At 62.4% G+C, this 41,017-nt stretch carries 10 protein-coding genes (1 of these 10 cut by a window edge); 9 read left to right on the forward strand and 1 reads right to left on the reverse strand.

The genetic code is table 11. The annotated features are described in order from the left end of the window. From GCN74_RS05255 to GCN74_RS05285, 7 genes are all read left to right on the forward strand, one after another. On the forward strand, nt 1-1,863 hold the end of the coding sequence (locus GCN74_RS05255; RefSeq protein WP_152255661.1) for an SDR family NAD(P)-dependent oxidoreductase. Its footprint begins 11,769 nt before the window's first position; 1,863 of the gene's 13,632 nt are visible here — the last part of the coding sequence; its start codon lies beyond the left edge, outside the window; its stop codon occupies nt 1,861-1,863. 51 nt (nt 1,864-1,914) lie between these two features. Beyond that, nucleotides 1,915-15,153: an SDR family NAD(P)-dependent oxidoreductase gene (locus GCN74_RS05260; RefSeq protein ID WP_193316976.1), complete on the forward strand. Its 13,239-nt coding sequence runs from the start codon at nt 1,915-1,917 to the stop codon at nt 15,151-15,153. Nucleotides 15,154-15,332: 179 nt separating this feature from the next. After that, entirely contained in the window at nt 15,333-16,037 is a 705-nt protein-coding gene (locus GCN74_RS05265; RefSeq protein WP_152255663.1) for an MBL fold metallo-hydrolase, read from the forward strand. Nucleotides 16,038-16,147: 110 nt separating this feature from the next. Beyond that, nucleotides 16,148-17,404, forward strand: a complete 1,257-nt coding sequence (locus GCN74_RS05270; RefSeq protein ID WP_152255682.1) for a hydroxymethylglutaryl-CoA synthase family protein — start codon at nt 16,148-16,150, stop codon at nt 17,402-17,404. Then, nucleotides 17,395-18,198, forward strand: a complete 804-nt coding sequence (locus GCN74_RS05275; RefSeq protein WP_152255664.1) for an enoyl-CoA hydratase/isomerase — start codon at nt 17,395-17,397, stop codon at nt 18,196-18,198. Before GCN74_RS05270 ends, GCN74_RS05275 begins: the two co-directional genes overlap by 10 nt. Before the next feature lie 47 nt (nt 18,199-18,245). Beyond that, entirely contained in the window at nt 18,246-18,494 is a 249-nt protein-coding gene (locus GCN74_RS05280; protein ID WP_152255665.1) for an acyl carrier protein, read from the forward strand. Next, nucleotides 18,472-19,737 carry a beta-ketoacyl synthase N-terminal-like domain-containing protein gene (locus tag GCN74_RS05285; protein ID WP_152255666.1) on the forward strand — a complete coding sequence of 422 codons (1,266 nt, stop codon included), beginning with the start codon at nt 18,472-18,474 and terminating at the stop codon, nt 19,735-19,737. Before GCN74_RS05280 ends, GCN74_RS05285 begins: the two co-directional genes overlap by 23 nt. 497 nt (nt 19,738-20,234) lie before the next feature. On the opposite strand, the gene GCN74_RS05290 is transcribed toward GCN74_RS05285, so the two are convergent. Further along, entirely contained in the window at nt 20,235-20,486 is a 252-nt protein-coding gene (locus tag GCN74_RS05290; protein WP_152255667.1) for a hypothetical protein, read from the reverse strand. A 199-nt stretch (nt 20,487-20,685) separates the two neighbouring features. Here GCN74_RS05290 and GCN74_RS05295 point away from each other — a divergent pair, with 199 nt between their 5' ends. Together GCN74_RS05295 and GCN74_RS05300 are read left to right on the forward strand one after the other, a co-directional pair. Next, nucleotides 20,686-37,425, forward strand: a complete 16,740-nt coding sequence (locus GCN74_RS05295; protein WP_152255668.1) for an SDR family NAD(P)-dependent oxidoreductase — start codon at nt 20,686-20,688, stop codon at nt 37,423-37,425. Nucleotides 37,426-37,438: 13 nt separating this feature from the next. Then, the coding region (locus GCN74_RS05300) for a non-ribosomal peptide synthetase (RefSeq protein WP_152255669.1) at nt 37,439-41,017 on the forward strand (3,579 nt) is incomplete at its 3' end.

Below are 41,017 nucleotides of genomic sequence, written 5' to 3' on the forward strand. Positions count from 1 at the left end.
GCCCAGGCGAGCCTGATCGAACACGCGCTGAAGCAGGCAGACATCCATCCCGAGTCGATCAGCTATATTGAAGGCCATGGTACCGGCACGCCACTAGGCGATAGCATCGAGATCGCGGCATTGACCAAGGCGTTTCGCCAGCAGTCGGCTGGCACGCACTTTTGCCCGATAGGATCGGTCAAGGCGAATATCGGCCATGCCGAGTCGGCCGCTGGTATCGCCGGGATCACCAAGGTGCTGCTGCAGATGAAGCACCGCCAGCTGGTGCCCACGATTCATGCAGCACAGGCCAATCCAAATATCGAATTCGAGACAACGCCGTTCTACCTGCAGCGTCACCTGGCGCAGTGGCCGTCGCGCGATGGGCAGCCACGCCGCTCGCTCGTCAATTCCTTTGGCGCCGGAGGCGTCAATGCATGCGTGATACTGGAAGAGCATATTGCACCAGTGGCCGCCGCCCGGCGCGGCGCGCAAGAGGCCGTGCTGGTACTGTCGGCCCGCAGCGAGCAGGCATTGAGCCAATATGCCGAAGTTTTGCTGTCATACCTGCGCCGCCACCCGGCGCTCGATCTGGGAAGCGTTTGCTTTACGCTGCAGCACGGCCGCGAAGCCATGGAGCAGAGGCTGGCCGTAGTTGCCACTGGCCGCGACGAACTGATTGCGCGGCTCGCCGCATGGCGCAGCGAAGGAAGTGCCGGCGTCTACCGCGGGGTGGTGGAGACGCACCAGGCAAAGGCGGACGTCGGCTCGCAGTATCCGTCCGCCCTGGACGCCGCGCATGGCGCGGCGCAGGCATGGGTCGGCGGCGGCGAGGTGGACTGGAGCGCACTATACGGCGCCAGCTTGCCTGCACGAATCAGCCTGCCAGCCTATCCATTCGAAAACCAGCGCTACTGGGTCAGCGACCTGGCGCCAGTGCACACGGCCGCCGCCGCTGCACCAGTGAACAGGGTCGCGGCAACCGGCATGCATCGGCTTCACCCCCTTGTATCGCACAATGCCTCGACCCTGAACCACGTCAGCTTCAGCTCGCACCTGCCCGATACAGCGTTCTATGCCGTCGATCACCAGGTCAACGGCGAGTATATTCTCCCCGGCTCCGCTTGCCTTGAAATTGCGCTTGCCTGTGGCGCACTGGCCGCCGAGCAACACGTGGCGGCCTTGCGCGATATCGTGTGGATTCGGCCGCTGAGTTTCCGTGAGGGGCCGCAGACGCTGCGCACAGTGCTCAAGCGCGTGGACGACAGCGTCGAGTATGCAATCACCTCGCTGGGCGAAGACCATGAGCGTATCGTGCATGCCGAAGGCCAGCTGCTGCTCGCTAGCCGCGCCGCGCATGCTGCAATGCAGGACGAGCCGGTACCACTCCGGGCGCTGTTGGCGCAAAGTGTACAGCGCTACGACGGTGTCCAGTTCTACGAACAGATGCGATGCCATGGCCTCGCGTACGGTCCCGCTTTCCAGCTCATCGAGGAAGTGCACTCCGGACAAGATTTTACTGTGTCGCGGCTAGTATTGCCAGATAGCCTCAAGAGCGAGTTCAGCGAATACACACTGCACCCGGCCCTGATCGATGCCGCATTCCAGAGCGTGGCGACCCTGCTCAACGCCGCTGGCGGACCGTTTCTGCCATTTGCGCTGGGGGAGGTCGACATCGTACGGCCGCTAACGCAGCTCTGCTACGCACTAGCCGAGTTTGCCGAAACTGGGCAGCCAGGCCGGACCGACGCCCGCAAGCTGCACGTTCGCCTACTCAACGAACGCGGCGAGCTCCTGGTCCGGCTTGGCAATCTATACGTAAGACAACTTTCCGACGCACCTTTTACTGCCATCATGAAGAGTCCGGACACGTTGATCGCTTGATCCTGGTCCCAGGCTTGTCTGGTCCACGAAATGCCAAAAGGTATGATTCAAATGCAGAAGCAATTAAAGCAGATTTACGCAGACCTCCTCGCAGAGAAAATCTCGAAGCAACAAGCGCTCGACATGGTGCGCGCGCTGAAAATGCGCGTGCCGGCCGTACAAGGAGGCGCCTCGCTGATCGTCCCGGAATGGCAAAACTGCCCTCCGGCCGGGCGTGACGGGCCGCACTACGCCGAACATACGGTGGTGCTTTGCGGGACCACGCAAGCCAACACCGGGGAGCTGGCGACGCTGATCCCCGCCAGCCATTGCCTGCTGTGGCCGGAACTTCCCGGGCGCGACGTGGCCCAGGCCTACCGTGAGCGGGCCCAGGCTTGCTACTTGCTGGTACAGGACATGCTGCGCAGCAGGCCGCACGGCAGCCTGCTGCTGCAAATCGTGGTGGCAGACGAGGCGGAAGCAGCCTTGCTGGCAGGCCTGTCTGGCCTGTTCAAGACGGCGGCGCAGGAAAATCCGCGGTTTGCCGGGCAACTCATCCTGGTCGAGGGACAGACCGGCACCACCGCGCTGGCCCGGCTGCTGGCAGCCGATGCCACTGAACCGCAAGAAACCTTGATTCGGCACCGGCATGGCATGCGCCAGGCGCAGCGCTGGCAAATGCTGCCGCCAGCGGAGCACGCTCCGAGCGTGGCGTTCAAGGACGGCGGCGTATACCTGATCACGGGCGGCCTGGGCGGCCTGGGCATGCTGTTTGCCGCCGAGATCCTGCAACAGGGGGCGGCAAGCGTGATCCTGACGGGCCGTTTCGTACTGCCGCCAGAAAAGCAGGCAATGCTGCAGCAAATGGGCGGCCCGGCCGGCCGTCTGGTATATCGCCAGGTGGACCTGGAAAATCTGGCGTCTCTGCGCCAGCTGGTGGACGCGGTGCTGGTGGAACACGGCCAGCTCAACGGTATCTTGCACGCGGCGGGTATGATTGCCGACAATTTCATCGTCAAAAAGCCGCTGGCCGAGTTTGATGCCGTGCTGATGCCCAAGGTGACCGGCACACTGAATCTGGCGCTGGCCTGCGAACACCTTGAACTGGATTTCCTGGTGTTGTTCTCATCGATCGCCAGCGCCATGGGCAACCTGAGCCAGGCCGACTATGCCACGGCGAACGGTTTCATGGATCAATTCGCTCTGTACCGGAATGCGCGCATGGCCGCACAGGGCCGGCGCGGCCGCACGCTGTCGATCAACTGGTCGTTGTGGGAGCAGGGCGGAATGACGATCGGTGCCGAGATCCTGGCCGACATCGGTAAGCGCACCGGCATACGGCCACTGAAAACGCCGCTGGCCATGCAGGCCTTTCATCGCAGCCTCGCCTTGCAGGAGGGGCAATGCCTGATTGCCGATGGTGAATCAGCGCGGCTGCAGCAATGGCTGTCCGGGCCTGAGAGGGCCAGGGCCGCCATGCCAGCATCCGCAGGGCCGGCGCCCGCAGCGGCTCACGTGAGGGCCGATACTGCGCTGATGGAGAAGGCCGAGCGCTATCTGCGAAAGTCCCTGTCCACCGTGCTGAAGCTGGCGCCGCACAAGATCGACGTCGGCGCCCAGCTCGATCAGTACGGTATCGACTCGATTCTGGCCATGCGCCTGACCGCGGAACTGGAAAAGACGTTCGGCCCGCTATCCAAGACCCTGTTTTTCGAACACCAGACCATTCGCGCACTGGCCGGCTTCATGGTGCAGGCCCATGGGGAGAAACTGAGCGCGCTGATAGCAGAAGGCGGTCAGGTGCAAGCCGCGTCGCCAGCGGCCGCGCCGCCAGGGCGGCTGCCACTGGGACATCGCATAAGGCCGGCGATAGCACCCGCCCGCAGCGACGAGGCGACGGCTCCCGCCGTCGCCCCCGTGGCAGCGGCGTCTCCCGTGCGCAACCAGGAGGAGCCGATTGCGATCATCGGTTTGAGTGGCCGCTATCCGGAGTCCGTCGATGTCGGTGCGTTCTGGGAGAATTTGCGGGCAGGACACGATTGCGTCACCGAGGTGCCTGCCAGTCGGTGGGATTGGCGCCAATATTACAGCGAAGACCGCAGCGCCGCCGGCCGCCATTACAGCCGCTGGGGAGGATTCATCAGCGGTGTCGACGAGTTCGATGCGTTGTTTTTCAACATTGCGCCACGCGAAGCGAAGTTCATCGATCCGCAGGAGCGCCTTTTCCTGCAGCAGGCCTGGCAGGCACTGGAAGATGCTGGACATACGCGCGCTACGCTGGAAGCAGGCGGGGAGGCCGGCGTTTACGTGGGCGTGATGTACAGCGAATACCAGATGTTCGGGGTCGAGGCGAGCATGCGGGGCAAGCGCATGGCGTTTAATGGCAGCATTGCCTCCATCGCCAACCGGGTGTCCTATTGCCTCAACCTGCATGGTCCAAGCATGACGGTCGACACCATGTGCTCTTCGTCGCTGACGGCCATTCATCTCGCGTGCCAGGACCTCAGGGGCGGGCGTACCAGTGTGGCCATCGCAGGCGGGGTCAATGTCAGCGTGCACGCCAACAAGTATCTGATGCTTAGCGCGGGACAGTTCATTTCCAGCGATGGCCAGTGCCAGAGCTTCGGCGAGGGCGGCAACGGCTATATTCCCGGCGAGGGCGTAGGCGCCGTGGTCTTGCAGCGCCTCTCCGAGGCGATCAAGGATGGTGCGCACATCTATGGTGTGATCCGCGGCAGCGCTCTTAGTCATGGTGGCCGCACCAATGGCTACTCGGTACCTAATCCGCGCGGCCAGGCCAACGCGATACAGCGTGCGCTCGGTGACGCCGGAGTCAGCCCGCGCGAGGTGAGCTACATCGAGGCCCACGGCACTGGGACCAGGCTGGGTGACCCGATCGAAATCGCCGCGCTCAACGCCGTGTTTGCCGTGCAGGACGGCCAGCCCGGGGCAATCGCGATCGGCTCGGTCAAATCAAATGTCGGCCACTGCGAGTCGGCCGCGGGCATCGCGGCCCTGACCAAGGTGCTGCTGCAAATGAAGCATCGGCAGATCGTACCCTCGCTGCATTCGGCGCGCCTGAATCAGAACATCGACTTTGGCAGCAGCGCATTTACCGTCAACCAGTCCCTGAAGCACTGGGAGCGGCCGCTGATAGACGGCAAGGCCATCGCGCGCATCGCCGGCATTTCCTCATTTGGCGCCGGCGGGTCGAACGCCCACCTGATTGTGGAAGAGTATGCCGAAGCCATTCCTGCGCCAGCCCGTGTTTCAGCCCCTGACGCCATCGTGCTCTCCGCGCGCACGGCTGCACAGCTCGAACAAAAAGCACGCGACTTGCTGGCATTTATCAGCCATGCCATGAGCGGCAAAGTCGCGCCTGACCTGGCTAGCCTTGCATACACGCTGCAGGTGGGACGCGAGGCGATGGATGAAAGGCTGGGCCTGATCGTCGGCTCTGCCAGCGAGTTGCTGAGCAAGCTGCAAGCCTGGCTGGAAGGCCAGGAAGATATCGACGGCGTGTATCGTGGCCAACCCAAACGCAGCCGGGAAGCACTGGCGATGTTTGCCTCCGACGGTGACCTGCAGCATCTGTTGCACCAATGGCTATCCGAAAACAAGCTGCCACAGCTCGTGGAGCTGTGGGTCAAGGGCGTGGACCTGGATTGGCCTGCCATGCATGGCGACACAACTCCGCAACGCATGAGCCTGCCGACATACCCCTTCGCCCGGGACCGCCATTGGATCGAGGTGGAGGCCGGTCCGCTCCTCATGGAGACGCCAGCGCGTCAGACGTTCGACCTGCTGTTGCACCGCAATACCTCGACGCTGTCGCAACACAGCTATTGCGCGGAATTCAGCGGCACCGAGTTCTTCTTCTCCGCGCGGGACGCCAACGGAGCGGGCCGGCTATCCGACGCTGCCTGCCTGCAGATGGCGCGCGCCGCCATCTGCCAGGCCAAGCCAGAAATGCAGGGCGACATGATGCTTGAACTGCATGATGTCGCGTGGGCCCCGCAAGCATTTACCGCCGGCTCAGGGCAGATCAATATCGCCCTGAGCCCGGATCAGGAACATGTCGATTTCGAAATTTTCAGTGGCGAAGGCCCGCAGGAAGTAGTACACAGCCAAGGCAAGGCCTTGCTAGTAGCGCACATACCGCCCCAGCGCGTCAGCCTGGGGCCATTACGGGGCGCCTTGGATGGTGCACTGGCCGGCGCAACCGCAAGCAATGCCGACCTTGCCTCAGTTCATGTTGCCGAGAACCAGTTGCTGGCGGAGCTATCGATTGCCATGCCTCCTACGCCAGTGCATGGGGACGCCGCGCTTACCCTCAGGGTGCTGCAAGCGGCGCTCCAGGCTGCTACCAGCCTGAATATGCATGGCAAACCGCATGTCGTCACGGAACTCGCAGGGCTGGACATGGTGCGTTTCGTCAGTGGCTGCAGCGCGCATTCCTTCGCCTGGATCCGGCACGCCGGTACAAGCCCGTCCGACAGCAGCATGGCCGAACTGGACATGGACATCATCGATCTGCAAGGCGAGGTGCAAATTTCCCTGCGCGGGATACGCTATCGCGTCGTGATACGCGATGACGCCAGTGCTGCAGGCCCGCGGCATGCGGCGCACACCGCCATGATACCGGCGCCAGCAGTGCCTGCCCCAGCTTCGGCAATGGCAGGCAAGGCCGCGCCGGCCTTGCCGCTGCCGCGCCAGGTAAGTTTTGCTGTTGCTGGACAGCACTTGCCCCTGGGCGCGACGGCTGCACGCGCCAAGCCGTCGGCAATTGCCCTGGCGGCACCGCAATACGCCCGTTTGCCGCTGTTTGACGCCAAAGACATTGCCTCCGCATCCCCGGGGCAGCGCCCGGCCATTCTTTTGCGCAAGCCAGGCACCGGCAATGCTTCGGGCTTGCCGGAAGTGAACCTGGCCGACATGGGCAACGGCATATTCGCCATCGACAGCGCCGCCGCGCAGCGCAAGGGCATCTCGGCCAACAACCTGGCAATGCAACTGCTCGCTGCGCTGGCCGCCATGCGCAGCGAATCGTCAGCCAAGGCTTTACTGCTTTACGGCAGTGCAAGCTGCTTCTTGTTCCAGGCAGCGAATCCGCCCGATGCCGATCTGTCACACCAGCTTTACGCGGCATTGGCGAATGCCCCTTATCCCGTTGCCGCCGTGATGCAAGGGGAGGCAGTGGCCGCCAGCTTCATTGCCGGCAGCATGTGCGATTTCATGATTCTCAGCGAGGAAAGCAGCTATGGATTCCGGCAAGCGCCGAGCGGCGTCGACGTGGATCCGCGCGAGATCGCGCTGCTCTACGAACGATTCGGCAGCGTAACGGCGGAAGCCTTGATTGTGCAAGGAGTACCGGAGAGCGGTCTCGCACTGCAGGCAAAAGGCTGGACGTGTGCCATCTTGCCGGCGGCGCAGATCGATGCGCATGCCCACAAGCTCGCCACCGTGCTCGCCACGCATTCGCAGGATGCGCTACGCCTTCTCAAGCTGCACCTGGCAAGGCGCGTCGCCCATCTCCTGACGCAATGGACCCCGCCTCCCCCTGCGGCGAGACTCCTGCTTGCGCCGCAAGATGGTACTGGAGAGGCGGCGCTGGCTGTACTGTCGCACGATGATGCGATAACGATCGTCGACCTTGCCGCGTCGCTGGACCGCGGCACGGCCGCCCTTGCATGCCTGTTCGACAGGGTGGGCAGGGAGGCGCGCGCGGCACTCGTGCTGGTATGCGGGCCCCAGGTGTTTGCCGAGATGCATGCCGCGCAGAGCTTGTTATTGCTGACTGCGCTGGAACAACTGGTCGCCGCAGCCGAGTTCCCGGTCATCGTCGCGCTTGAATCTGGCGCGCAGGACCTGGCCTGGCTGGCAGGACTGCTGGGCGACCGCTGCGTGTATGACGAAGACGCCTGCTACAGCGTGTCCATGGATCGGATGAGTCCGGAACTGGCGAGCCGGATGGCGGTACTGCTTGCGCAGCGCTGCGGCGATGCTGTTGGCACGGAAATCATGCTGACTGGCGCAGGCTATTCCGGAGCCGAGCTGTGCCGACGTATCGGCAGCGTGGCAGCTGTCGCCGGCAGCGCCGTGCGGGCCACTGCGCGCACGCTGGCAGCATCCTTGCGTGAACTGGCGCCCGGGGCAATGCCCGCCTGGCGGGCGGTAGCTGCACAGGCACAGCGTATTGCCGTGCGTGCCTTGCCTGCGGCGGATGCAGACCCGGGATTCGCGGCCGCCCACCCCGGCCCGCTGGCGCTCGGGTCCAGCGTGGCGACGGCGACAGTCCATGCGGACGGCATCCTGGTCGTGAAAATGGAGGACCGCAACGCCAGGAACATGTTTTCGGCTCAATTGGTGGATGGCTTGAACCAGATATTCGCGCATATCGACGCGACGCCATCCTATAAGGTCGTGGTGATGACCGGCTTTGACGCCTACTTCGCCAGCGGCGGCACCAAGGAAAACCTGCTGGCAATTCAGGCCGGCTCGGTACGCTTCACTGATTCGCGGATGTTCGAACTGGCCTTGCGCTGCCGCATTCCTGTCATCGCAGCCATGCAGGGCCATGCGATCGGCGCGGGCTGGTCGCTCGGCATGTTCGCCGACGTCACCTTATTTAGCGAACGCAGCGAATACGTCAGCCCTTACATGAATTACGGCTTCACGCCTGGCGCGGGCGCGACCTTGGTATTTCCGACAAGAATCGGCTATGACCTTGGGCGGGAAACGCTGCTGGGCGGTCAAGCGTACACGGGGCGCGAGCTGCGCGATCGCGGACTGAAGCAGGCTGTGCTGAAGCAGGAACAGATCCTGCCTGCCGCACTGGCCCTGGCGCAGAACATGACGCGACTGCCGCGCAAGCTGTTGATCGGTCTGAAGGACCAGCTCGCGGAGCCGTTGCGCATGGCGCTTGATGATGCCTGCCGCCGCGAAGTGGACATGCACGCCCAAACCTTCGTCGGCCGCAGCGATACACGGGCACGCATCGAGCAGCGCTTCGGGAAAACCGCAGGCGCAGGCGCGGCGCAAGCCTTGCCAGCGGCCCCCGCGCGAGCCAACGCTGCCGCGCCGGACCCGGCTCCCGACATGCTGGCCGGTATCAAGGCGCTGCTGGCGGCGGAATTGCAGATGCCGGGTGATGACATCGACGACGGCGTGCAGTTTGTCGACCTGGGCCTCGATTCTGTCAGCGGCGTTACTTGGATACGCAAGATCAACGAGCAATATGGAACCGAAATCGAAGCGACCAAGATCTACAGCCATCCCACCCTGAAGCAGCTTGGCGCATACGTGCACCAGCAGATCCGGGAATGCCGTGCCGTTGGCGGCCCCGACGTTACCGCGCCCCCGGCCGCTGGCGGTCTTGCGCCAGAAGGAAGCGTGGCAGACATGGTGCTGGCAACGGCACGCGCAACAGCAGGTAAGGCTGTGCCGGCAACGGTTCCTGCTGCGGCAGACCACGACACTGCCATGGCCACACTTGCAGACCTGAAGAATTTGCTTGCCCACGAGCTGGAGACGGATGCTGGCGAGATCGATGACAGCGTCCAGTTTGTCGACCTGGGTCTCGATTCGGTCAGCGGGGTGACATGGGTCCGCAAGATCAATGAAAAGTACCGGATTGATATCGATGCAACCAAGATCTACAGCTATCCCACCTTGCAGCAACTGAGCGCCTACGTCAGGCAGCAGATGGGCGCGCATGCGGTCGAGCCGGCAACTGCAGTCAAAGTGGCGGCAAGCACGGTTCCCATGCCTGAATCCACTGCCGCGCAAGGACAGTACCGCACGGCAGCCATACCGGCACTCGCATCGCGCCGCCGCGGCAACGTGCCGCGCGCCACGGCAACGGCGCCCGTCGCACCGCAGTCAGGTCCAATTGCCGTCGTCGGCATGGCCGGGCAATTTCCTCAGGCGCGCGACGTGGACGAATTCTGGCGTAATATCGCCGCCGGCAAGGATTGCATCATCGAAGTGCCCGCGGAGCGCTGGGATAGCGGCCTCTATTATCAGCCAGGCGAAGCAGCCAGTGGTAAAACCAACAGCCGCTGGATGGGCGCACTGGAGGACTACGATTGCTTCGACCCGCTGTTCTTCAATATCTCGCCAAGCGAGGCGGAATGCATGGACCCGCAGCAGCGCCTGTTTCTGCAGACCTGCTGGCAGGCCATCGAGCACGCTGGCTACGATGCGCAGGTGCTGTCCGGTACCAATTGCGGCGTATTCGCCGGGTGCGCGGGAAGCGACTACCATCAGGGCGCGGCGGAACAGAGATTGAGCGCCCAAAGTTTTACCGGCGGCGCCAGCTCGATCCTGTCAGCGCGCATCAGCTATTTCCTCAACCTTCAGGGGCCATGCCTGGCGATCGATACGGCCTGTTCCTCGTCCCTGGTGGCAATCGCCAACGCCTGCGACAGCCTGAACTCGGGCGTGAGCGACATGGCACTCGCCGGCGGCGTATACGTCATGGCCGGCCCGGACATGCACATCAGGACTGCCCAGACGGGCATGCTATCCAGCGAAGGCCGCTGTTTCTCCTTCGATCAGCGGGCCAACGGCTTCGTGCCAGGAGAAGCGGTAGCGACGGTCTTGCTCAAGCGGCTGGCTGACGCGCAGCGCGATGGCGACACGATTTACGGGGTGATCCGCGGCTGGGGTGTAAATCAGGACGGGAGGACCAACGGCATCACGGCGCCGAATCCCGAAGCGCAGGCGCGCCTGCAGCGCGATGTCTACGAACGCTACCAGATTGATCCAGGCGATATCGGACTGATCGAAGCACACGGCACCGGCACCAAACTGGGTGATCCACTTGAAGTGCAGGCGCTCAAGGAGGCATTCAGCCATTACACCCGCAAGGCGGACTACTGCGCGCTCGGTTCAGTCAAGAGCAATATCGGCCATTGCCTGACGGCGGCCGGGGCAACTGGCTTCATCAAACTGCTCCAGGCGCTGCGCCATCGGCAGTTACCGCCGACCATCCAGTTCGAGCAGCTCAACGAGCACATTAAGCTCGATGGCAGTCCGTTCTATGTGAACGACCGTCTGCGTACCTGGGAAACCCCGGAAGGCAAGTCGCGCATGGCTGCGATCAGCTCATTCGGTTTTAGCGGCACCAACGCGCATATCGTGGTGGAGGAATACGCGATACAGGACGAGCCGCCATGCACCTTGCCGCCGCAGCGCAATGGTAGCGACGCGATCGTGCCGCTGTCGGCCAGGACTGCTGGGCAGTTGCGCCAGCGCGCCTCCGACCTGCTTGCCGTGCTTGCAAGCGGTGCACCGAACCTGGCGCAGCTGGCATACACCCTGCAGGCGGGACGCGAAGCCATGGAAGTGCGGCATGCCTTCCTGGTGGATTCTGTTGAAGAACTGCGACGCCAACTGCAGGCCTACCTTGCCGGCCGCAAGCGCGCCGACCCGGGCCTGCCGCATCAGGAGGACTTGGCACGCCGCATGGCGCAGTGGATCGGGGGCGGGCAAGTCGACTGGAACGAGCTTTACCGTGGTGTTCGGCGGCCGCAGCGTATCGGGCTGCCAGCATATCCCTTCGCCAAGGAACGCTACTGGATTGACGCCGCGCCGGTGCAGCACGCGACTCCGCCTGTACCAAAGGCGCAGCCGGCATCAGCAGCGACAGCGGGGGACCGCCATGCGACTCTGCTAGTTCCTGGCTGGAAGACCTGCACGCAGACCAGGCGCGATGGCCAGTTGTACGCAGAGCACGTGGTTATTCTGTGCGGGACGACCGAGGTTAGTACCGGGGAGCTGGCAACCTTGATTCCTGCCAGCCACTGCCTGCTATGGCCCGCGCTGCCGCATCTCGATGCCGCTCAGGCCTACCGTGAACGGGCCCTGGCGTGCTTCCAGGTGGTGCAGGGCATGCTGCGCAGCCGCACGCAGGGCAAGTTGCTGCTGCAAGTCGTTGTGGCCGACGAGCCCGACCTCGCCCTCCTGTCCGGCCTGTCCGGCCTGCTCAAGACTGCGGCGCAGGAAAACCCGCAATTTGCCGGCCAGGTCATCCTGGTCGAAGCGCAGACACGCACCCCGGTGCTGGCCCGCTTGCTGGGGGCCGACGCGGGCACGCCGCAGGAAACGCTGGTCCGCCATCGCCAAGGCGTGCGGCAGGTGCAGCGCTGGGAGGTCGCCTCAGTTGAGCGGCAGCCTGCGCCCATGGCGCTCAAGGATGGGGGCGTGTATCTGATCACGGGGGGGCTGGGCGCCATAGGCATGCTGTTTGCGGCCGACATGTTGCAACAGACCAGCCAGGCAAAAATCATCCTGACGGGCCGTTCGGTACTCACACCGCAAAAGCAGGCGCTGCTGCAGCAATTCAATGGTGCGCATGGCCGGCTGGTGTACCGCCAGGCCGACCTGGAGTGCCTGGCGTCGGTCGAGGCGTTGATGCACGCCGTGATCCAGGAGCATGGCCAACTCAACGGTATTCTGCATTGTGCCGGCATGGTTTGCGATAACTACATCCTGAACAAGCCAATGGCCGAATTCGAAGCCGTGTTGGCGCCCAAAGTCACCGGCACGCTGAACCTGGCGGTGGCCAGCGAACATCTGGAGCTCGATTTCCTGGCCTTGTTCTCGTCGATCGCCAGCGCGCTTGGCAACTCAGGCCAGGCAGACTATGCCGCGGGTAACGGTTTTATGGATCAGTTCGCGGCTTATCGCAACGCTCAGATGGCCGCGCAAGGACGACGCGGACGCACGCTGTCGATCAACTGGTCGCTATGGCAGCATGGCGGCATGCGCATCGGCGCTGATCTCATGGCCAGCATCGCCGAGCTGACCGGCATGCAGCCGTTGCACACGGCGGCTGCCCTGCGGGCCTTCCACGAGGCCATGGCCTTGACCGCTGCGCAATGCCTGGTGGTCGAAGGTGACATGGCGCGCTTGTCGGCCTTCCTGGGACAGGAAGCTGCGGTCACCCCGCAGACGCCAAACGCCGGCCAGGCGGCCGACGTCCGCCTGCTGACCGAGCGCACCTTGCATAATATGAAACAGATATTCGGCGCCGCGATTAAGCTGGCCCCCGGCCGCATCGATGAAAACAGAGAATTCTCCGCCTACGGCGTCGATTCCCTGATGGTCACCAAGCTCAATGCAGAGTTCGGCAAGATATTCGGTCGTATATCGAAAACGCTGGTTTTCGAATACAAAAACCTGGCTGCGCTCACGGCCTACTTCCTTGAACAGCACCGCGCGGCATGCGTGGCGTGGAGCGGCATGCAGGCAAACGCAAGTCCGCCTCAGTCCTTGGTGCCGGCCCCGGCGGCTCCAGCGCCCATGCCGCAGCCGGCACGCGCTGCTGGCGCCGGGCACGAACATCCGATTGCCATCGTCGGGATAAGCGGGATGTTCCCGCAAGCGGCGACCCTCGCCCAGTATTGGGAGAACCTGCGTAGCGGCAAAGACAGCGTGACGGAAATCCCCCCCGAGCGCTGGTCCCTGCAATCGTTCTACGAGGCCGACGTGATGCGTGCGGTGGAGCTGGGCAAGAGCTATTGCAAATGGGGTGGCTTTGTCGACCAATTCGACCAGTTTGATTCGCTGTTTTTTGGCATTTCTCCGCGCGATGCCATGAGCATGGACCCGCAGGAGCGCCTGTTCCTGCAGGCCGCCTACCATGCGCTGGAGGATGCGGGCTATACCCGCGCCGACCTGAGGGATAAATTCCAGCGGCAGGTTGGCGTGTTTGCCGGCATCACCAAGCAGGGTTTCAACCTGCATGGCACGGAAGCATCGCGCAGGGACCGCAAGTTCTATCCGCAGACCTCGTTCGGTTCGGTGGCCAACCGCCTGTCCTATTTCCTGGATATTACCGGCCCGAGCATGCCGATCGATACCATGTGCTCGTCATCGCTGACGGCCGTGCATGAGGCGTGCGAGCAAATCAGACGAGGTGAGTGCAGCCTTGCCATCGCCGGTGCGGTCAACCTGTACACCCATCCGTCCAATTATATTGACATGGCGGCACAGTATGCACTCTCGCGCGACGGGCGCTGCCGCAGCTTCGGCAGCGGGGCCAACGGATTCGTGCCGGGCGAGGGTGTCGGCGTGTTGCTGTTACGCCCGCTTGCCGACGCCCTTGCTGACGGCGACGTGATTCATGGCCTGATCCTTGGCACGCATGTCAACCATGGCGGCAAGACCAATGGCTACACGGTGCCCAATCCGCGCGCGCAAGCAGACCTGATCGCACGTGCAATCGAGAAAGCGGGCATCAATGCGCGCGACATTAGCTACATGGAGGCGCACGGGACCGGAACGGAACTGGGCGACCCGATCGAAATCGAGGGACTGCGGCAGGCTTTTGCGCGCCACACCAGCGACACCGGCTACTGCCGGATCGGTTCGGCGAAGTCGAATATAGGACACCTGGAGGCGGCGGCCGGCATGGCCGGCATCGCCAAGATCCTGCTGCAGATGCAGCACGCTCAGATCGTGCCGAGCCTGCACGCCGGGGACCTTAATCCGGCCATCGATTTCGCCGCGACGCCTTTCGTGGTGAATACTTCCCTGACGCCTTGGGAACCGGTGGGGCCGGACGGCCGCGCACTGCCGCGTATCGCAGGTATCTCCGCGTTTGGCGCTGGCGGCGCCAATGCGCACGTCATCCTCCAGCAGTTCGTGCCAGCGGACTATCCGCACTTCTGCCGTCACGCGGACGCAGGCCGGCAAGCGATCGTCCCCCTGTCGGCCAGGAACCCGGAGCAGCTACTCGAGTTAGCAGCAAGCATGCTCGCCTTCGTCGAAGGACTAAATGGAACTGGCGACCTGGGAGCACTGGCGTACACCCTGCAAACCGGCAGGGAAAGCATGGATCAGCGCGTCTGTTTCGTGGTCGACTCCCTGGCGGGCCTGGCGCTCAGGCTGCGCGCATTCGTCACGGGTGGCGCGCACATCGATGGCGTGTTCGCAGGGCAAGTCCAACGGTTCGACAGCGATGTTGCCGAAGTCGTGCACGACGAGGGCATGCAGGCCGCGGCTGCCACATGGCTGGCTGACAGGAACCTGGGACGCCTGGCGCAATGGTGGGCGAGGGGACTGGCTGTGGACTGGACGCGACTGTACGAACAAGGGGCGCCGGTACGTATCAGTCTGCCAGGATATCCGTTCGCCCAGGATCGCTACTGGCCTGGTGTGCAACCGGCACCGGCTGGCGCAGCCGTGCCTCAGTGCACCCAGCAACTGAGCAAGGCAATCGACGACATCGTCAGCATGGTCGACAGCGACGCGCTTGAAACGGACGAGGCGCTGCGCAAACTCCATGACCTGCTCGGACACTGACGTGGCAAGTGGAGAGCACGCGCCGTGCAGGCTCTCCATCCGGCTATTTTACATTTTTGCCACTGCCGAAAAATAATGCTTTACGGCCATTGATTTTTTGGCAAAAATTATTAATTATCATGCTAATATCCGACTCCAGAAAGCAGTTGGATGGATGAAATAACGAGAACGGAGATGCAATGGAACAGTTGTATGGTGCCGCGGCAAACGTGGTCAGCCGGCCCCAGGTGGTGGTCCTAAAAATGCAGTTTCAATTCATGACCAATTACAACTATCTGATCATTGATTCCGCCACCCGCCAGGCCGTCATTGTCGACCCTGCATGGGAAATGCTCAAGGTCGAGACCGCACTAGAAGAAGCGCAAGTGCAACTGGCCGGCATTCTCATTACCCACTCCCACCCCGATCATCTGAACCTTGCCGCGCCATTGGCAGCGGCCATGCGCTGCCCGATCTGGATGTCAAACAGCGAAATTGCCGTTTCCGGCTTCCGCAATGAATGGCTGGTCGGGATCGACACGGCCCCCTGGTATGTCGGCGGCATGCAGATCCAGCCGCTGCATACGCCAGGGCACACGCCGGGCTGCTTTTGCTACCTGATCGGGGACAACCTGTTTACTGGCGACGTCTTGTTTGCCGAAGGCTGTGGCATGTGCCCGGATATCGAAGCAGCACACAAGATGTACGCCAGCCTCGAGTATCTCAAAGCCTTGCTCGAACCGCACATGCGCGTCTATCCCGGCCACTCATACGGGAAAGTACCGGGCCAGCGCTTCGATCAAGTCATGCAGGACAATATTTACCTGCAGTTCAGCGATGTCGAATCGTTCACAAAGTTTCGCATGAGAAAAGTGCAAAGCCGGATCAGCATGTTCGGGCAATAACCGGTGTGCAACTGGTAACAGCCGTCAATCAACGGCGCCGATCAAGGCCTTGCCGCCGGTGCAGGTGGTCATGGGCAGCGGTCAACGCTACTACAAAGGAAAACAGGGATATGAATATGGTTGGTTTTGAAGCGATCAACGTGTACGCCGGCGCAGCCTTTATCGACGTCGAAAAATTGTCCAGGTACCGTCAGCTCGATACGAGCCGCTTCGAGAATTTATTAATGAAGCAGAAGACCGTTTCATTGCCCTATGAAGACCCCGTCACCTTCGGGATGAATGCCGCCGCCCCCATCGTCGACGCACTGTCTCCTGAGGAAAAAGACCGCATTGAAATGGTCATTACCTGTACCGAATCGTCGTTCGATTTTGGCAAATCGATGAGTTCCTACTTCCACAGCCTGCTCGGCCTGAACAATAACTGCCGCCTGATCGAATTGAAGAGCGCCTGCTACTCGGGCGCTGCCGGAGTCCAGATGGCCCTCAACTTCATCCTCTCGGGCGCGTCGCCGGGGGCAAAGGTGCTGGTCATCGCAACCGACATTTCGCGCTTCATGGTGGCGCCGGGCGGCAGTGCCCTGACCGAGGACTGGTCGTTCCACGAACCGAGCGGCGGCGCGGGCGCCGTGGCCATGCTGGTCAGTGATACGCCGCATGTATTCCAGTTCGACGTGGGCGCCAATGGCTACTATGGCTACGAAGTGATGGATACTTGCCGGCCTGGCCCTGATGTCGAAGCTGGCAATGCGGACGTATCGCTGTTATCGTATCTGGACTGCTTCGAGAAATCGTTTCTCGAATATCAGAAACGGGTGGAGGGCGCCGATTTTAAAGCCACCTTCACCTACCTGGCGATGCACACGCCGTTCGGCGGCATGGTCAAGGGAGCGCACCGGCATGTCATGCGCAAGGTTGCCAAGGCCAAGCCGCCTGAGATCGAATCCGATTTCGAGGCCAGGGTCATGCCTGGAATCACGTATTGCCAACGCGTGGGCAACATCATGGGGGCGACCGCCATGATGTCCTTGGTCAGCGTCATTGAACATGGCGACTTTACCGAACCGAAACGGGTCGGCTGCTTCTCGTACGGGTCGGGCTGCAGCTCCGAATTTTTCAGCGGTATCGCCGACAAGGAAGGCCAGAAGCGTATCCGCGCCATGCAGATCCGCGAGCACCTGGACCGGCGCTACGAACTGTCGATGGACGAATATGAATCGGTGCTCGAGGCCAGCAATACAATGAAATTTGGCACGCGCAATGTGATTTCCGTTCCCGGCTTTATCCCCGGCGCGCGCAGCACGCATGGCAAGAAGACGCTGTTCCTCAAGGAAATCAAGGAATTCCACCGGGAGTACGAATGGGTCTGACGGATTTGGCGCCTGCCCCCCAGCGCTACCAGACCATCCAGGTGCGCATGGACGCGGAGGTGTGTTACATCACCCTGGCACGGCCCGAAGCGGGCAACACGATCAGCCGCACCTTGATTGACGATATCGCGCACGCGCTCGATGCGCACGAGGCCCTGGCTAAAATTGTCGTCCTGGAAGGCGCGCCGGAGGTATTTTGCCTCGGTGCCGATTTCCAGGGCATGCACCGTGACTCGCAGGCGGGCGTCGCGCTGCGCGACCACGCGCCCGAGCCTATGTATGACGTGTGGCGGCGCCTGGCGTGCGGACCGTTCATTTCGGTGGCGCACGTGCGCGGCAAGGTCAATGCGGGCGGCGTGGGCTTTGTCGCGGCCTGTGATGTCGTGCTAAGCGAAGACAAGGCAGTATTCAGCCTGTCTGAAATGATGTTCGGACTCACACCTGCCTGCGTGATGCCATTCCTGGTGCGCCGCATCGGCATGGCCAAGGCAAACTACCTCACCCTGAGCACGCAGCCGGTCATGGCGAGGCAAGCAGAACAATGGGGCCTGGTCGATGCCTGCGAAGAAAACAGCGATGTCCTGCTGCGCAAACATCTGGTCCGGATGAAGCGCTTGAACAAGGCCGCCATCATCCGCCACAAAACTTATTCAGCCGAGCTCGATGACTCCTTAAGCCGGGTCAAGCCGATCGCGCTCAGGACCAACATCGCGGCATTCACCGATCCGGCCAATCTTGACAACATCGGCCGTTTTGTCGCCACGGGACGTTTCCCGTGGGAGACAAGCATCTAGTCAGCCAAGCCGCAGCGGCATGCATATAAAAATTACCGGGAGCCTTGATGGACAAGCAATCGATTTTTGAAGTGATCGTACAACATGCGCGCGAAGTGATTCCGGCGCTGGTGGGACGCGACATCGCGCCCCACGACTCTCTGAAACTCCTGGGCGCAAACTCGGTGGACCGCTCGGAGATCATCATGATGACGCTTGAAACCCTAGAGCTTGATATTCCACTGATGCAGATGGCGAAGGCTGACAATATTGGCGAGCTGTCCCGCATCATGCTTGAGAAAATGCCAAGTGCCTGATATCGTCATTTCCGGAGTCGGCGTCACGTCCGCAGTTGGGCAAGGGAAACAGGCGTTCACGCGAGCCTTGATGGCCGGCGAGCACCGTTTCGACGTACTGCGCAGGCCGGGGCGCCAATGGCCGCTCCCAGGTGTGATCGATGGCACCGAGGCTACCCAGGAGACCCGTTTTCTGGGGGCTGAAATTGCCGGTTTGGTCTTGCCCGAAGGGCTGGCAGGCGGCCACCTGCGAACGGCGTCACTGTCCAGCCAGGTGGCCGTAGCGACCCTGCACGAAGCGTGGCAGGATGCCCGGCTCGATGCGGCCGATCCGGCACGCATCGGCCTGTTTGTCGGTGGTTCCAATTTCCAGCAGCGCGAGCTGGTGCTGGCACAAGCGGCCGCGGCCAAGCGCTTCCGCTTCATGCGGCCGACGTATGGGATGTCCTTCATGGACAGTGACCTGTGCGGGATCTGTACTGAGCTGTTCGGTATCCGCGCCTTTGCCTCCACCGTGGGCGGCGCTTCGGCCAGCGGCCAGCTGGCCGTCATCGAGGCGATCGAGGCGGTACAGTCAGGCCGGGTCGACACCTGCATCGCCATCGGTGCCATGATGGACTTGTCGTGCTACGAGCTGCAGGCGTTTCGTTCGCTCGGGGCGATGGGTTCGGAGCGCTTTGCGCAAGCGCCGGCGCTGGCCTGCCGTCCCTTCGATCAGGCGCGCGACGGTTTTATCTTCGGCGAGTCCTGTGGCGCTGTGATCGTTGAGCGGCTCGAGGTCGCACAACGGCGCCATGCCGCACCGTACGCCCGTTTGGCCGGCTGGAGCGTACAGCTGGAAGGTAACCGCAATCCCAATCCCTCGCTGGAAGGCGAGCTCGGGGTGATACGTAAATCCCTGGCGCGGGCTGGCTGGACTGCGGCGCAGGTCGACTATGTCAATCCGCACGGCTCCGGCTCGGTAGTCGGCGACGAGACTGAAATGGAGGCGCTGCGGCTGGCCGGTATCCTTGGGGCTTTTGCCAATACGACCAAATCGATCACTGGCCATGGCTTGACGGCTGCTGGCACGGTGGAAATTATCGCCACGCTGCTGCAAATGAAGGAAGCGCTCCTGCATCCTTCGCGCAATCTGCAGGAACAGATAGCATCGCCGTGCGAGCTGGTACGCGAGCAGGCCGTAGCGCATCGCATCGCGCGGGCTATCAAGCTGAGCTTTGGTTTTGGCGGCATCAATACCGCACTGTGCATGGAAAGCATATGAGCTGTAGCAAGTTAGAGGGAAAAGGTGATCTTGCAGGCGCGTGGAGAGCGCAATATGCAGCTAGCCAATGACACCCCACGGACCCAGATCGTCATTTCCGGCGAGGCGCGGATATCGCCAGGGCCGCAACTTGCGTCGAGGGGAAATTGGCTTTCCATCCACTCCATACACGCGGCGCTTTCCACTCCTGCAGCATGCTGCCCGCACAGGCTGCGTTATCCGGCGGCCTGAGCCTGTTCACGCTGTCGCCACCGCCCCGACACCTCCGTTTTCCGCATCGGCAATGCATTGCCGCGGACTTCCGTTGCGCCCACTTGCGCAAGGGCTGGTTCGCATGGCACCCCCGCGAAGCGCAACGTTTATGCCATCGTTTTGCCGCATACGGCAAGCACAAAAGTGTCCTGTTAATAGGGAACAACATGCAATTGCGTGCTATATAATTTTTCCAAATAAACATTTAATAAAAATCAATATTGCGTTTAAATTGTGCTAATCTGCTATGCAATGCAAGTTGCCAAAATGAACTGCTGTTGTGAATTTACCAAAGCAAATTCAATCCGGAAAATTGCCATCAATTGCGTAGTGAAATCTTGAGGAGACTCTGCAATGTCCGTTCCCGCGCGGCGCGACTCGATCGTGCAAATCTTGCCGGTGGAGTACCAGCCACCACAGCATGATCTTTGGCAACGCAAGGGCAGGCATCGTTTCTCGATCGCACGTATTGCCGCTGCGATGAAGCGCTGATCCACCAACCAATCCTGAAGAATTGCGTTATGTCGACCGAGTGATCGGTGCTGGACATCGCTGCCGCATATCAGCGCGGCGGCCAGAACATGTCCAGACACGCTCAAGAACCGATGTGACAGCAAAGAACGAGATGTTCAATCCATAAACCAGTCGACATCTGTCCGGATTTTGTGATAGAGCGACGAGGAACAGAGAAATCGCATGGGCCAAATGAATCACGCTGAATACCTGCAAGAATGGGCAGAGTCCTACCTCACCACCCTGATTGCCGACACAGTCGACGAGGCACGCAGCAAGCCCGACCGCGACAGACCCTTCGCCGAGTCCGGTATCGATTCCTTTCGCGTACTTAAGATTATCAAGAGGCTCGAAGAAGTGTTCGGCCGCCTGCCCAAGACGCTGCTGTTCGAAAATATCAACATTGCCGAGCTGGCCGCTTACTTTGCCCAACATCACGCTGCGACGATTACGGCCAACATGAGCGCCGACATGCCCGCCAGGGCACCCGTCCAGGCGGCGATCGAGAATCTCCCAGGCGCGCGCGCCACGTCAGCCGCCGCACCGCTGCTGCTGCCAGAGCGCGATGCCTACGCCGATGCTGTCCTGGGACCGGCGCTCCAGAACATCTTCGACCAGTACAAAAACGAGGCCGCAGCATCGCGCGGTGCGCGCAGTATCGCACCCAATCTGTTCATCGGCAGCGCCCGGCGCGGCTTCTTCAATTATGCGCGCTGCAAGGATATCCTGCTGGCGTATGCCTACACAGGGCCGGAAGCGTATTTCCTTGAACTATTGATAGAATTACATCAACATTGCAATGCGCACCAGCTGGAGCTCAGCGTGTTCACCGACCGCGTGGTAGGCACGGCCGGAGCCACGCGCTTTTCGTCGACGCCGTTCGGCGCCCTGCAGCGCGTGGTCAATCTGGGCCAGTTTACGCTTGAGGGCGGCGCCATGCGCCGGCTACGCTACCAGGTGTCGAAATTCCAGAAAGCGGGCGTGGCCAGAACACAGGAATACAAGCTCGGCACCGATGTTCTGGTAGAGCGCGCCATTGCCAGCGTCATCGACAGCTGGTGTGTCGGCAAGCCCATGGTCAATCCGCTGGTGGCGACGGTCAAGCAAGAAATCCTCGCACGCACGCTGCATGCGCGCCACCGCCTGTTCTTGACCTACCTGAACGACACGCTGGAAAACGTCATTCTGATTTCGCCGCTTGGACATGAGTTCAAGGGCTATCTGATGGATCTGGAGTTCTACGGCGCACAGATGCCGCTAGGCGGCCTGGAATTCGCCATTGCCGCCATCATCGACCAGCTCGTCGGTGAAGGACACGACATGCTGAGCATGGGCGGCACGTACGGCTGCCGGCTCGAAACCTGTCCGGACGCCGATCCGGCCATCGACATGGTGCTCGATGACCTCCACAGCCAGGGCATCTTCAATGACGATGGCAATCTGCAGTTCAAGAACAAATTCCGGCCCGAGAACCAGTCGATTTACCTGTGCCGGCCGGCGGGCGCCGGCAGGGCAGACAACCTGGTCGACCTCATCATGATGATTGCCGACCCCGAAGCGATGCAGACTTCGGATACGGAAAACTACAGCCTGCGTGGCGCCGTGGAAGCGCCTGTCCTGCCAGCGCGTAGCATGACGCCGCCGGCGATGGCGGCGGGACCTGCTGCCGTATCGCCGCGCAATGTCAAGGATGTTGAAGTACGCACCGAGGCGTTGGCCAAATGCGGGTTCAATCCGCATAACCTGTCGCACGGGCAGGTGCAATTCGACCTAAAAACCGATTCATGGGCGCAACTGAAGAGTCCAGCAATCGATGCCCAGATGAGCCACCTGCGCGCGCAATTGCAGACGGCAGCGCCAGTGGAGGACACACTGCGCGCCATTTTTCCTTTCACGCATCTGCTCCTCACATCCTCGGGACGCGCCGCCGAAGAGATATTCTACAAAGCCATGCCCCGGAAAGGCGTAGTCCTGCAGAACGTCCTGTTCCCCACAGGCCTGTACCACCAGATCGACAATGGCTTCGATGCCGTTGAGCTGCCTTGCGCTGCCGCGCTGCAAGGCGAATCGACCTTACTTTTCAAGGGAGACCTGGACTGGGAGGCGGTACTGCAGCGGGTGGCCGCCGAGCCTGGCACGATTGCGTTCGTGTGCATCGAATTGAGCAACAATGCGGCGGGGGGGCTGCCGGTGGCGCTAGCGCCCATGCGCACCCTCAGGCGCGTGTTGCAGCAGCACGCCATTCCGCTTGTCATGGACGCCACGCGCGTGCTGGAAAATGCACATTTTCTGATCGAGCATGATCCCGAGTGTGCAGGCAAGAGCGTCATGGCAGTGGCGCGCGAACTTATCGGGTGCGCCGACATGGTGACCTGCAGTCTCGCCAAAGACTTCGGCGTGAATTGTGGCGGCCTGGTTGCCACCAACGATACGGAGCTGTTTCAGCGCCTGGATGCGCTCAACGGCCAGAGTGGCACCGCTCTCGATGCAATCGGGCGCAAGTTGGTTGCCTTGGCATTGCAGGACCACAAGCGCATCGAAAGCCAGGTTTTGCGGCGCATGGAGTCGGTTCGCCTGATGTGGTCGTCGTTCCATGAGCGCGGCATCCCGCTGGCACAGCCTGCCGGAGCCCACTGCATACTATTCGACGTGAAGCGCATTGCGCAATTCCAGAGTCTGAGCAATCCGGTTGCATCGTTTGTTGCCTGGTTTTACCTCAATACGGGCATCAGGATAGGCGCGCATAGTGTCGGCATGCAGCAAAACAGCCACCTGAACGGCCTGGTACGCATGGCTGTACCGCTGGGATTGAAGGCGTCGCAGGTGGTGCAGATTATTGACCTCGTGGTTGACCTGTTCAGCGCTATCGGCGAAGTGCCGGACTTGGTGCTGGAGGCAGGCACGCCTGCCAGAATGGCGGATGTGCACGCCAATTACATGCTGCGCCTGACAACCACCGCAGCCGCTACACCGCCTGCCAAACCAGGCGAGAAGGATGATGTCAAGGCGCACGCTGCGGCGAAAGCCAAATCCCAGCCTGCGGCACGGCCCGAGGCGCCGCCCGCGGCACAGGCGACGAGCATGCCCAAGGCGCCAGCGATCGCGCCCGCACCGCAAACCGTGCGGACTCAGGATACGCAGGCGCCCGCGGCCGCCTTGCGCGCGGCGGCGTTGCAGGAATCGCAACCCGACACGCGGCCGGCCGGCTACGCGGTGCGCGATATCGCCGTCGTTGGCATGGCGGGACGCTATCCGCATGCGAGAAACCTTGATGCCTTATGGGACAACCTGGCCCGTGGCATCGACAGCGTCGAACCCATTCCCGCTGAACGCCTCGCCAAACGGACGCCGCACGGTCCCGCGAAGCAGTATCGCGGTGGCTTTATCGCCGACGTGGATCGTTTCGACTCGCTGTTCTTCAATATCTCGCCGCGTGAAGCACAGCTGATGGATCCGCAGGAACGCTTGTTCCTGGAAGTGGCGTGGGAAGCCATGGAAGATGCGGGCTACACGCCCGAAACGCTGGTGCCGGAAGCCATGCCCCGCAATATCGGCGTGTTCGTCGGGGCCGTGTGGGCCATGTATCAGATGGCTGGCCTGGACCAGCGCCACGCCGGTCATGACACCACGCCCAACTCTTTCCTGTGGAGCATCGCCAACCATGTGTCGTATTGCCTGAATCTCTGCGGCCCGAGCATGACGGTCGATACCGCCTGCTCGTCCAGCCTGACAGCGCTGTATTTGGCATGCGAAGCCATTTACAAGGGTGAATGTTCGGCGGCCATCGTCGGTGGCGTCAACCTGGACTTGCATCAAGGGAAAGTCGATATCAATCAATTCGGCGGCGCGCTGTCCGAAGACGGTGTCTGCCGCACTTTCGGCAAGGGCGCCAACGGCTATGTAGCAGGCGAAGGCGTGGGCGCAGTGCTGGTCAAGCCGCTGGACGATGCCATCCGCGACGGCGACGACATCTATGGCATCATCAAGGGGGCGAGCATCAATCACAGCGGCCGTTCAAGCGGCTATTTTGTGCCCAGCCCGAACGCGCAGGCGGCAGTGATTCTGGCGGCCCTCGAGCAGGCAGGCGTCGACGCCCGCACAGTCGGCTACATTGAGGCGCACGGCACCGGAACGGAACTGGGTGACCCGATCGAAATCAGAGGCTTGAGCAAGGCGTTTGAACAATTCGGCGTGGCCACGCAGTCGTGCGCGATCGGCTCGGTCAAGACCAATATCGGCCATCTGGAGGCGGCAGCCGGAGTTGTCGGCTTGAGCAAAGTGCTGCTGCAGATGCGTCATGGCCAGCTGGCGCCCTCGCTGCACTCCCGCGAGTTGAACGAATTTATCGATTTCAGCAATTCACCGTTTTACGTGGTGCAGCAACTCGAACCGTGGCAGCCGAAGGCGATAGAGGGCATGCCGCAGGCGCTGCGCGCCGGCATCAGTTCGTTCGGCGCGGGTGGCTCGAACGCCCATGTTATTGTGGAAAGCTATCAACGCCCCGTGGCAACAGAGCAGGAGGAGCATGAACGCGTGTTCCCCATCTCTGCCCGTACGGAAGACCAGCTGCGCGAAGTGGCCACGCGTCTCAGGGACTACCTGGTCAGCCGGCAAGCGGGCGCGGTGGCGCCTGCCACGCTGGCCAGCGTGGCACATACGCTGCAGGTTGGCCGCAAAATGTTCGAACACCGCGCCGCCATCGTGGCGGCCACCTGCGCCGAACTGATTGCGCGCCTGGGTGAATTCATCGGCGGCGGCCGGCACGACAAGCTCTTCGCCGGCAGCGTCGATCATGCCGCAAGCCTAAATAAGCTGCTCACGCGCAGGGAGCAGGATGAGTTCGCCCTGATGCTGAGTCGGGGGCATGACCTGCCGCGCCTGGCCCAGCTTTGGGCAGAGGGCGTGTTTTCTGACTGGCGCAGCACGACGGCCCATCAGCCCGGACAGCGTACCCATCTACCGACCTATCCGTTTGCCGACCGCCGCCATTGGGTGGGTGGCTCGGCCCAAGGCGCACAGAGTGCGCCGCGTGCCGCCGCGTCCCTCGCGGCGCTACACCCGATGCTTGACGCAAACGAGTCCACCTTCGAACGCCAGATCTTCAAGAAACGCTTCCACGAGCGCGATTTTTTCATCTACGACCACCTTGTGTCGTCCATTCCCACGCTACCCGGCGTCGCTTACCTGGAACTGGTACGCAAGGCGGGCGAACTGGCTGCCAGCAGGCCAGTTCGGCGTATCAAGAACATCATGTGGCTGAGTCCTATCGTGGTGCGCGGCAGCGTATCGCAGGAAGTACTGGTCGAACTCAAGCCGAAAGGCGAAGTGGTACATTTCGAGGTCTTCAGCCTGTCCGGATCGAACCAGCGCACGCTGCATGCGCAGGGCCAGCTCCTGTATTCCGGCTCGCCGGATGCTCTGCCTGAGCGCATCGATCTTGATGATATCCGGGCGCGCTGCACGAAAGTCATCAATGGCCAGGACGCCTATCCGCGTTTCCACGGCCTGGGCCTGGGACTGGGGCCCAGCTTCCAGGTGCTTGGCGAGATTCACAAGAACGATGGAGAAACCCTGGGACGGCTGCGGCTGTCGACCGCGCGCAGTGCCGACTTGCAGGAACTGCTGCTGCACCCGGCACTGGTCGATGGATCGCTGCAAGCCGGTGTGGCGTCGCAGCTAGATGACAGCACGGCGGAGATGGCCGTGCCTTACTCCATTGGCGAAGTGGAGATTCTGCATCCACTGCAGGCCGAATGCTGGAGTTACATTGTCAAGGACACCAAGCACGCCGGTTCGAAGGTCACCCGCGCCAATGTGCTGATCGTGGACAACCAGGGCAGGGTGCTGGTCAGGATACGCGAGACCGTCGGCATTGCCTTGAACGAAGTGCACAAGGCTTCAGCGCCGCAGGAACTGGGCGGCGACGAATCCTTGAACTACACCTATACATGGGACCCGGCGCCGCTCGCCGCACTGTCGACAGCAGACAAGGAGCAAGGTGTCGTGCTCCTGTTCGACAACGGACGCGCATTGCTGGACCGGTATCGCGAGGCGCTGCATGCCGCCGGCGGCGATGCACGAAGAGTCGTGCTCGTTGAGGCGGCAACGCAGTTTGCCGAATGCGACGCTGCGCATTTCCAGCTCAACGTCGCCGATCCGGCCGACTTTGGCCGTCTGTTCGAAGCGATCGAGCGGCGCGGCCAGCGGGTCGGGCAGGCGTGCTTCGCTTGGCCTGCGTGCCAGGGCGCGGAAGTTACTCTCGACAGTGCGCTGGAGCAGGGCGTATTTGCTGTGCTGTACCTATGCCAGGCGCTGGCCGCCCGCAAACTACAGGATAGCGTACGCTTGCAATACCTGTTCCAGTCAAGCGGGCCATTTGCCGCCCCCCGGCACGAAGCCATCAACGGCTTTGCCAGTGCGCTGCGCCTGGAACATGCCAAGGTGCTGTGCAAGACGATCGAACTGCGCGGCACTGCCGCCGAACAGATGGCACAGATCATCCTGGCCGAATTTGTGCCAGAGACGGACGATGCGCGCGCCATTCGCTACGACGGCGCGGCGCGCTCGGTCCGGCGCCTGAAGAGAGTCGACCTGACGCAAGCCGCAGGCGGTGGAGCAGACGGAACGGCAACAGGCGCCACTCTGCGTGAACGCGGCGTCTACCTGATTACGGGCGGCGCCGGAGGCCTGGGCCTGCTGTTTGCCCAGTTCCTTGCTTCCCGGTATCAGGCGCGTCTGCTGCTGACTGGGCGCTCGGAACTGAGCGCGCAGCAGCAAGCCAGGCTTGCCGGTCTCGAAAAGCTCGGTGCAGAGGTATGCTATCTGCGTACGGACATGGCCGAGCGCGACCAGGTCAAACAGGCTCTCAGCACCTGCCGTAGCCGCTTCGGCACCATCCACGGCGTCATCCACGGTGCCGGAGTGCTGCGCGATTCCTACATTCGCCACAAGAGCGCCGCCGACATGCGGGCAGTATTCGCACCCAAGGTGTTCGGCACCGTCCATCTCGATGAGATGACGCGTGAGGACAATCTCGACTTCTTCGCGATGTTTTCGTCGCTGTCCGCCGTAGGCGGCAATCCTGGCCAATGCGACTATGCGTTCGCCAATCACTTCATGGATTCCTTCGCTGTCGAGCGTGAAGCGCAGCGTGCCGCAGGCGAGCGCCATGGCAAGACGCTGAGTCTGAACTGGTCCTTGTGGCAAAACGGCGGCATGCGGCTGGATGAACAGACAGAACGCATCTTCAGGAAGGCAACGGGGCTTCGTCCGTTGAGCGACCAGGCAGGGCTTGATGCCTTTGTCCTGGCCCTGGCGGCGCCGTTCGCGCAGGTCGTCGTGGCGGAAGGTGTGCGCGACACGCTTGAGCTGGCATGGGGCTTGCGCCAGCCTGCGGCCGCTCCGGTGGCCGTCGCCGCGCCTGCGGCAAGCGCCGGCACGCCTGACGCGCCCGCCGCGTCCAGCGACGCAGTGCTGGCCATGCTGCGCAGCGCGCTGTCGCAGCTCGCCATGGACTTCCTCCAGCTCGACGCGAACGATATCCGGGGTGACATCATTCTGCTCGATCTCGGCTTCGACTCGATGGGCCTGGCCACCTACGCCAATCTGGTCAACGAAAAATTTAACCTCGAGATCACGCCGATCCTGTTCTTCGATTATCCATCGATCGACGAAATCGCCAAGCACCTGGCCACGGACGCGCGCGGGCATTTGCAGCAGTACCTGCCGGCTGAAGGGAACGCTTCTGCCGGCACCGCAACGAACATGCCTACGCCATTTGCTGCGCCAGCAGCTGCCGCGCAGGACGAACCAGCGCCGGTATTCTCCAGCAAGGGCTGGAATCCGGGGCCTTCCGAACAGGCGCCAGCCGTGCCCGCCAAAGTCAGCTTATCGGCCGAGGACCGCTTCAGCAATGCCCCGATTGCGATCGTCGGCATGAGCGGCGTGATGCCGCAATCGGACGATCTGCACGCGTTCTGGGAAAACATCCGCGACGGCAAGAATCTGGTGACCATCGTACCGGCCGACCGCTGGAGCTGGGAAGACAATTTCGGCGACCCCCTCAAGGAGCCGGGTAAAACCAACTCCAAGTGGGGCGGTTTCATGACCGAGGTCGACAAGTTCGACCCGCTTTTCTTCGGCATTTCTCCGCGCGAAGCCCAAATGATGGATCCGCAGCAGCGCATCTTCCTGCAGACAGTGTGGGCCGCCATCGAGGACGCGGGCCACAAGGTATCGGACCTGGCCGGTACCAAGACCGGCATGTTCGTCGGCGTGGCCACAAACGACTACGTGAATCTGGTCGGCCAGTTCAACATCCCCATCAATGCGTACACCGCTTCAGGCAACTCGCATTCGGTACTGGCTAACCGCGTCTCGTTCCTGCTTAATCTGCGCGGGCCAAGCGCACCGCTGGACACCGCCTGCTCAAGCTCGCTGATTGCTTTGCACCGCGCGATTGAGTCCATCCATACCGGCAGTAGCGACATGGCCATCGTCGGCGGCGTTCAGGTGATGCTCTCGCCGGCCGCCCATATCTCGTTCAGCATGGCTGGCATGCTCAGTGACGACGGCAAATGCAAGACCTTCGACAAGCGCGCCAACGGCTACGTCAGAGGCGAAGGCACGGGCGCCATCTTCATCAAGCCGCTGGCCAAGGCCGAAGCGGATGGCGACCACATTTACGCTGTCGTCAAGACGACGGCCGAGAATCATGGCGGCAAGGTAACGACCCTGACAGCGCCCAATGCGAGCGCCCAGGCCGCGCTGCTGGTCGAAGCGTACAGCAAGGCCAAGGTCGCCCCGTCCAGCGTGGGCTATATCGAATGCCATGGCACGGGGACCAGCCTGGGCGATCCGATCGAGATCCAGGCCCTGAGCCGGGCCTTTGCCGAGCTGTACAAGAGGAACGGCATGGCACCCGCCACGCAGGCTCACTGCGGCCTCAGTTCGGTGAAGACGAATATCGGGCACCTGGAAACAGCGGCCGGTATCGCCGGCATTCTCAAGGCCTTGCTGGCGATACAACACAAGCAGATTCCCGCGAACGCGCATTTCGAGGAACTCAATCCTTATATCAGCCTGAAAGGCACGCCTTTCTACATCGTACAGCAAACAGCGGCGTGGGATGCGCCGCGCGACGCGGCCGGACACGCTTTACCGCGCGTGGCAGGCGTGAGCTCGTTTGGCTTTGGCGGCGCGAACTCGCATGTCGTGCTAGAAGAATACGTGCCAAAGCCTGCAACATCGACGCTCTCCGCAGAGCGGCCGCAGATCATTGTGATATCGGCAAAGAACACGGAGCGGCTCAAAGACTACGCCGCCAGGCTGCTCAACCATATCGAGCGCACCGCCATCGACATGGGCAGCCTGGCCTACACCCTGCAGGTCGGGCGCGACGCTTTTGCTGAGCGTCTGGCCTTTATCGCGTCCAGCGCCGCCGAACTGCGCTCCAACCTGGCCGCATTCCTGGAAAGCGCATCGCTACCGGGCAATATGCACCGCAGCCAGGTGCGTAGCAAACAGGCACAGGTGGAAGGTAGCGCCGAAACGGCCATATCGCCTGAGGCTGTGCTGGAACTGATTGAACGGGAAGAGCTCGACACCCTGGCGCGGCACTGGGTGGGCGGCACGGAAATTGACTGGCTCCTGTTGTATGCCAATGGCACGCCGCGCCGCGCGGCGCTGCCAACCTATCCGTTCGCACGCGAGCGGCACTGGATGCCGCTGCCTGAGCAGGCCCCGCCAGCACTGCCATGCACTGCCGCCGGCGCTCCGGCCAGCATGCTGCATCCACTGGTGCAACGCAACACCTCTACACTGCAGGAACAAAAATTCTCGACCAGCTTCTCCGGCAGCGAATTTTTCCTGACAGACCATGTGGTTGAATCCCAGCGCGTGCTGCCAGGCGTCGCTTACATCGAAATGGCCCGCGTCGCCGGCCAGCTCGCCGCCCAGCGCGAGGTGCGCTTCATCCGTAACCTGGTCTGGCTCACGCCGCTGATCGTAGGCGAGGGTGGTGCCGAGGTCGAAACTGTACTTGCGCCAAAAGGCCGCGAGGTGCATTTCGCGGTCAAAAGCATCACAGGCGGACAGTCGGTGACCCATTGCAGCGGCCAGATCGGCTTTGCAGCAGGGGAGCAGGCAGGTGTGCAGGTCGACATTGCGCTCGTTCGGCAGCGTTGCGCGCAGGAAGTCCTCAACAATGACACGCTGTACACCCATTTCACGGGTGCGGGCCTGCATCTGGGGAAGAGCTTCCGCATCGTTCAGCAGATGTGGGCCAATGCTTCAGAATCGCTTGCGCTGGTGGCATTGCCAGCGCACATAGCGGCCGACGCCGATCGCTACATCCTGCACCCGGCGTTGATGGACGGGTCCCTGCATTCGGCCATCGGACTGATGAAGACGGGCGACATGGAACCACCGCTGTGCCTGCCATTCTCGGTGGCGGAAGTGGAAATATTCGGTTCGATCCGCAACGTTCATTATGCCCACGCCACCTGGTCGGCGGACAAACGGCCAGCCGATCCCATGCAATGGAAAGTCAACTTCACGCTGCTTGATCGTCACGGCAAAGTGCTGGTACGCATGAAGGAATTCTGGTCGCGGCCACTAAGCGGCAATCAGCCGATGCTGTCGCTTCCAGTTGCGAGCGCGGCGGCCAATGATGCGCGCCCCCCGTCGGTGCTGCATGCCCTGGTGCCGGTATGGCAAGCGCTCGGCGCCGGACAGCTGGCCTGCGCCGATGTCGCGCAGGATGCCGCGGTCGCCCTCGTGGGCGGCAACGCTGCGCAGCTGGCATGGCTACGCGCTTCCTATCCCAAGGCACAGGCACTCACGCTCGATATGCACGCCGGTGCTGAACAGATGGCGGCGCAAATGCGTGCCGCCACATTTGAGCAACTGGTCTGGATGGCGCCGGATGTGGCCGCGCCCTTGGCCGCACAAGACGCCGCCGGCCAGGCACTCGTCGATGCGCAGGAGCCGGGCGTACTGGCCCTCTTGCGTATCACCCAGGCGTTGCTGGCGGCCGGCTACGCCACGCGCCCGTTGCACTGGACCTTGATCACCTCGCTCACCCGGCAAGTGCGTGCCGGCGATCCGATGTCGCCGGGCCATGCGTCGGTAAACGGTTACTTCGGCAGCTTGCTCAAGGAATGCGCGCAGTGGGACCTGCGCCTGCTCGACGTCGAGCACCTGCAAGCGCTGAGCGCCCGTGACTGCCTGACGACGGCAGGCGCCAAAGATGGCAAGGCATTGGTCCACCGCCGCGGCGAATGGTACGCGCAAGAGCTGGCAGTGGCAGCGGACCAGCCGCAGGCACCGCCGGCGTATCGCCAGAACGGCGTCTATCTCATCATTGGCGGTGCTGGCGGCATCGGAGAGGTACTGAGCCGCCATCTGATCGAACACTACCAGGCCAGAGTCGTCTGGATCGGCCGCCGTCCGCGCGACGCTGCGATCGAGAACAAGATCGGCACATTGGCGAAGCTTGGCCCGGCGCCCCTGTATATCGCGGCTGATGCAACCGATGCAGATGCGCTGACCGCGGCTCGAGAACAGCTCCTGCAGCACTATCCGGCCATTCACGGGGTGATCCATTCAGCACTGGTGTTGCGCGACCAGAGCATCGCGGCGATGGACCTGTCAGGGTTCAAGGCCAGCCTGTCGGCCAAGGTCGACGCCAGCGTGAACCTGGACCGCGTATTTGGCGCCCTCGATCTCGACTTCATGCTGTTTTTTTCCTCGATCCTGGCCTTTAACGGCTCGGCGGGACAGTCCAATTACGCAGCCGGATGCGCCTTCAAGGATGCGTTCGCCCGCCATCTGCGGCAAACCCGCCTGTATCCGGTAAAAATCATGAACTGGGGCTACTGGGGCAATGTGGGCGTGGTTGCCGATCCCTCCTACCAGCACGCCATGGCGCAAATGGGCATTGGCTCGATCGAGGCGGAAGAAGGCATGGCGCAGCTAGAAATGCTGGTCAGCTCGCCGCTGGAGCAGCTTGCCTTGCTCAAGACTGTCGGTACGCGCGCTTTGGAGAGTGTCGCCGCCTTTGACCGCATCACCCGCTACCGCCAGCAGGATGAGACGATGTTGCTCGACATTAAAGCGGCCGTCATGCAAGCAACGGACACCGGCTTGCTGGCTCAGTTGCAGGCAGACTTGCCATCACCCGAACAGGAAGCCTTGGTCGACGAGATTCTGGCGGCAACGCTGTTGAGCGCGGGTGTGATGGATGTACGCTCCGCCACGGCCGCCAGCGACAAGCCGCACAGCGCATTGGCGCGCCACCACGCCCGCTGGTTGCAGGGCAGCGTGGGCTACCTGAAGAACAAGCAGTGGCTGGAAGAGTCCGGCGCATCGGCGCACCTGCCGCGCCCACTGGACACACTGTGGGCGGCATGGAAGGAAAAGCGTGCAGGCTGGATCGCAGCGCGTCCGCACACGGAAGCGCAGACCGTCCTGATTGAAACATGCATGCAAGGCCTGCCTGGCATCCTGAGTGGCAAGCAAGTAGCCACGGATGTCATCTTCCCGCGTTCATCCATGCATCTGGTGGAAGGCGTCTACAAGGGAAACCGCGTGGCCGATCACTTCAATGGCGTGCTGGGCAGCACACTGGCTGCCTGTATCGAACAATGGCTGCGCAACGACGGTACGCGCAAGATCCGCATTCTGGAGATTGGTGCAGGCACCGGCGGTACCACGGCGACGCTGCTGCCGATTCTGCAGCGCTTTGGCGAAGCGATTGCCGAATACTGCTACACCGATGTCTCGAAAGCCTTTCTGATGCACGCGGCGCAACACTACAAACCGCGCTGCCCGGCGATGACGACCGCGATCTTCGACGTCTGCAAGCCGCTGGCAGGCCAGCCTGTCCAAGCCGGCGCCTACGATCTGGTAGTCGCCGCCAACGTGCTCCACGCCACGCCACACATGCGTGACACGCTGCGCAACGTCAAGGCTGCACTCAGAAGCGACGGTGTCTTGCTGCTCAATGAAATCAGCACCTATTCGGTGTACAGCCACCTGACCTTTGGTCTGCTTGAAGGGTGGTGGGTAGCGGAAGACCACGCGCTGCGTCTTGCGGACTGCCCTGGTTTAAGCCCCGAGAGCTGGGCGACGTTGTTGACCGAGGAAGGCTTCCCGACGATCTGTTTCCCGGCCAGCGACGCCCATCAGCTTGGACAGCAAGTCATCGCCGCCGCAAGCGATGGCCTGGTGCGCCAGCGCGGTCTGGCGCGCCAGTTGCAACCCACACCGGCAACAGCGGAGCCGCCAGTCCGGCCAGCTCCGGCAGCTCCGGCAATACAGACGCCGCAGCGCGCCGCCACCGCACATCAACCGCTAAAGCGAGAGGTCAGCAGTCACATGGGAAGTGAACATATCAGGAAGTTGGTAGCGGAAAAGCTCTCCGAAGCAGTACAGCTTGAGGCCGGCAGGATACGCAACGATGAACCGTTCGCCGAGTACGGCGTCGACTCCATTGTCGGTGTCAACCTGGTACGCACTATCAGCGAGGCTCTGCAGATCGAGCTCGATACCACCAGCCTGTTTGAATACAGCACGGTCAACGACCTGGCAGATCATATCCATGCGAAATGGGGCGCGCAGATTACCGGGGCGGCGGCCACGTCTCCGTATACACGGGACGCGGGAAGCTCGCTCGACGAGCCGCTATGGAGCGGCCGCTTCATCGAAGGGGGCGCCAGCGAGATGGCTGCCGAACAACAGGACGGCGGGCGCAGCCGACAGGAAGATGCGATCGCGATCATCGGCATGAGCGGCAGGTTCGCCGATTCCGAATCGGTAGACGCGCTGTGGCGCAACCTGCGCGACGGTACTGTGATGCTCAAGGAAGTGACGCGCTGGAAACCCGAGGAAAGCGTTCTGGGGACAGCCCAGGCGGGGCAATACTGCAGTCGCGGCGGCTTCATCGACTCGGTCGACCAGTTCGATCCGGCGTTCTTCCGTATTTCGCCGCTGGAGGCGGCGCATATGGATCCGCAGCAGCGTCTGTTCCTGGAGGAGTCATGGAAGGCGCTGGAAGATGCCGGCTATGCCAACAAGGCAACACTGGAGCGGCGCTGCGGCGTGTTTGTCGGCTGCGGCAGTTCGAACTACGACACGCTCATGGACAGTGAACCGCCGGCCCACGCCTTCTGGGGCAATGCCGAATCGATCATCCCGGCACGAATCGCCTACTACCTGGATCTGCAAGGACCGGCTATCGCCGTCAATACCGCCTGCTCCAGCTCCCTGGTGACAATCCACCTGGCCTGCCAGAGCCTGCGCTCGGGCGAAACCGGGATGGCCCTGGCCGGTGGCGTGTTCCTGCAGCCAACACCAGGCTTCCATCAGGTGGCCAACCGGGCGGGCATGCTCTCGCCGTCCGGCCGCTGCTGCGCATTTGACGCGCGTGCCGACGGCTTCGTGCCGGGCGAGGGCGTTGGCGTTATCGTGCTCAAGCGTTTGTCCGACGCCCTGCGCGACGGCGATCACATTCACGGCGTCATCAAGGGGAGTGGTGTCAACCAGGATGGCAGCTCGAACGGCATCATTGCCCCCAATGCGGCGGCGCAGGAACGGCTCGAGCGCGAGGTCTACGAGCGCTTTGGCATTGAACCGGAGTCGATCCAGCTGCTCGAGGCCCATGGCACTGGAACGCTGATGGGCGATTCGATCGAGTTCAGCGCCATCAGCCGCGCCTTCCGCCATTACACCGACAAGACCGGCTTCTGCGCCATCGGCAGTGCCAAGGCCAGCATCGGCCATACCTCTACCGCCGCCGGCGTTGCCGGCGTGCTAAAGGTATTACTGGCTCTGCGCCATAAGCAAATACCGCCTGGCGTCAATTTTGAGCAGGCAAATCCAGCCATCGACATGCAGGCCAGCCCGTTTTACCTCAATCGGAACGTGCAGCCGTGGGAGCGGGTCAACGATGCGCCGCGCCGCGCCGCGGTCAGCTCCTTTGGCTTTAGCGGCACCAATGCGCATCTGGTGATCGAGGAAGCACCGGCCGTAGTATCCACCATGCAAGCGCTGCCTGGCTATCTGATCGCGCTGTCTGCGCGCACCGGCGACCAGTTGCACCAGCAAGCACGCCGGCTGCACGCCTTCCTTCAGGAGCACCCTGCGCCGGCGATGGCAAACCTGAGCTTTACGCTGCTCGCCGGACGCACGCATCTGGACGCCAGGCTGGCATGCGTCGTGCGCGACGCGGATGAGTTGTCCTGCTTGCTGCAGCAATGGCTTGCGCACGGGGCCGCGCCAGGCGTCTACACCACGCCAGCCGGCGATGGCCCCATGCGCGAACGCTTGGCGCTGAAAAAATTCGGCAGTTTCTGCATTGAACAGCTACGCCATGCGGACAATGATGAGGCGCTGGAGCATCTGGCCACGATCGCCGACCTGTACGTGCAGGGCTACACACTGGACTACGCGGCTGTCATTCCGCGTGGCGCAGCAAGCCGCATCCCCTTGCCAACCTACCCGTTCGCACGCGAACGCCACTGGATCGAGGCACGCGGGGCGATACGGGCGGCCCCGCGTCGCGCCGCTTTGCATCCGCTATTACATGTCAACACGTCCGATTTCGATCAGGTCAGCTACTCCACCACATTCACAGGAGACGAGTTCTATCTGGCCGAGCAGGAAGCGGCGGCGCACGATGGAACGGTGCAAAAGCTGCTGCCGGCCTTCGTGCAACTTGAAATGGTGCGCGCGGCACTGGCTCTGGCGGCCCGCCGCCCGGCACATATAGCGGCGCTGGAATTGCAGCAGGTACGGTGGGGGGCGCCACCGGTCGTCTCTCCAGGCGTATCGGTCAGCGTGACGCTGTGCCAGGCCGGCGACGGCGTGGCGGACTTTGCGGTCTGCAGCACGGATGCGGTACCGGTGCTGCATTGCCAGGGGCGGGCGATTGATCCGCAAACGACAGCTGTCGCGCCGGTACTCGATATCGCACAACTGCAAAACCAGATGCATGGCGGCGCCGCCGACGGCGACAGCATCTATCTGGGCCTGACTGCCCTGGGCTATCGCAGCAGGCCGGCGCAGCGCGCGGTCATATCGGTGCTGCGCGGCGAGCACGAACTGCTGGCCCACCTTCGCCTGCCTGCCGGCCTGAGCGATGAGGCGCAGGATGCGAGCTTGGCGGCGTATGGCCTGCATCCGGCAATGGCAGAAGCGGCGATTGCCGTGAGCCGAGGCTTTGCTGGCCTTGCCATGGGATGGCAAGGCCAGATCCACCCTGAAGTCCTGGCCGCGTTGCGGCTGGCAGCGCCTTGTGCATCGGAGATGTTTGCATGGGTGCGCCAGGCAGCGCCGGCCAGCGGCAAGACCATGACGCTGGACGTTGATTTGCTCGACGCCGACGGAACTGTGTCTGTGCAACTGCACGGCTTGTCGTTCAGGGCATCGGACACGCCGCTGGCAGTGGCCCGGGCGCCAGCAGCGCCCGCACAGACGGGACCGGTCATGGCCTCGGTCGAGGACAAGATCGAATGGTTCCTGCGCCACAGCGCCGCGGAGGAACTCGACGTGGCCCCTGACGCGCTTGCACTGGACGTCAGCTATTTCGACCTTGGTTTCACATCCATGGGCGTCGCGAACCTGATTCGCAGGACAAACCTGCTGCTGGCTGCCGATTTACCTCCAAGCATAGTGTTCGAATATTCAACCATCCGCAGCCTCGCCGCCCGCCTGGCACAGACCCATGCATCGGAGATTGGCGCGATCGTTGTCGCGGTGACGCCTGGCGGCGGGGGGCCGGATACAGCGGCTCCAGCACCAGTCGCTGGGGGCGCACTGTCTGCGCAGTCACCGGCAGCGGGTACCGGAGCGGCGATCCTGGAGCAGATCGCACTCAGCGCAGGCGGCAATGATTTGGCCGGGTACGAGAAACTGACTTTTTAAGAGAGACTAGATAATGCAAAGCGTGTTCACATTCCTGGCTTCGCTCGCGGCCAAAGGTATCAAGCTCTCGCTTGACGGAGATCGGCTCGATTGTTTCGCGCCGCAAGGTGCCATGAACGCGGAGATCAGGAACTCGATTGTCGAACTACGTCCGCACATCATTGCCATGCTGCGTGAGCATCGGCTCGCGCACGCTTCCAGCTCCGCTGAGCTAGTGCGCCCGTTTCCGTTGTCGGCCGGCGAAAGCGGGCTATATGTGTTGCAGCGGCTGGACCCATCGTCGAGTGTGTATCACGTACCGCTGTGCTTTCGCAGCGAAAGTGGTTTCCAGGTGCAACACCTTGCGCGGGCGTGGGAACTGGTCCAGGCCAAATTTCCCATTCTGCAGGCCCGGATCGTCGATCGCGACGGCAGCTTGAGTCATTTTTTTGACGATACCTGCAAGACGAGCCTCACGGAAGAGCAGGTGGACATCGAGGGCGAGGCCGAGATGCTTGCCTTCCTGCGCGCCAGAGTCAGGCAGCCGTTCGACCTCGCCTGCGGTCCGCTGGCACGCCCGCAACTGTTTGTCCGTCCCGGCCAGGACATGGTGCTGCTCATCACCATTCATCATATCGTTATCGACGGGATCTCGTCGGTCATCCTGTTAAAGCAGCTGCTCACGTTCTACCTTGCTTTGTGCGCGGGCCAGGATGTGGAGGCCGGCCAGGTGTCGGATGGTTATCGCCAGTTCGTAGCGTGGGAAGAGGACCTGCTGGCCTCGCCGCAGGGTGCGGCGCTGGCCCAGTTCTGGCAGAACCAGCTGCTGGGCGCGCCGCCAGGCGTCGAACTGCCGCCGCTCATAGAAACGGCAGCCGCGGATGACTCCGGCAACGGCTGCGTGCTCCAGCACCTTGCCCCGAACGACTCACAGCGCATCCTTGCCGTCTCGCGCACGCATGGCGTGCCGCCGTCGGCAATCTTCCTGGCGGCTTTCCAGCTGCTCTTGCACCGTTACACCAACCAGGAAGACATCGTGATAACGATGCCGGTCATGGGCCGTGCGGGAGGACGCTTCAGCAATGATATTGGCTATTTTGTGAACATGGTGCCGCTGCGCAGCCAGTACCGCGGCGATGATGATTTTTCGACCTGGCTACAAGGCACGCAACGCTTAATGATGGATGCGTTATACAATTCACCGTATCCGTTTCCGCTGATTATCAAGGACCTGAAGCTGGCCGGCGTGAACGCCAACAGTATTTTCCGCCTGTCGTACGCTTACCAGAATGTATTCAAGCTGCAGGACGTCAGCATGTCCGACGGTCGCCAGTTCGGCGTGGAGCTGGTCAGCGAGATCAGCCAGGAGAGTGCTGCTGACCTGGCACTCGAGGTATTCGAGGAGCAGGGTACCTTCTCGCTGCACCTCAAGTATGCCGAGGGCGTCTTCAATGCATCGATGGCTGAGCGCATGCTTGGACACCTGCGGACTCTGCTAGCGGGCGTGAGCGAGGACAGCGCTCGCGCAGGCCATCAATACAGTCTGGTCGGCGAACTGGAGAAGGGGCGGATCGACGCGTTTAACGCCACCGACGCCCAGTTCCCTGGCGATACCTGCATGCACGAACTGTTTTCCGCGCAGACTGCCGCCACGCCGCAGGGCCGCGCCGTCGTATTCGAGGGCGCGGCCCTGAGCTACCAGCAACTGCATGACAGATGCAGCGACCTCGCCCTGTTCCTGCAATGGAAAGGAGTCGGCGCGGACGACCTGGTCGGCCTGTACATGGAACGCTCGCTGGAGCTGATGGTGGGCCTGATGGGCACGCTGATGGCCGGCGGCGCCTACGTGCCGCTCGATCCCGAATATCCGTCAGAGCGTCTGGTCTACATGCTGCAAGATACGCAAGCCAAGGTTGTCCTGACCCAGGCCCGATTGATGCAAAGCCTGCGTCAGCTGGTGATGCCGGGGACGATCCTGATCGCCGTGGACGGGGACTGGGAGGCGATCGCCGCACACGCGCAGGCGGCGCGGCGCGACCGCATCGACGTGCGGCCCCTGGCCCGGCCCGACAGCCTGGCCTACGTGATCTACACCTCAGGCTCGACCGGCCGCCCGAAAGGCGTGATGGTCGAGCACCGCGCGATCATGAACCGCATTTTCTGGGGCCAGAAGCAATACCAGCTCGACGAACACGACATCTACCTGCAAAAGACGCCGTACAGCTTCGATGTATCGGTCCCGGAGTTCTTCGGGCCGCTCATGAGCGGCGCCTGCGTGCTGCTGGCGCGCCCGGGCGGCCACATGGATGTGGAATATCTCCAGCACCTGATCAACAGCGCCGGCGTCACCACGCTGCACTACGTGCCGTCGATGCTGCGCACCTTCCTCGAAAACGCACAAGGCAGCTGCGCCAGCGTGCGGCGGATTTTCTGCAGCGGCGAAGCGCTGGACTGGCGCTCGGCCACCCATTACCGCGAGCGCTTCCCGAACGCGGCGATGTTCAATCTGTACGGCCCCACCGAAGCCGCGGTGGAGGTCACGGCCTACCATTGCAGCCATCTGCCGGGCCAGTTCGTACCGATCGGCGCACCGATCAGCAATATCCAGATCCACATCCTGGACGCGCAGCAGAACGTACAGCCGATTGGCGTGCCCGGCGAACTGGTCATCGCAGGGCAGGGCCTGGCCAGGGGATACCTGAACCGGCCCGACCTGACCGAGGAAAAATTTGTCGCCAATCCGTTCCGCCCCGGCGAACGCATGTACCGCACGGGCGACCTGGCGCGCTGGCTCGATGACGGCAATGTGCAGTATCTGGGCCGTATCGACACCCAGGTCAAGGTCAGGGGCTTCCGCATCGAACTGGGCGAGATCGAAACCCGGCTCAATGAACACCCCGGCATCGAGGACAGCGTCGTCATCGCCAGCGGCAGCGACAGCGACAAACGCCTTGTCGCTTTCTATGTCCTCACCCAAGGCACAGCCGATGCGCCCGACGCCATGGATGCGGATACGCTGCGCGCTCACCTGCAAGCCACGCTGCCGGCATACATGCTTCCGGCAGCCTTTGTCTGCCTACCGCGCATACCGCTCACCCCCAGCGGCAAAGCCGACCGGGGCGCCCTGGGGCGCATGGAAATCGGCATCCAGTCAGCCCATGTCCACCTGCCGCCACGCACCGACGGCGAGCGGCGCCTGGCAGCGATCTGGGAAGTGATGCTGGGCCTGGAGGAAGGCCGCGCCGGTGTACACGACAACTTCTTCGACCTGGGCGGGCACTCGCTGCTGGCCATGCAGCTGCTGTCGCGGCTGCGCAAGGAGTTTGCTATCGAATTGCCGCTCAAGGTCGTGTTTGAAAATCACACCCTGGGCGAACTGGCCAGCGGCATCGAACAGGCGCTGGAGCAGGATGCGTACGCCCGGCCAGTGGCAACGATCGCGGTGGCCGAGCGCGGCCAGATGACCCAGCTGCCGCTGAGCTACGTGCAGGAACGGCTGTGGTTTCTCGACCAGCTGGAACCTGGCGGAGCCAGCTACAACTGTCCCGGCGCGGTCACCCTGCAGGGGCAGTTCGACATCGACTTGCTGGAAGCGGCGTTCCGGCAGGTCATC

Source organism: Janthinobacterium sp. FT14W (assembly GCF_009208755.1).
In the GTDB taxonomy this organism is placed as follows: Bacteria; Pseudomonadota; Gammaproteobacteria; order Burkholderiales; family Burkholderiaceae_D; genus Janthinobacterium; species Janthinobacterium violaceinigrum.

Excerpts from the sequence above, each read along its gene's own strand:
- GCN74_RS05260 (WP_193316976.1), top strand. The coding sequence starts at position 1,915 with ATGCAGAAGCAATTAAAGCAGATTTACGCAGACCTCCTCGCAGAGAAA.
- GCN74_RS05265 (WP_152255663.1), top strand. The coding sequence starts at position 15,333 with ATGGAACAGTTGTATGGTGCCGCGGCAAACGTGGTCAGCCGGCCCCAG.
- GCN74_RS05270 (WP_152255682.1), top strand. The coding sequence starts at position 16,148 with ATGAATATGGTTGGTTTTGAAGCGATCAACGTGTACGCCGGCGCAGCC.
- GCN74_RS05275 (WP_152255664.1), top strand. The coding sequence starts at position 17,395 with ATGGGTCTGACGGATTTGGCGCCTGCCCCCCAGCGCTACCAGACCATC.
- GCN74_RS05280 (WP_152255665.1), top strand. The coding sequence starts at position 18,246 with ATGGACAAGCAATCGATTTTTGAAGTGATCGTACAACATGCGCGCGAA.
- GCN74_RS05295 (WP_152255668.1), top strand. The coding sequence starts at position 20,686 with ATGGGCCAAATGAATCACGCTGAATACCTGCAAGAATGGGCAGAGTCC.